Below are 57,184 nucleotides of genomic sequence, written 5' to 3'. Positions count from 1 at the left end.
TATTTGTTGAAATCTTTGAGTGCTATTGTTAAATCTATAAATTTGGTTGCTGGGATTGATTCCCCAAACTGTACCATCGGCACCAACTGAAATCTGTGTCAGAACTCCTTGTATTTGTTGAAATCTTTGAGTGCTATTGTTAAATCTATAAATTTGGTTGCTGGGATTGATTCCCCAAACTGTACCATCGGCACCAACTGAAATCTCTGTCAGAACTCCTTGTATTTGCTGAAAACTTTGAGTGTCGTTGTTAAATCTATAAATTTGGTTGCTGGGATTAATTCCCCAAACTGTACCATCGGCACCAACTGAAATCTTTTTCAGAACTCCTTGTATTTGCTGAAAACTTTGAGTGTCGTTGTTAAATCCCACATTCCGCACTTCAAAATGTATTATCTATCTTTTCAATAAAAATTCCTAATAATGTTCAAATTATTAAGTATTAATATTGAATACCATTGGCGATTTATGTTGTTGATTTAACCATTTTTTTCCACCTATGGGAAATCTACGCATATTACACGATGAAGTGCGGAAAGTCGGTTAAATCTATAAATTTGGTTGCTGGGATTAATTCCCCAAACTGTACCATCGGCACCAACTGAAATCTGTGTCAAAACTCCTTGTATTTGTTGAAATCTTTGAGTGCTATTGTTAAATCTATAAATTTGGTTGCTGGAATTGATTCCCCAAACTGCACCACCGACACCAACTGAAGTCTTTTTCAGAACTCATTGTATTTGCTGAAAACTTTGAGTGACGTTGTTAAATACAAAAATTTGATTAGCGGAATTGATTCCCCAAGCAGTACTATCGGCACCAACTGAAATCTGTGTCAGAACTCCTTGTATTTGAGTAAATGCGACATTTTGACTTGTTACAAGTTGTTCTGATATATCCGTCGAGCTTTGTGCAATCAAAAGTGGTCGAAAATTTTGAGTTTGGATTGGCTCTTTGGCTCGTGTTGGAAGTGTAAACACACCTGATACTAAAGCAGTAAGAGCAAATGCAATAAAGATACGAAATTTGCTTAAGCGCATAATACTTCCTCAGATTACAAAACTAAAATACAACAGCCGTTTATGACATTTCGGAAAAACTAAAAAGTTTTTTCAAGATAACCCAAGAGGCAGAAGAGGACTAAACCGCCTTGTAACCGATTGTAGATAATCTGAGTTCGATGTAAGAAAATAAGCTATAACCTCACTCCGATTAGATGGAATGTCTGATGTATATAAAAATTTTTTCATTTATTTAGTTTTGTTAGCATACTGAATAAGTTTCAATCTTCGTCATGAGTTATTAACTATCCTTCCACTTTTCCATAAGCCTTCTTCACCCAGTACCCTCTAGCTGGCTTTTCTATCCCATAAGCCTTACACCACTTCTCTACAGCCTTATCAGACACGCCTAAATCTCTACCAATTTGTGCAGTTGGTTTTTCCCACACCAATTTTTCCAGTTCTTCTTTTGATGGCCTTTCTACTTTTCTGGTGTGAATTCTAGAGTCTGGATTAACCTTTCTAGTTGTTAAATCAACGCCAAACTCCTTGTAGGTACGCTTAGATGCTGCTTCTGTTAAATCTGTAAAATCTTCCCACCAGTAAAAGGGTGTAGCTGAATTAGGTATCTGGGTAGTTATGTAGCAGCCCTTAAAGTTAATTGATGGATAAACAACTTTATCTATATCAGGCAGATAAACAGCATAAAAGTCAAAGTCATTTACTTTGTACTTCTTCTGATGAGTACCATTTTTATCTACCCAAATAGTTTTATTGACTACTCTATTATCTCCCGCGTATTTAGCTTGTATTTTGTAAAATTTATCGTCTTTGTAAGCAACAAAATCAAAAGGTAAATGCTCACAAATGAATGGCGTGAGAACTAAATACCCTTTAAATGTTAAATCAGCGATCGCTTTTGTAGCAGCAATATCGCCTTTGTTCTTGGTATGATGCAGCAATAGGGAACCCTCAAACCGAGAAATCATCATATCACCTCACGGTGCTTGAGGGTTCATATTTACTTAAAACGAGCGCGGCAGGGTTCGAACCTGCGACCGATTGCTTAGAAGGCAATTGCTCTATCCACTGAGCTACGCGCCCAACACAACGCAACATAAAATTATGGCTCCTGAAGGAGTCATCTAAACTATTATATCGTTTCCCCGTACCAAGAAGCAATCGAAAATTGCAGATTTCACACTAGCAAGGCTAAGATGCTAGTCGCTAGCTAGTCAATTTACACTAAAAACGAAACAGATGGAGTATTGGTTTAGATATATTGAGTTGTCAAGGGGTTATTTGCCTGTTAACGCCAACGCTCTCTGGATGGCTACCTTCGGGAAAGAACTGGCGATCGCTAAGTTCATTTCCACAGTATGCTAGGTAATTTTAGCCTTGGCGATACTGCCAAATGCCATTATATATTCCATATTAAGAGTGCCCCTGTGAGGAGTTATTTGCTAGTGCCATGTTTATTCTCAAACGGCAGGATGTTGAAATATCAAGCATTCAGCACCCAAAAAAGGATCAGCAGGTGCCGATCCTCAGTTATCAAGGGCAGACTTTTCGCTTAATTAGCGTATTCAAAGCTAGTCAAGAAGAAGAAGCTAGAGCCTTATGGAGAGAATTAACGGATAACCGAGGTAAAGCCTGTGTTTTACTGGAAGAACCCGAACGCTTTAGTGTTTGGGGTAAAATCCGTTTAGAGCAACTGGATAGTGACACAGGTGGTCATGGCAAAACGGCGATTTTAATCCAAGCCAGTATTTTGCTGTTGCAGGGTGTTTCTATCGATATTGAAGAGTTTTTAGGTGCTAGACAAGCTGCATTATTTGAAAAAGATATTGCCGAAGTGTTCAAGCAGAAACAATTTCCCCAAGCATCAACCCTTGAAGCAGTTAAATATTTGGTATCTACTAATCCGTTACCGACAGCCAAAATACCTGATTGGCAAGAAAATCATGTAGTTATTCTGTTACAAGAACTACATCGATTAGGAAAAGGCTATTTTGGCAACGCTAATTTTAGCAAACAAGTGATTTATAAGCTAGAAGATATGCCAGAAGCCGAGCGATCGCTGTTTATCACTTGGCTAAATCAATCGCCACTGGGTAAACTATGGCAGTAAAAAAATTGCTGCCACTGGTACTTGCTTTTGGTGTCCGATTGTGCATTATTTAGCAGACACAGTGCTAGATATACAGTCCTTTAACTCAAAATACTGCCAGAGAGCATCTACATAGTCAAGTCTTATGAATAACTCTTACGAGAATTCGTTTCTTTCTAAATCCATTTTCAACACTCAGAACATTGTCTTAGCTAATATTGGCTGGGCCGTACTCGCACTGCTATACTTTTTGTTGTTTAGTGCCAAAGTTCCCGGAGCAGATGGCATAGAAAGCCGGGCCGAGTGGTATGTGATTGGCACAAATATTTTTGAAGCTTTCGCTTATTTGGCTGCCGGTATCTTATGCTTGAGGAACTGGCTGAGTCCGCAAATCGTCAGTGGCCGAAATGTTTGGCTCTTGATTGGCTTAGGTATGCTTTCCTATTTCGTCGGGGGGATAATTTTCGGCTATACCGAAATAGTTTTAAAAGATGAACCGGATGTGTCTGTAGGGGATATATTTTTTGTACTGACTTATCTATTACTTGGCGCAGGCATGACTTTAGCTGTGGCTTCCAGGCGAATCAATCTGGAAAAATGGCAGTGGCTAATTGTGTTAGCAATTGCAGTGTTCGGTAGTGTGTTGGCATGGTGGATTTCTATGCAACAGGAAAAACCCACAGCACTGCTAGTCGCTATTTTAAATTGGTTTTACGTAGTTAGCGATGTGGTTCTGTTAATTATTGCTACCACTCTGCTGTTAGCCTTTTGGGGGGGAAGAGTTTCCCAGTCTTGGCGAATGATTGCAGCCGCGGCCTTTTCGCTTTACATTGCAGATATGTGGTTTAAATATGCCCAAGGCCCCAATTATCAAAGTGGAGAGATATTAGAAGTGTTTTGGGTGTTTAGTGGAGTGTTATTTGGTATGGGCGCTGCCTTAGAATATGACGCATCACTAAGACGAACGCGCCGTACCAGTGGACGAAAACGAGCTTAGTAAAGATTTTTGGTATCTACCGTGAGAAAATTAACAGACTCTGACAAGCAAGAAATTCTTAAGTTATATCGAGAAACTGCCGAAACAACCTCAACTTTGGCAGACCGCTATGGTGTGAGTAATTCGACAATTAGTCGTCTGCTCAAAAGCACTTTACCAGAAGATGAGTATGAATACTTAGTCTCCTTAAAACGGGCTGCGAGAACTCCTGAGGGTAGGGCGCAGGTAAGCTATGAGCAGTTACCTCTGCTGACTCAACTAGAGCCGGAGATAGAAGTTCCACCCATCGAGAGCCACCCTGTGGAAGTACCAAAGGTTGAGCCACTACCACGTCGGGTAATTCATGTAGAGCAGGAACTTTACTCAGAGGAAACGGCGGAGTCACTCGCTGCTAGTAGACGGGTGCGGCGACGCCCCTCGGCGACGGAAAAACCAAAGCTCCGAGTTACAGAGAAATTAGAAATTCCAGAGCCAAAGCTGCCGGAAATAGTCAGCATCCCCATCCCACCGCTAAAGAATGAACATCCAGCCGCGGCTGTCATCGCGCAGATGCTGGGCGAAGATTTGCTAGACGAATCAGAGGATTTGGACGATTTAGAAGATGATGATTTAGAAGATGATGACTTTGAGGAAGAAGACTTTGATGATGATGACTTGGATGACCAAAGGCCGTTAGTCACAAAACGCAGACCAGGTGAAGCATCAGTTCAAGTATTACCTCTGTCAATAGCCAATTTGCCGAAAACTTGCTATTTGGTAATTGACCGTTCTTCAGAATTAATTACCCGTCCCCTGAAGGACTTTGGTGACTTGGGGCAAATTCCCAGCCTGGAAACCCAGCAAAGAACTCTGCCGGTGTTTGATAACCATCGTGTCGCCAAGCGCTTTTCTACCAAGCGCGATCGCGTGATTAAAGTTCCTGATAGTAAAATGCTCCATAAGGCTCGGACTCATTTGCAAGCTAAGGGCATCACACGATTGCTAATTGATGGTCAGGTCTACTCGTTGTCTACGACGGTTTAGAGGTCATGGAGACACCTGCTGGCTATGGTGTGGTATTGGTGACAGCTGGCAACATCCAGGAGGCAGAAGCAATTGCAAATGCCCTTGGGGAGGCTAAACTTGCTGCTTGTGTGAGTTTGTTACCAATCCACTCAATTTACACCTGGCAAGGGGAACTGCATAAAGAGCAAGAATGGCAATTACTGATTAAAACTGATTTGGCGCAATTTCCGGCAATGGAGGCCAAAATTAAGGAACTGCACTCCTATGAAGTGCCAGAAATTATTGCTTTATCAATTGTTGCTGGTTCTCAAGCCTACTTGCAGTGGATTTCTCAGCAAGTTAACAGTAAAGAGTGAGGAGTAAGGATTTTCATAACTGCTCACTTGGCAATGAGGGTATTTCGTCGGCAAAATTCACGTACTATGACCATTATAGCAATCACCCTTTAGAAGACCAGTGCCAAAAACACCGAATTTGTCAATCCTATCTGAAAGAACTTCTGAACTTAAGTGGCGAAACGTTTGTCTTGTTTTTAAATAGTTTGTTGAAAGATTGCGGATGCTCGAATCCGAGACGATGAGAGATTTCACTAACTGATAACGAAGTCGTTGAAAGCGCTTCTTTGGCTTGTTCGATGAGTTTGTTGTGAATGTGCTGTTGGGCGTTTTGACCGGTGAGATGGCGCAACATATCGCTCAGATAATTCGGCGACATATTTAATTTATCGGCAATGTAGCCGACCGTCGGAAGACCTTCTTGCGTTCCGCTCTGGCGGTCGAAATAGTCGCCTAAGAGATCGTCGAATTTGATGAGTAAATCGTGATTCGTCTGTCCTCTGGTGATGAACTGACGGTTGTAAAAACGGTTGGAATAATTGAGCAGAAGTTCGATTTGCGAAACCATCACGTCTTTGCTGAAATCATCTATGTTCGAGAGATATTCGTGTTCAAGATTCTTGATAAGATCGTTCAAAATTGTTTCTTCTTTTTCCGAAAGCATCAACGCTTCGTTCACCGCGTAACCGAAAAATTGATATTGCTTAATCGTTTTCGCCAACGAAGTGTTCCACAAGAAGTCCGGGTGAATGAGCAGCGCCCAGCCCCTCGGTCGGTGCAGTTTTTTACCAGCTTCGTCAATTTCGATGCCGAAAACCTGACCAGGTGCCATAAAAAACATTATGCCTTCATCGAAATCGTATTTTTGCTGACCGTATTTGAATTTAGCGTGGAGATTCCTTTTGAGCGCAATGTTGTAAAAATCAAAAACGAGGCTGAACTTATCAATTCCCGCTAGACGCTCGTCAGGCAATTGTTTGATAGATTCCAAATCAATCACGCTGACGAGCGGATGCGCCGGCACGGGCAATCCCATAATTTTGTGATATTCACTGATCGTTTTGAAGCGGTAAGGCTGCATCTTTTTTAACTTGCTGAACCTTGATTGTAAACTGTGGCAAATTCCTTGGCGTAATCCTTCAATTTTATTTGACCCAGTTCAGGACGATGGCGGTAATAATCCTCATACAAACTAATGTACCGCGCGGCATTCATTTCCACGTAACCTTCGGCAGTCTGCGGATTCATTCCTGTGGCGATTAAATCGTTGAGCCATTGTTCCTCTGAAACAACCCGCCATTCTAAATCCGGTTTGCCGATGGCTTCGCCTAAGATTCCAGCAATCTCGTTCGGCGAAACCTCATCGCTGGCGATGTAGCGGATTTCTCTACCGCGAAAAGGTCTTTCCATTTCTTCAGCAATCACAGCCGCAATATCGAGCGTTGAAACCCAAGGCTCTTTTTCATCACCACCGTAATTGGCAATGATCGCGCCCTGCGTTTTGATCATCGGTATAAACGACAACAGAACGTAATAAAATCCGACTGGGCGCATAAATTTGATGGAGACATCTTCGGGTAATTCGCGCAAAATGTTTTCGACATTGTGATGAAAACGAAGCAGACCGCTGCCTTCGCTCAAATGCGCGCCGATGCTGCTTAAATGCACGACACATTTTACGCCCGAATCATTAATCGCCTGTTTGTAATTTCTGCCAATTTGAGTAATTGCCGCTACGACATCGAGATTCGGGTCGAAAAAGGCTTTCGCGTCGCTTGCTTCCATACAATAAACAATGTCCGCGCCGCGAAATGTTTCCGTCAAAAAATCCGCATCTTCCATCAAACCGATGGCGGCTTTTGCGCCAATGGCTTCGATATCATTTTGCCTTTCGACTTTGCTGCTAATAAGCGTCACATCGTGACCGTTTTCAACCAATTCTGTCGCTAATGGTTTGCTGATGTGTCCCAAAGAGCCTGTCACTACAATTTTCATGAATTTCACCTCATCAAACGCTTTCCAAAATGAGGAAGCTAGGTTTCATGTTAGAAAGTTTTACGGGCGAAAACTTAGTCGAATCGCCGTTTGTTGTAGCCAAAATGAGGAATTTTTCAATTATATTTTCTCTTGTCGGCGCACTGCTAAATCATAAGCTTCAGTCAGCAATTTTTTGGCTGTTTTGAACGTCTCGTTCCTTGGATTGAGGACACACACTTAATTCTGCGCCACGTAATCAAGAGACAGCATAACTTGTTATTAGAGATAATTTTTCCTCATATCCACCCAAAACAGGTGAATAGGTAGCTTTTTTCTTGCGATCCTCCCAAATCAGGTGGATCTGAGGAAAGTTTCTTCATAATAAGTCGATCGAGGTGGATCTGAGGAAAATTTCCGCATAGCTTCAGATGTCTATGGCTGGTACTATGAGTATCATTAAATACATACTTTGTTGTGACTGCATGCTGATGGAACCTCGCCCCAAAAAGCTCTTAGATCAACTGCGTGAAGTGATCAGGCTCAAGCATTACGGCTACCGAACGGAAGAAACCTACGTGCAATGGGTGAAGCGCTTTGATTATAATTCTTGAGAAAACCTGTCTCTTGTTTTTCTTGCGTTTTGTGTCGGGGTTAAATCCCCGTTACAAAACGTAATTGCGAATTGCCAATTGTTTTAATTCCAAACTAACTGTAAACAGCCCTTGCAAAACGCTCCGCCAAGTAAATAATGTCCTGTCTACGAGCAATTTGGTTCATCCATTGTTTGGGAATATTTTCTACCCCGTAGTAAATTCCTGCTAACCCACCCGTGACGGCGGCGGTAGTATCGGTATCTCCGCCTAAGTTGACAGCTTTTAGCACCGCCTCAGAATAAGACGAGCTATTTAATAAACACCACAAAGATGATTCTAAGGTATCAATCACATAGCCACCAGAATTAATCTCTTCTACTGGTATCTTGGCAATCTCACCACTGAAAATTCTGCCAAAATGCGGCTTCTCTAACAAAAATTCTCGGATAGAATAAATTGTTTGGATATCTTGCAATGCTTGTAAATAAGCTGTTTGGGGGTTAGCCCCTTCCAAGAGCGCCACTGCAATACTAATATAAATGCCACAGGCCATCTGCGATCGCGCATGAGCATGGGTAATCGCCGAAACATCATGCACCCGCGCCAGCAATTCGCTTAAAGTGAAGTTTCTGTGACAATAAGCCATCGGCAAGATTCTCATCAACGAACCATTGCCATTACTATTTTCAACCTTCCCACCCGCCTGATGTGGAACAACTCCCTGCTTCAGGCGCATAATTGCTGTGTGGGTAGTTTGACCAATATCAAAGACATCGCCACGGGGAGTCCAGTAAGCCTCCTTGTACCAGCGCCAGAAGGAATTAGCTATAGCATCCAATGAATACCCCCTACAAAGGCATTCTGCCAAGCAAAAGCTTAAGGAACTGTCATCTGACCAAGTTCCTGGTGGTTGATTCCATGTGCCATAACCCTGCATCGTTGTCACTGGAGATTTTACTCGTTCAGCGCGGCTAGTAAACTCTACCGGCACACCCAACGCATCACCGACACACAAACCCATCAAACCAGACAACGTTTTTGTAGCGGTTAGCATTATTCAATCTCCACAATAATTGCTCAAAATTAACTTTATAGATTTCCTCTATAGCTTGTTGCAACGGATGCTACAGCCTATTTCTCATCATCCGTGAAAAGTTCGGCAAAAAATTGTTAATCGGGTATTTTATTTACCATCTAGCGACTTAGTTTTAGTTCCAAATATTGTGACAGTTTTAAAATCGTCTATTTTTGGAACAAAGAACCCAGATGAAAAGACATTGAATGTAATTATAACAGCTTATTTTTGATTTTCCGGGATAGTTAACCTGCAAACGCTATGCATCAATAGCAACATTAAGTTAATAAAAGCCGGGAAATATTTGGAACATTCTCACATAATTATCGAGTTGGAATATATAAGTAAAAAATACAAATTTTGGTAAAAATTATGAGACGTTTACTTAAGTCTTTACTGACATTTTCTGCATTGTCTTCTTTAATAATTACTCCTCTTTTTATATCATCTGGCCAAGCCTCTGCTGAAACAAAAAAAGGTACTAATGCTAGCTATGTTGGTGCTGGTGTTGCAGCTGGTGTTACCAGTGGCGGACAAGGTATCAACGATAATGCCACATTTGGCGGTAATCTCACAGGTCGCGTGAAATTAGGAACTACCCCATTTTCTGCACGCGGTAATGTCCTTTGGAGTGATAAGACAAGTGCCATTATCCCAGAAGTTTCTGTGGATGTGCCTATCGCTAATAAAACTAATGCCTATTTAACTGCTGGTTATTCTTTTGTCGAGAAAGATGGCTCACCAACTCCCATAGGTAACAAAGATTCAGTAGTGGTAGGTGCTGGCGTTGAATCGGAAGTTGCTAACAATTTCCTCGTCTACACTAACGCCAAACTAGGAATTGGTGCTTACCAAAATAGCGATACTCCTGCTGTTAGCATCAATGGCGGTCTTGGCTATCGCTTCAAATAAAAAATTATTGAGTCCTCAGTCGCTCTATACTTTACTTAAGTACTCAGAACTCAGCACTGGCTCAAGCATAGCTATTCGCTAACAAAACTTACTACTCCAAAAAGGTGGTTTTGTTAAGTGTTACATTACTGACAAAGCCGGCTTTTGCCGTGGTAAAATTAAACTATTCCTCATTATTCCGGCCGGATTACCGGGGATAAAATAGCCGAAGGGTGCTGATTCGGCGTCTACTAATGCTTTATTGAGAATACTATACAAGTCTAATGGTTAAATCTGCTCCTTCCCCCATCGCTAGCCGTAAGCCTTCCAAAGTAGAAGAAATCAAGGAAAATAGTAATTTTTTGCGTGAACCTATAGCAACTGAGATCCTTCAAGACACTACCCATTTTACCGAAAATGCGGTGCAGCTTTTGAAGTTTCACGGTTCTTATCAGCAGGATAACCGCGACAACCGCACCAAGGGACAGGAAAAAGATTACCAGTTTATGCTGCGGACAAAAAATCCGGGTGGTTTAGTACCACAGCAGCTGTATCTGGCTTTAGATAAACTAGCTGATGAGTATGGCAACCACACCTTACGAGTAACTACGCGTCAAGGTTTCCAAATGCACGGAATTTTAAAGAAGAATCTTAAAGCATCAATTGCCACAATTGTCAAAAATTTGGGTTCGACTTTGGGAGCTTGCGGCGACATCAACCGCAATGTGATGGCACCACCAGCCCCATTTAAGAATCGCCCTGAGTATCAGTATGCTTGGGAGTATGCCCAAAATATTGCTGACTTGCTATCAGCGCAAACAGGCGCTTATTACGAAATTTGGTTAGATGGGGAAAAAGCAATTAGTGCTGAAGAAGACCCAGAGGTGAAGGCAGCCCGACAGCGCAATGGAAATGGGACAATTATCCATGACAACGAAGAACCGATTTATGGCACTCACTATATGCCCCGCAAGTTCAAAATTTGCGTGACGGTGCCAGGGGATAATTCGATTGATTTGTATTCCCAAGACCTGACGTTGGTAGTAATTACCAATAAAAAGAAGCAATTAGAAGGATTTAATATTTTTGCTGGTGGTGGTTTAGGTAGAACCCACGGTAAAGAAGAAACTTTCGCCAGGTTAGCAGACCCCATCGGTTATGTTGCGAAGGATGACGTTTACGACATAGTGAAAGCGATTGTTGCTACCCAAAGAGATTATGGCGATCGCACCGATCGTCGTCACGCCAGATTAAAATATTTAATCAACGATTGGGGTGTAGATAAATTCCGTGCCCAAGTTGAAGAATATTTTGGTAAATCAATTGAAGCCTTCAAACCACTACCAGAGTTTAAATATTACGACTTCCTCGGCTGGAATGAACAAGGTGATGGCAACCTATTCTTAGGAATTTCCATTGACAATGGTCGAATCAAAGATGAAGGTTCGTTTCAACTGAAAACCGCTTTGCGGGAAATTGTCGAGCAGTTCAACTTGTCCATCCGTTTAACAGCGAACCACAACCTGATTTTTTACGATATCGAACCAGATAGCAAGGAAGCTATTCAAGACATTCTCAGCCGTTACGGTGTCGGAGACGACCCTAGTAAAATCGAACCTTTAGTGCGGTATGCAATGGCTTGTCCAGCTTTGCCGACTTGCGGCTTGGCAATCACCGAATCAGAACGGGCAATACCAGAGATTTTGGAGCGGATTCGCGCCCTGTTAGATAAAGTTGGTTTACAAAATGAGCATTTTGTGGTAAGGATGACAGGATGCCCCAACGGTTGCGCTCGTCCCTACTTAGCAGAATTGGGCTTAGTCGGTAGCGCTCCAGAATCTTATCAATTATGGTTAGGGGGTTCGCCAAATCAGACTCGACTGGCACAACCTTACACAGAAAAGCTGCACCATAATGATTTAGAGAGTTTCTTAGAGCCGATTTTTGTTTACTTTAAGAAATCTCGGAAATCCAAGGAAAGTTTTGGTGATTTTTGCTATCGCATTGGTTTTGATGCCATCCGCGAATTTGCTGCTAGCTACGAACCTAACACGGCTAATGCTGCAAACAAATCGCGTCATCGGGTAAATTTGAAAGAAGAAGTTTATAGCAAGTTGAAGGAAGTAGCCGAAAGCCAAGGTAAGCCGATGACTCAATTAGTGACTGAAGCGCTAGAGGTTTACTTCCAGAATCTTTCGTAAGCCGAAAAATTGAAGATAATAATATCAAAGAGAGACACAGATAAATCCATCTGTGTCTCTTGCGTAAGTCCTAATACACTTAGTACACAGTTTCGTAAATTCGTGGCCAATTGAGGCTTCAATGGGAGTCCCAGAATTCTGGCGGTATAACGGAAATGTGTTATGCGTTTACACCCTCAATGGTGGACAATACTCGCAGAGCGATTGCAGTCCAACTTTTGCGCCTGTGCTAGTGACGGAGATTCCCCGATTTATCCAAGAAAGTAAGAATGTTGGACAAATAGCAGCAACTCGTGCTTTCCGTACCTGGGTTAGACAGCAAATATCTCCAGCAGGGCAATAATTTATTAAGAAAAATGTCTCAACTGCAAAGAATTGCGATCGCACCCTCCCAATTTCAACAAGGGCAAATTTTGCTCACCAAAGAACAACAACATTATTTGGGGCGTGTGTTGCGCTTGCGTGAAGGCGATCGCTTTATTGCAATGGATGGTAAAGGAAAATGGTGGTTATCACAGCTAACAGGTGAGCAAGCACAGGTTTTAGAACCACTTTCAGTAGAAACTGAATTACCTGTATCAATTACGCTGATGGTGGCGTTGCCTAAAGGCAATGGATTTGATGAAGTTGTGCGTTGTTGTACAGAGTTGGGAGTAACTTGTATTGCACCAGTATTGAGCGATCGCACTTTGCTTCATCCTAGTCCACAAAAGCTGGAACGCTGGCGGCGCATCGCAGCCGAAGCCGCCGAGCAATCAGAGCGCTCATTTGTGCCGACAATTTTAGAGCCTGTTACTTTTAACACTGCTTTCACCGCTAATCAGACAATTCACAGTTACATTTGTGAGGCTCGTGGTGAGTATCCCCATTTAAAGAAAGTGCTGAATAGCATCTCTGATGAGATTCTTATTGCTACTGGGCCAGAGGGAGGATGGACAACACAAGAAATCGAGAATGCGATCGCATCTGGATTTCAGCCTGTTTCCCTTGGTCGCCGCATCCTGAGAGCAGTTACAGCCCCAGTAGTAGCATTATCCTTGATTACCGCAGCTTGTGAAGTATAAATGATTTATAGCTCACGCAAAAGAGATTTTGCGCGAGACATCACTCCAGCGTGTATTTAGAGTAAGTGATGATTGAGCAAGTTGCGATCGCCTTTGAGCATAAAGATTATCAAACAGCTGCTAAATTACTGAAACAGCTGCTAATAGAATCGCCAGAAAATCCTTGGGTACAATTTTATCTCGGTCGGCTGCATGAAGTATCTGGAAAGCTCCCGGATGCAGAAAAAGTCTATCGGCAACTGCTGCGAGATACGAGGAATACTAGAATAGTGACCCTTGCACGTCAAGGTTTGCGACGGCTACAAGAAATCGAACTAGAAGAAAGACAAAGAGCCATTTCTCAAGCAACAGCCGAAGGGAATAACAGCGAACTTGGCGTACTAGTTTTAGAGCCACTCAGTAACGAACTCAAAACAAAAGCCTCTCGAAAATTTGCTCAGATTATGCAGCTAGACCCCTACACTGCACGGCTGGTACTGCCTAGTCGTGGCTGGAGATTGTACCGCATTGGCCCAGTGGGAGAACTAAAATTTTACGGCAAACAGTTACAGCAGGCTAGCATTCCTTGCTTTTGGGCAACAATAGCTCAAATTCAACAAATTCAAGTTTATCAAGTCAAATATTTTCAAGAATCTACCTCACAAGCTACTGTTGTTTGCCGTAATCAGACAAATCAACTCGGTTCTCTTACCTTTGACTGGTCAGAAGTAACAGCAAGAGTAGTAGGACTGTTGCCCATTTTTGAACAAGTTATAGATGTTGATGCCTACCGGAAACTGGAATGGAAAACTCAAACACAAGACTATACTCAGTTTTCTGATTTACACATACCTGGTAGACGTTGCATTCTCCGACTTTATGATAACGGCTATGAATTTCAGCAAGGTTTAGAAATCATTCCCCAAGCTAGCCAAAATACAATCAGAATAAATTGGAATAGTTTATCAAGTTGGATTGACCAGCAACTACCTCAAGTCAAAATTTGGTCAGATTTTACATGCTTTGCAGATACAACATTAGATCAAACAGAAATGCTAGGCCATATCAAGTCTCACATTCATTTGTTGCGTAGAGAACCGACTAATTGGGACTCAGCTTTTCATTTATATAGTGGACTGGTATTTGTTAAATAATTCGTAATACTTCGGCTATGCTCAAGACAAGTTCGTAATTAAGTTACTTATTAGTAAGGACTTACGCAAAATATCTCTCAAACTCTTATTTCTCCGTGTCGCGCCAGTTGCTTCAAGTCTCTTAACCCGCAAGGGCGCACTGGCTTAGATGAAACAGGAATTGCTGACCTAAGCCAACACCTTCAACAATTAAACTTTCCTTCAGGCTTTAGTGGTGAAATCGTCTTTGAGTTCACCGTTAACGAAGGTCGCGTAGCAGGGGTAGTTTTAGATGAAAAAGCCTCGACCCGAAAAGATGCAGTTGTAGTGGAAAAAATTAAGCGATCGCTCCTACTTTGGACAGTTCCCCCATCTACAACTGCTAAACTTATCTTAATATTGCGTATTCACACTTAACTCATCGGTAGTATATATACACAAAACAAACGCTAAATTTCGCGTCTCTGTGATTTAACCAGGGGTTTTAACCTGACGTGCCATGTCTAGGTAAGCGCTCATATTTGCCCCTGGACGCCGACGGACATTAGAGCTAGTAGCGGAAGGAGCGAGATATTTAGGCGCAAAGGTAGTTTCTTTTGGCTCCTCTTTGAGGACTTTGGCTGCTGCGGCTTTTGCATTTTTGCCAGGTTCAACTTTAAGACCCTCAGCAGTCTGAACTAGCGTAACATCAGCTGGTTTGGGATTTTTAGCTGATTTTTCCTTACCCTTAGCTGCTGATTTTTCCTTACCCTTAGCTGCGGCGGTTTTTGTTCCGTTCAATGAAGCTGGCTTGGATGCTTCTGGCGCTTCTGGTGCTTCTGTTGCCGTTATTTTCTTAACATTCGATGCAACTGTCTCTGCTACTTTCTTTACGTTCGATGCTACTTCTTGAGCAGCATCTTTGGCTTCGTCCAATTCCAAGAAGTAGCCGTTGCTTTTCTTCTTTCCTCGTAACAGTCCGGTAACGAAATCCAAAACACCTGAAATTAACTTTTTGATAAAATCCATTACAATTACTCCTGCCTTTTACCTTTTATATTTGAAACTCAACCGTAATTGTTAATAATTACGACAAAATGTTACATTTTCTACTTTGTGTCACCCCATTGTGGTGACAACCCTTATAGGTTTGTGCTTAATCAACATTGTAGTAAAACTATAGGGCAAATGTTCTTTTACAACCACTTGCGGCCTGTATACACCGAGAACTAATTATTAAATTTTACTGTAACTAAGAGCAAGATTCTGAAAGCAGGCTTTACAAAAATTAACATTTATTTGTTTGAAAATTACTGATTGGAGAAAAGCAAGCCCTTTACTTTCAACCAGTGGGGGGAGTGTCATAGCCTGTTGGCAAATAGTGCTGGCTATAAGTTAAATTTTATACAAATTCTCTTTGGGAGCATTTTAGTTAAGACTTACGCAAAAGTACACGCGCTCAGGAGCAATTCATGAATTGCCCTAAGAAGAAAATAAGGGTTTCGGCTATTGTTTCCGTAAGTCCTGTTAGTTTTGCACAATTCTTTTAAAGAATCCGAAAAGCAACAGCTTCAGTTTGTAGAGCAGTATGTACCTACAAAAGTGAAATATACCTCTTAATTCAGCCAGATTTTGTAAATGAACATTAAAAATCAACAACGCAATCCCGTTTTGTTAATACATGGGATTGACGATACAGGGGCAGTTTTCCATAAAATGGCGGCTCAGTTAAGACTACTGGGTTGGTCTGTATATTCCCTAAATCTGGTTCCTAATAATGGTGATGTAGGTCTTGATGAGTTGGCAAAGCAAGTAGCAGATTATGTTACAGCCACCTTTGCGCCAGAACAACGCCTGGATTTAGTAGGCTTCAGCATGGGAGGAATTGTCAGCCGTTACTATGTCCAGCGACTGGGAGGAATTAACCGCGTTGAGCGGTTTATCACAATCTCTTCCCCCCATCATGGAACTGTGGTTGCTTATGGTTCCCAGCGTCCTGGTTGCGTACAAATGCGCCCCGACAGCATTTTTCTCAAGGATTTAAATTCTGATGCTGTAATGTTGGGGCAGCTAAATTTTACATCTATCTGGACACCTTATGATTTGATGATTGTCCCAGCCAATAGTTCACAAATGTCCGTAGGAAGCGAAGTCATAGTACCAGTTGCTCTACACCCTTGGATGCTGACAGACCCCAGGAGTTTAGCAGTAGTAAAAGCAGCCTTAAAAGAGGATATTAAGCTGCCCTTACTTAAAAAAGCATCCAGTCAGTAGCTAGAATGCTTGCCACGCTTGATTTATTCATCTTTAAATTACGAATTACGAATTACGAATTACGAATTTCTTAAGTTCTATCCCCAATTTGCGTATCTTCGTAACTCTCAAAAATTGCCTCTGGGTGACGATAATACTTGAACTCCATGAGGTTATAAAAGGGATCTTCTAAAAAGAAAGTCCGATGCTCAAGAGGAGAACCAACAAAGCGGTTTTTGGTTTCTTCACGAAAAAATAGCTGTTGTTGTTGTGCCTTTTCTAGTAAGTCTTGCCAGTCACATTCTTGGGTAAAAATTAGCCCAAAGTGTCTAGGATATATAGTATGTTGCGGTGTCAAGGGTTCTTTGGTGACGTGAGCCACTAATTGATGACCGTAGAGATTAAGAATCAGGGCGTGATGGTTTTCACGACCAGGAATGCAGCCCAAGCCATCCACGTAATATGCTTTTGTCTGGGCAATGTCAGTTACAGGGAAAGCAAGATGGAATAAAGTTTGGCTCATAGCTTGTGTAGAAAAGACTAGTAGTTGATGCTATCTACAATTTATGCTGTTAAGTCTTGATTGTGGTCAACTTGAACACAGTTTTAATTGACATTAACTTATATGCTTTATCTTTATGACTAAGATTGCAGACTGAATACCACTTCAGCTGCTGCACCCTGCGGCTGGGGACTTCGCCCTACGTCTACATAATTTACACTTAATTATTTAGTCTTGTGCAGCTATAGTAATTTAGATTTGTATGGTACACACTTAAGAACGTAGATTTAATAACTTACAACTTTCGTAAGGTGTTTGATAACTTAATGTATCCTAGAAATTGCTTTGAGTATGTTAAGCACTCGAAGAGTCCACTCAACTAAACAAAAGTTTTGCATTTTGTTTAATCCATGTTCTTTAATCAATATTGCAGTGTATATCTAAGATATTGTTGGTTGTTTGAGACTCAGCTTTCAGGGAATACCTACAAAATTCAGTTAACAATACAAACATATTACTTTACCTGGAGAGGTGTCAAAAATTAAGCAATAGTACAGCACGGCGTAAATAAACCACCCATTCAAAATCAATGAAACTCTTACGTTGTATACTTGTTTGACTTTTGAGAGCCAGTTGCTACCCTGCCTTAACGCTAAGAGCGAACAAGTCGCCACGGCAAGTTAGCACTGACTCAAGATTGATTTTTGCCTTGCGGTACTAGGGGTACTAAATTCGTTATTCTGTTGATATTCAGACAAAATTACTCATGATTAATTGCTGATGTCATCCTTAATTGATTCTGTTAATCCCTGGTTGGTGGCGGTAGGATTAAACACAATTCTATTGGGTTTAGCTTGGATTGCTCCGAAAAAGCTGCTTACCCCTGCTGGATTATTCCACGCCTGGTTTCTAGCCATCCTAATTTGGGTAACTCTAGGCTGGCAAGGATATGCAGTCGTAATGTTCTATTTTCTCGTTGGTTCTGGCGTTACCCGCATCGGGATGGCGCAGAAGGAGGCTGAAGGAATTGCCGAAAAGCGTTCTGGGGCAAGAGGCCCAGAAAATGTTTGGGGTTCAGCTTTGACTGGGGCGCTGTGTGCTTTGGGAGTAGGGATAATAAATTCGGGATTTATTATCCCTAGTTCCCAATCTCTAGTCCCCAATCCCCAGTCCCTATTATTGTTAGGCTATGTAGCGAGTTTCAGTACCAAGCTGGCTGACACCACTGCTAGTGAAGTCGGTAAAGCTTATGGTAAAAGCACCTTTCTAATTACTACACTGCAACCAGTGCCTCGCGGTACAGAAGGAGCGGTAAGCTTGGAAGGGACTTTAGCTGGGATTGTAGCTTCTGTTGCGATCGCATTTGTTGGTTGGGGAGTTGGTTTAATTGATCTATTAGGAGTAGTTTGGTGTGTAGTGGCAGCATTTATTGCTACTAACTTAGAAAGTGTGATTGGGGCAACATTGCAATCTAAGTATAATTGGCTAACCAATGAAGTCGTAAACATTTTTAATACATTAATCGGTGCGATCGCTGCTGTGCTACTCGCCTGGACATGGATAAGTATAATTAAGTAGACAGGTAAGAATAAAGGATTACTTGTTAAGATTTTGCCCTCAGTTGCTACAACTTTGATTAAATGAGAAACACAGTGGATCGAGTTTTAGCAACTGACATAGATAACTGGCAAGAAACAATTCTTAATATGTTTTAATTTATTTTTGCTTATCTAACCTTACGATCATTCATTTTTCTAGAATGATTAGCTTGTAGCAAGCGGCTCCAGCCCTGCTTTTATGCACTTAAATGCTCATTAACTGTATCTACCTGATTATTTATTTGAATTTATAAAGATTTGGTTACACAACTTGTTTTGCCTTATAACTGATATTTTAAATCCTGTTCTGTCCCCACTAGACCGTAAAAGTAATTATGGAAAATTATTTTATTTACTAAATATATAATTTTTTGACAATTTAGATGTAATTAATTCATAAAAACTTTATCATATTTAATGATTAATCACCAGATGATTTTTATATGATTTAATTTAAAAGTCCTATAAATGCTTAACCATTTTCACATAGTTAGTTCATGGAATCTTTATCATTTTTAACAATCAATGACAAAATAATTTCTATTGAGTCAGCAGTAAAATACCTGCAAGCCTCTGGAAAATTGGGACAGTTTATTGGAGATATTCTCCGCCAGTATGTAATTGAGGAAGAAATCCGAACAAGAGACGATATTGAGATTGGTACTGCAATAACTGAACAGGCAATTATTGACTTTAGGCTGAAAAACCAACTAACTGACCCCCAAAGTTTTCAAGAATGGTTAAAGGCTAACAACACAGATTACGCTACCTTTCACACATCGGTGGCTTTTGGTTACAAGTTAGAAAAGCTAAAAGCTTTAGTGACGGGAGCAAAACTCCAAGAATATTTTATTGAACGCAAAATTTTTTTGGATCGGGTAGTACTTTCTCGGATCGTTGTTGATAATCGAGAATTGGCAGATGAACTACAAACTCAAATTGAAGAAGGAGGTAGTTTTGAGCAACTAGCTAAAGAGTATTCCCTTTCAGATGACCGAATTGTGAACGGCATGATGGGAATAGTCAGCCGAGGAAGTATGCCGGATATATTACGGGCAGCTATTGATGTGGCGAGTCCTGGACAATTGATAGGACCAATAGAAATCGTTGGCAAAGACTCTCCGCAAGGAGAAGGACCTTATGGTTTGTTTCGAGTAGAACAATTTCTGCCAGCGTCTTCAGAAGATACTCAACTAAAGCTTGCACTACAAAATGAGTTGTTTGAGAAATGGCTAGCAGAGAAAATTCAAAAACTGACAGTCAAATTACAAGTGAGTTAAATATTCTGAATAATGAATCTTTACGATTAAAAGTGCTAGCTTCTTTGCCTTGGAATCAGCCCCCCTTATGTTGGCTGACTCCCGAACAACAATCCCGATTGGAAAAGGAGTCCCAAACCCGTCAGTATCGTCTTGGAGAGAAAATCTGGTCAAACGATATCGGCGGTTACCAATACTTAATTGTGGCTGGAAAAGTCCGCTTACGAGAAGAAGGAGTTGGCAAACCAATAGCCGCCCTAGATGTGGGGGATTGGTTTGGTGAGTTCCAAAAACTGTCTGCGAATTTTAAAGCTGTAGCTGCTAGTAAAGAAGTAGTAGTAGTGTGTTGGCATACAGCCGTTTGGGCAGAATTTTCAAACCCACAAATTCAGGAATTCTGGCAAGTGTTACCAGTGGGCATGGAGAGAGAGAAAGACACATTTTCCTTCTCTTCGACTCCTTCATTAGCGCCAGCTAGTGAACGAACTTCTAGCCCCCACAGCCTCCAACCCCAAAGAGGACTCCCAGCCGCCAATCAGATCGTCTCAAATTATCCCTTTGTTGCTAGCTGGAACACTGCTGCTGCCTGTTTAACAATGGTGGCACAACAGTTAGAAAATTCTGTGCAACTGGAATGGGTGCAGCGGCAACTCAGAGGACAACGCCCAAAACAGGTTGTGGAAGCAGGAGAAAAGTTAGGGTTAGTGTTGCGGCGGTTACAAGTGAGTTGGGGTGAGTTGCGACAGTTGTCATTTCCAGCTTTACTGCTGTGGAATTCTGATTCGCCCCAGAGTCCTTCTTGGGTGGTAGCTTATGGAGTTAAAGGCGATCGCTTAATTATTGCTAACCCTCTAAATCCTGATCGCATTTGTGAAAGCTTACCACAATCAATAGTTGAAGCATCTTGGGATGGGCGATTGTGGCAAGTAGAACTGATATCCCAGCAAGAAAAATTTAACCTCAGTTGGTTCACCCCAGCAGTTTGGAAGTATAAGAAATTACTAACAGAAGTATTGTTAGCATCTTTTACCTTGCAGCTTTTGGGGTTAACAACACCGCTAATTACGCAAGTCGTCATTGATAAAGTGATGGTGCAGGGGAGTTTGCCGACTCTCGATGTGATGGCGATCGCACTTTTTTGCGTAGCCATATTTGAGTCTATACTTGGCATTCTGCGCCTATTCATTTTTACCCATACAGCTCGTCGTCTGGATTTGAGTTTATCAGCACAGCTATTTCGCCATCTGATGCGTCTGCCTTTGGCTTATTTTGAGTCGCGGCGCGTTGGAGACACAGTAGCACGAGTCCAGGAACTCGAACAAATACGTCAGTTTCTCACAGGTACAGCATTAACTGTGATTTTGGATAGCATCTTTGCTGTGGTGTACCTAGCATTGATGTTTTACTATAACATCCCACTCACCTTTGTAGCCTTAGCAGTACTGCCACTGTTTGCCACATTGACGATAGTTGCAACACCAATTCTGCGTAACTGGCTCAACGAAACCTTTAACCGGAGTGCCGATAGTCAATCGTTTCTAGTTGAGACAATCACCGCAATTCACTCCGTTAAAGCCCATGCAGCAGAACCAGTAGCCCGCGATCGCTGGGAAGGCTTATTTGCTCGTTTCATTCGCACAGGTTTTAAAGCTTCTACCACCTCCAATATCAGCAGCAATATCGGTGACTTTCTCACCAATTTTTCCACCATGCTGATTCTCTGGTTTGGAGCCAAATTAGTTATCGAACAAAAGCTCACAGTCGGACAGCTTGTTGCCTTCCAAATGCTGTCTGGTAGAGTCACAGGCCCACTTTTGCGCTTAGTACAGTTGTGGCAAACCCTCCAACAAGTGCTACTTTCTGTAGATCGCATTGGTGATATTCTCAACGTCTCCCCAGAAGCTGAACTGGGAACAGGTCTAGTTTTACCACCCCTGAAAGGTCAAGTCACCTTCGAGCAAGTATTTTTCCGCTACCGGCCGAACTTTGAAGCAATTCTGCGGGGAATCTCTTTCAATGCCGAACCAGGGCAATTTGTTGGCATTGTCGGACGGAGCGGTTCTGGTAAAAGTACTCTGTCTAAGTTATTGCAACGCCTCTATCAAATTGAATCAGGACGCATCCTTATTGATGGTTTTGATATAAAAAGTGCCGATTTAGCCTCACTGCGGCAACAAGTTAGTGTAGTTCTCCAAGAAGACTTTTTATTCAACGGTTCCATTTTGGAAAATATCACTCTCGGTACTCCCGACATTACCGCAGAGCAAGTAGTAGAGGCGGCAAGACTAGCAGTAGCTCACGATTTTATCAGTCAATTACCCTACGGTTACGAAACTAATGTTGGTGAACGCGGTACCGCTTTATCTGGCGGACAGAGACAACGGATTGCCCTCGCAAGGCTATTTCTTTCCCAAGCACCGATTTTAGTTTTAGATGAAGCTACCAGCGCTTTGGATAGTGAAACTGAACAACAAGTACTGCAAAACCTGCAAAAAGTTTCCGTTAATCGTACCGTGTTTTTAATTGCTCACCGCTTTGCCCCTCTCAAACGTGCTGATTTGATTTTGGTGTTGGAGCAAGGCGTGATTGCCGAACGTGGTACTCACTCACAATTGTTGCAACAAAAGGGTTTGTATTGGTCATTATATCAACGGCAGCAAGCAAACATTTAATTAACTCAAAGCTTGTAGTTACATAAAAGATAAACGTCTGGAAAGCCGCTTAAAGATAGTTTTTGGCGAATGCAGTTATACTCCATTCGCCATTTTAATTTTGATGATTTTAATAATAGGACTTACGCAAATTTATACCTACACAGTTTAAGGTTTTTGGTGCTAATTCAAGCGGATTGTTTTATAACCCGCGATCGCAGTAGTTTTAAAAGTAGTAACAGTCATAACGTTTTCTTCTCATTGCGTTAGTGGCCATTAATACACTTCAAAGATTTAAGATTTACTTGAGGAATTTACTCTTAATAAAAATCGCAGTTTTCAGAAGGTTTTTTGGTAATAAAATTATCATTTTCTTATGAAATTTCATAGTAATTATTGACAATGGGGCTTATTCAAAAATTGAAGTTTTCTAATCGATATTTTAAAGCTTCAAACTGTCAAAAAACGATTGCTATCATTGAGAAAAAATACTTATGGTCATTGATGATGTTAATAACAACGTGTTGTCAACTCAACAGCTAAATGTCACTTCAATTTCTTCATTAGATAGCTTTAAGACCAAAGATGACCACAGCCTCAACTTCAGCAGACCTAGTAGCTATAACTCAGGCGATGCTGATGTGCAGTTGCTAAATAATGGTGACTCCGAAAATAACAGTAACGCTACTACTAATACTTTTAGCGCTCAAAATTATAACTCCACCAATGGCTATGGCTTGATTAATGGAGCAGCAGCAGTGGCTAGAGCTATTGGTCAGAATACCTTTGCTGATGTTCCTGATCTTGGTGGCAATAATTGGGGAGCAGACCTTGTAAAAGCACCAGAAGTCTGGGCAAAGGGATACACAGGTAAAGGTGTTGTTGTCGCTGTTGTTGATACTGGGGTTGACTATAACCACGAGGATTTAAAGGATAATATCTGGACAAATCCCAAGGAAATTGCTGGCAATGGTAAAGATAATGATGGCAACGGCTATGCTAATGACATCCACGGCTGGAACTTTGTTGACAATAATAATAATGTCCTAGATGACAACGGTCATGGTACTCATGTTTCTGGCACGATCGCCGGAGAAAATAATAGCTACGGTGTCACTGGTATTGCTTATGATGCCAAAATTATGCCTGTCAAAGTTTTAGATGACTCTGGCTCTGGTTCCTACACTTCCATTGCTAAAGGCATTCATTATGCTGTGGACAATGGAGCTAACGTGATTAACCTCAGTTTAGGAGGTCCTTATTCCAATCGTACTTTAGAGTCAGCCATTGACTATGCCAGCAGCAAAGGAGTGATTGTCGTCATGGCAGCAGGTAATGATGGTGACTCATCACCAGACTATCCCGCCCGCTATGCATCCAAGTCGGGAATTGCCGTTGGGGCTGTGGATAAGAATAATAATTTGGCTGACTTCTCTAACCGTTCTGGAACAAATGAAATTTCCTATGTCACAGCCCCAGGAGTCAAGGTCTATTCCTCAGTTCCGAATAATCAATATGCTACTTATAGCGGCACGTCTATGGCTGCTCCCCATGTTGCTGGTATAGTTGCCCTGATGCTTAGTGCTAACCACAACTTGACTGATGCCCAAGTCCGTCAGATTGTGGCAGAAACCGCAGGAAATAGTACACAAACTACAAATAGTTCAAATATTTCTAATGTCAGTTCTGTGCCGAGTCAGGCGATGTCTAGGATGGTCACTGAGCTTTCTCGAAGTGCGGGCTACGCCAAAGCAGACACAGCAGAAAATAGTTCACAAGGTACAATCTCTAGTTTCTCTAATTTTAATATTTCCAATGTTAGTTCTCTGGCAAGGCAGGTAATTTCTAACAACAACTTGCTACCTATAAACGCACAAACTAGAAATTATCTCACATCACAGACAATTTCTAGTTTTAATAATTATGATGTCAGTTCTTTAATAGGTCAGGGAGTTACAGAAACAGCAGAATATCTAACACCAGAGACTATTGCTAGTGTTAATAGTTATGATGTCAGTTCTTTAATAGGTCAGGGAGTTACAGAAACAGCAGAATATCTAACACCAGAGACTATTGCTAGTGTTAATAGTTATGATGTCAGTTCTTTAATAGACCAGGCGATGTCTAACGACAAGCTGCTAGGCAATTACCTTTACTCTTGGGTGTAGTCGTTAGAAAAACTTTCGTCCCTTGGAATCCTGGGATGATAGCGATTTAATTGATTGGTAGTAATTGATTTTTTCTGTTCAGCAGGGATATTTCGCCAACCTAAATCTTTGAGGATTCTCTTAGCTGCAACTTCACCTGTTCTACAACCCCCTTCCATATATCCCTGGTAGGACACAGAACAGTGTTCACCAGCAAAAAATAGATTACCTACACGTTCTTGTTCAGCTCCACTTATCCCTGTCCATTGTCCGACTAAATAGCAAGCATAGGAGCCTCGTGTGTACTGTTCTCCAGGCCAATAGGCGCGAATGGCTTGACCTTGACGCAGGTTTTTGATTCCGGGGAAAATTCGATCTAATTGTGGTAATAGTATTTTGGCTTGAGATTCTGCTGAACCTTTACCCAAAGATAAACCATGTTCACCACCAGTAAAGTCAGTAATCAGACCTTTGGGGCTTTTTTGGTAGCGACTGGGTTCCCACGTGTTTTGAAAGCCTGTATCAGTAAATGTTGCAGCTGTTGAGTTATATTTAGTACGCCACAATTTTTGTTGATAGGCTGTAATTAATTTGGCATTTGTACCATATCCTAATTCTGCGATCGCTTTCTGTTTGATTGCTGGTAAATTAACTTTCAACTTCACTAAACGCAAAGTGCTAAAGGGCAATGTCAACAAAATTCTTTCATAAGTACGCTCAAAGGTTCTATATCCAGACCGTAAACTAACTCGATAGCAACCATCGGGACGAATACAGATAGCTTCTAATTCTGTATCAGTTTGTATAAAATTTCCTAAATAATCCGCTAGCAGACGAGGTACTTGATCGTTACCACCACGAATGGTATAACGTTCATCACTTTCGCCGTAGACTGAAAATGTATCAGTGTTAGTACCAATCAAAAACAGTAGATTCAAACAGGATTGTTCTGCTGCTTCTCGACCATATTCGGTAGTATAGGCAACATACAGCATTTCTTGCAAAATGGGATTAATTTTTGCTTGCTCTAAATAATCTCCAATGGAGGTGTTATCTAAAGCGAAAGTTGCCTGATTGTAAGAGCGATAATTTACATCTCCATCCCCAATGGCAACTAAATCCTCGTCAATTTTCTGCGCTAAAGGAATGAAGTAATTAATAATTTCTATTTCAGGAATTTTACGTCCTTTAAAGTACCATGTTTCTGGCACTAATCCTTTATCAGTAGCAAGTAGATCGACTATTGTTAAACCAAGTTCTTGAGCAAGCGATCGTAATTTTTTATGATCTGTATCAATAAATTCTCCACCAACTTCCACAGTCACGTCAGTACCTGCTGCGTTAGTTAAACTACGCATCCGACCACCAACGCCGCTCCTCGCCTCAATGATATCTACAGGAACTCCAGCTTGACGTAAGCGGTAGCCAGCACTCAAGCCAGCAATTCCCGCACCCACTACCAGCACTTTGGGAATTGTGGCAAAAGCCGCAGAATCACGTCCATTATGCCAGGTAGCTGTAGCTAATGCGCTTGCTAATCCCAAACCCCCAAAAAGTAAGCGGCGACGAGTGGTTCTTTGTTTTAAAATATCAACTATCTCATCGGTGGGAATGCCAGTTTTAAGCGATGCCCTCGCAATTTTATAAGCGCGTTGCAAAGATACCATTAGTGCAGACTTAGCCATCAAGCACACCTCTATTACTGCTAATTATCAAATAATATTAATAATAATCGCTGTTGGAAATAACTTTTTTGATTAAGTTAGGAATTAAATATAAAAAGTAATTAAATATTGGTGTCAACTTAACGTATAAGCTAGATTTGGCGAACTTTCCAGGTTTGACCCTCACACCCAACCCCTCTCCCAATTTTGGGAGAGGGGAGCAAATTGTCTAGTTCCCCGAATCTCAAGTTGGGATTCGGGGTTAGGGGATAAGGGCAAAACGTCCTCTCAAAGCAGATTTTTTCTTAAGTTGACAGTAATCACTAGAAGCGATAGCCTAATCCAGCTTGGAAGCTGACAGCATCAGCATCACTATTTCTGTAGGCATCAATGCCCCATTTAGTATCGCCATAAGCAATGACATTGTTGCTAACTTCTGATTCAATACCAAGGGTGACTACAGGTGCATTCTGATTGCCCAATGGGGTTTTTTGACCTTCGTCAGTTACAAAAGAATAACCACCACCGAAGTAAACATTAGTATTTTTGGCGATGGGCGCATCGTAAGTCAGTATGGGCATAATTGCGGCAGCATCACCACCATAAAGCACAGAACCCCGCAATGAAACAGGCGCATTGGGAACGGCGTAACGTCCTTGAATATTACCACCAATTTGTGCTTGATCGTTTCCTTGTCCGCCACTGGTTGCACCAACCGCAATACCAGCACCGATGTAATTGGCGTTTGTACCAGCTGTTTGAGCCGAAGCAATTCCAGCCGAGAGGACAATGGAAGCAACAGCGAGGAAAGAGGCAGCTAATTTTGTAAGTTTCATAGAATTCTTCTCACTAGAGTTAGGTAAAATCAATATTCTCTAGTACTAGAATCTCTTTTTTTACAAAATCTAACCTCGCACATCTGGTTCACCCAAGTGGCTGAATTCTTTCTCACCTACTTGGGTCTACCAAGTGAAATATTCAAATAATAATTATTTCTTCAAAAAGCGCTGACGTAGACGAGATATAAAAGTATTCACCTCTGGTATCTTCATTGATGAAGCGATCGCAGCAAACACTGCAATCCCCACGAAGCCAGATATACATAACTCCAACATCAGAGTCAGTAAACCTGTTTTCCCTAAGAATTGTTGAGAAACAACCAATGTCCCATAGCTGGCTACCCCACCTACCACGCTACCAGCAGTCAAACCCAAAATCGGCAAACTCCATTCCCGCCAAGGTAAACCATTGAGCTTGCGATCGAGCAACCATAACAGCATCAACATTGAACTGCAATTTACACCCACTGTTGCTAACACCAAACCGGGAGCGCCAAAAGGTTTAACAAAAAACCAATCTAATATCATGTTGAGCAAAATATTAAAAATACTGATGCGAAAAGGTGTCTGTCCATCGCCTATAGCATAGAATACCCGCACCAAAACATCACGTCCCAAATAGGCAAACATGCCAATTCCATAAGCGACTAGCAAGGATGAAACTAGCTGTGTAGCTTCTGGCTTGAAAGCACCGCGCTCATATACCACCTGCACAATAGGTACAGATAACGACACCATTAACGCCCCTAGCGGTAGCATGGTGAAAGCAGTAAGTAGCAGTCCTTGGCGAATGCGTAATTTTAAATCTGGCCAATTTTCGGGGCTGGCAAGTCTGGCAAATATTGGTAACAGGGGCAGTAAAATGATATTAGAAATAATCCCTAACGGAGTTTGGACTAATAAATTCCCATAGTTAAATCCTGCCGCAGCACCAGGGATCGGACTGGCAAAATAAAGGTCAGTCGCAACATTAATTGGCATCATTCCAGAAGAAACTGTTGCCGGAGTCATGATTTTAATCACTTCTTGAACGCCTGGGGATTTAAAATCAAACCGCAGGCGTAATGTGCCGAGTCCTAATCGCCACTGGACAATTAGCTGCACTAACCACTGGAGAACTGCTCCTGCTAAGGTTCCCCAAGCTAACACCATTCCACCGATTAAAGCGTATTCCGGCTTAATAATATCTTTGCCCAGTTGCATAGCCAAGATCCCAAGGCCGACAACAACGGTAATACTAGATAATAAGGGACTAATGGAGAGTAACCAATATTGATTGGCTGTATTGAGAGTACCAAAGCCAATGCCAATTAAACCGGCAAATAAAGCCATTGGTGCCATAATGCGGAGTTGTTGAATGGCGATCGCTCTGGTTGTCGCCTCCAAACCATGACCGACTAAATCAACGATCGCATCCGCAAATAAAAATTGAGCCACTGTCACCACCAACAGCGATCCAGCTACCAGCGTTGTCACGGTTTCCACTAGGGGAGCCGCTTCTTCTCGCCGCCGCTTGGCTAAAACGCTGACAACAGCACTGTGTAATGGCCCATTGACCCCACCGAGTAATATTAATAGAAAGCCAGGGATAATATAGGCATAACTATAGGCGGTGGCAGCAGCACCAACACCAAAAGCGGCAGCGATCGCTTGCTGCCGCACTAAACCGAAGATTTTACTAATTAATGTGGCTGCGGCAACAATGCCAGCAATTCCAGCGAAAGAACGAGAGGGTTTTTGGTCTTGTTGTGTCACGAATATTACCCGACAACTCTTGCAGAGTGCATACTTTAAAACATTTAACCTGAAATCCCGTAGTCTGTCAGGTAAATTTTGACAAATTACTTATTTTACATGCTTTCGCCCTACAGCCCTTTAGGTATCCTACGGCGGGTATTGTCACGATCGCTCAAGGGACTTCCAAATAAAATCGCAAAGTGAGCAGGGGGAGTAGGGGAAGAAAATATCTGATAGTCGTCTTAGAGACTTCCAAATAAAAAAATACCCAAAAAACTGGCTAAAAAACTCTCTCCTCCTTATTCCTCTGTGTTCTCTGTGTTCTCTGTGGTTCGTTTATTTGAGTAATTTATTTATTGATGCATTAGAGGAAAAATTTAAAACTATACAGCAAAGGTATTTGAAGTTATCTAAAAAGTGTCCGACAATACCCTTAAACCTCATCTAAGTTGAGAACCGTAGTTTTTGCCCTCACCCTAAATCCCTCTCCCAGATATGGGAGAGGGACTTTGAAATTCTGGCTCCCCGAATCCCTCTCTCTGGGATTCGGGGTTGGGGAATGAGGGCAAATTCTTTTCATCATCGAAGAACTACAGGTTTCAAGATAGACGCGGTTTAACTATCTGGATTACTACGGAAGCTGTTAATAATCAGATTGTAATTAGAATAGCTGATAATAGTCTAGGGATTCCAGAAGAGGTGCGATCGCACATGTTTGATCCCTTCTTCACTACCAAAGCCCCAGGTAAAGGTACGGGGTTAGGATTATCTATCAGCCATCAAATAATAGTTGAAAAACATCATGACCAGATTAAATGTTCCTCAAAACCAGGAGAAGGAACAGAGTTTTTAATTGAAATTCCCAGTGGTAATTAGAAGCGAGTGGTAGCTCAAGGCGGGAGTCACGCATTCAAAAGTTAAGAATAGTTGGAGGTTGGGTTGATTTGTGTTACCCAACAAACCCTGCAATATGTTAGGTAACACGAATCAACCCAACCTAACTATCGACAACCTAAACTATCTCGCGTTGACATACCTGTAACCGGATTTACCCCATCAGCCCTTTCACACATTAGCGACACTTGATAACGGTCAATCAAAGCGTCTGTAAAATCAGCACCTGTAATTTCGGCATCGAAAAAACGGCTGCGAGTCAAAGTTGCTTCTGTAAAAATGGCATTTTTCAGGTTAGCACCATCCATCGTGACGCGATCGACTAAAGCGCCGCTCAAGTTTGCTCCTTCCAAATTTGCTTTTAACAAAACTCCTTTAGTGAGAATTGCGTTAGTTAAATTCGCTCCTTGAAAATTTGTCCCCCGCATTTCTGCTGCGACAAAAGTCACACCTGCCAAATCAGCATGAGAAAAGTCACGATTTTCTAAATTTATATTGTTGTAGTTGATTGTATTCATTTGAGCAAATGCCGGTTTTGGATTAAGTATTAACCAGAAAAATGCGAGTATCAAAATCACAATCAAACCAAAAAAGCGCAGTAAAATCTTTTTCATAACTTTATTATTTTTCTTTTGTCATTAGTCCTCTCTTACAAAGTTCTGATCGCCGGAAGCCGGCGCTCAGACTTTGCGCTTTGTCATTTGTCCTCTGTTAGTGAACAATGACTAATGACTCTTAGCTATTTCCAATCTTTACCAATCCGAATTGTGAGATCAGATTCTAAATCACCAATCGCCGCTACCTCAATTTGACCCAAGCCTAAGACTTTTTGCAAATCAACTCCAACTTGTCGGTTGCCTTTTTGGACAACAATCTGAGTTTGACGTTGGGTATCTGGCCAATCAGGTACTTTGTAAATATTAGTAAAGCCTTTGTGTTTCAGATAAGCAATAACTTTTTCAGTTAACTGAGGTTGATTGGAAGCATTTTGAATAGCAATTTTGAGGTTAGGAACCTGACGCATATCTGGTTTCAGACCAGGGACATTTACCCCAACATAATCATTCAACAGGCTTTGTTGTCCAGTCATATTTAGCCAATAGCTATCAGGGTCTTTGCTAAAACGGCTAAACGTACCAGGCAACACGGTCATTTGGAAATTATCCCGATCTAAGTTGAGGCCGAAATTCACCAACGCCATCATTTCTTCCATCTTCAGGTTGCTATCAAAGTATTTTCGCATCAAGCGAGTTAATTGAGGCAACCTGGGTAAGACGGTAGGACTATTTAAGCGTTGCAGCAGGGCTGCTATTAGTGCTTGCTGACGCTGCACTCTTGGCAAATCTCCCAAACCTGGTTCCCGGAATCGGACAAACTGTTCTGCTTGTTCGCCGTTGAGGGTTTGCCAGCCACTGACTAAATTAATCGACAGACGACTGCTAGAGTCTTTATATTCCATTGATTGCGGAACAAAAACCTCTACTCCGCCTAACTGATCGACTAACTGCCGTAATCCACTGGTAGAAATACGGATGTAGCGATCGATTGGGGCATTGTTTAAGGTACGGCTAACTACCCGTGCTGCCAAGACTGGGCCGCCTTTGGCATTGGCATCAGATACCTTAGTTAAACCCTTTTCTCCCTTTTCTGGAATGGCGATCATCGTATCTTTGGGAATCGAAAGCACCCGTACAGATTTATCACTAGGGTTAAGCCGTACCAGCAGCATGGTGTCGCTTTTCCCAGCAAAGCTTTCTGGTGAACCGTCAACAGTACCGTTAACTGGTTCAATCCCCATAATTAAAATATTCATCGGTCGTGAAAGCTGATACTGGGAGAGTTTGCTCCATAACTCCCCTGGTAGTGGTATTTTTACCTCGTCTTTAGTAGTAGTTCCTAAATCTTCATCTGTTCGATCTAGATTGCTCCATAAGGGAGTCCACAGCGCTAAAATTGATACTAGTAGTCCAGATAAGATGATGCCGATGACAACCGTCATGATCCACAACAGCCATCGAGGCATGGTTAAGCCCAGTCTCTCATAAAGCTGATTGGGAATTGCGCCCACTGATTCGACAACACTACGGTTGGGATTCGCTGGCGGGTTTAGTTCTACCTCTTCCTCTAAATCCTCTACTGGTGAAGCTGTTACTTGATTTTCTGTTCGTTGAAGTTGCTGCGGTTTCACCTCAGGTTCAAATTCTACAACTTGCTGAGATGTCAAAGGATTTTCTGACCATTCGACTTGTTTTATCACAATTATCTCCCCACTCAACCACTCCCTAAAAGTATGTTAATCCAAGCTACAAATATTGCCAGTGGAAAAGCTCACTGTAAACTTGTAATGTTCTTCGGTAAGCCTGTATGACAACATGAATACTTTATTGTTCCCCGTAATCCTTGCTGGTGGTAAAGGTGAACGTTTTTGGCCCCTGAGTCGCAAAAACCGACCCAAGCAATTTTTAAGTCTTGATGGTAGCTCTAGAAGTTTATTACAAGCAACCGCCGATCGATTGATTGAACTCGGTGGCGGTGAGTCCAGCGCTGCAAGAAACTCTCCCGCAACAGGCGACTGGCGAACCCCTTGGGGGTGGGATTCCTTGTGGGTAATTACTTCTAGTCAGATAGCTGAAGGGGTAAGACAACAATTACCCCATCTACCATCTCAGAACTTATTGATTGAGTCGGAAGGAAGAGACACCGCCGCCGCCGTTGCTTGGACAAGTTTGGAAATCAAACAGCGCTATGGAGAAGACGCTGTTATTGGCTTTTTCCCTGCTGACCACTGGATTGCTGACCAAGAGGCGTTTGCACACACATTAAGCGCGGCTACGCAACTAGCAGCAAGCACAGCAGCGATCGTTACACTGGGGATCAAGCCTACTTTTCCATCAACCGGTTACGGTTACATTGAACAAGGTGAAAAAATAGGTAGCTTTAATGAGTTGCCAGCTTATCACGTCAACCGCTTTACAGAAAAGCCCAACCGTGAAACGGCGGAGACTTTTTTATCTACGGGACGCTTTAGCTGGAATAGTGGCATGTTCGTTTTTCGGGCAGGGGTTATTCTCAAGGAATTACATACCCATGCGCCAGAAATTATCGAACCTTTAGAACAACATGGCCCTGATATCTATCCCCAGTTGCCTAAGAAGAGTATAGACTATGCGCTAATGGAAAAGACAACTCTAGCATACGTTTTGCCAGTTGATTTTGGTTGGGATGATTTAGGAGATTGGAATGCGATCGAACGCTTACTCAAGACAGAAGAGAATCCCAATGTAGAACTTGCTACGCACGTAGGGCTAGATACTCGGGGGGCGATTATTTACGCCTCAAATCCAGAGGATGTAGTTGTTACAATTGGTTTAGAGGACGTGGTGATTGTGCGCGATCGCAATGTCACCCTCGTTGTTAAAAAAGAACGTACCCAGGAAATCAAGCAGATCCTCAAAATTCTCCAAAGCGATTCCCGATTTACCGACCTGCTATAAAAGTTAAAACCCTTGGTAGAGGCGAAAAAGCCTATTTTCCCATTATAACTTGACTTTGGGAATTGCGAATGAGGCATTGGGCAATTCAATTTTAGATTTTGGATTAACGATTTTAGATTCAAATTTAATCCAAAATCCAAAATCTAAAATTCTTACTCCCTACTCCCCACTCCCTACCCCCCACCTCCCCACTCCCCACTCCCCACCTCAAAAATGTTCCTCACCCAAACTGTTCCTCGTCAACGAGAAATTCTGGAAGTATTCCTTCGCAATGGCTGGGACTATATGCGAAGGTTACTTACTGGTGGTAAAGCTGATGAACCCCAGCTACCTACACCTGCGGTTTTAAAAAATATCCTGGTAGACTTGGGGCCAGTTTATGTTAAACTTGGTCAGCTACTTTCTACCCGTCCCGATTTACTAAACGCCGCCTATATTGAGGAACTATCAACTCTACAAGACGAAGTACCGCCTGTTCCTTGGTCAGAGATAGAAATAATCCTCCGTAAAGAATTAAAACTTCCACTAGCAGAAACCTTCAGCACAGTTAACTCGATCCCAGTAGCGGCGGGATCAATTGCTCAAACACATCGCGCTACATTAATAGACGGTCGAGAAGTCGCTCTGAAAGTGCAACGTCCGGGAATTGATTTGACTATTGCCCAAGATATTGCTTTAATTCAAGGTATTGCCGATTTAGTGGCGCGAACTGAGTTTGGGCAAACTTACGAAATCAAATCCATCGCCGAAGAATTTACCAAAGCTCTAGAAGCCGAGTTAGATTTTACCCGGGAAGCGGGTTTTACAGACCAACTACGGCGTAACTTATCTCAGAGTCGCTGGTACGATCCCACACAAATAGTAGTTGCGGAAATTAACTGGGAATTGACCACAGCAAAATTACTGGTGATGGAATGGTTGGATGGGGTGCCATTTTTATCGGCGGATTTGGACAACAACAATAATGGTAAAGACCCTGCTGTAGAGCGTAAAGAAATAACTACTTTGTTATTTCGGGTATTTTTTCAGCAACTATATATTGATGGATTTTTTCACGCAGATCCGCATCCAGGAAACTTGTTTTATCTCAAAGATGGTCGTGTTGCCCTCTTAGACTGTGGCATGGTGGGAAGACTTGATCCGCGCACACAGCAGATATTAACAGAGATGTTGTTAGCGATCGTTGATTTAGATGCTCAAAGGTGCGCTCAATTAACTTTGCAACTCTCAGATTCTGCTCAACCAGTAATTTTGTCGCGGTTAGAAAATGATTACGATCGCATGTTGCGAAAATATCATAATGTCAGCCTAACGCAAATAAACTTCAGTCAGATAATTTATGAAGTTTTACAAGTTGCCCGCAACAATAAAATTAGATTACCTAGTAATATGGGTTTGTATGCCAAAACCCTAGCGAATTTAGAAGGTGTAGCGCGGACATTCAACCCGGAGCTTAACTTTTTTGATGAAGTAAAACCATTAATTACAGACTTGTTTCGGCGGCAATTATTAGGCGATAATCCAGTGCGATCGCTATTACGCACAGCCTTAGATATTAAAAGTCTGTCTCTGCAATCTCCCCGGCAAATTGAACTATTATTAGACCGGGTTACTTCAGAAACCTTACAGTGGAATTTATCGCTGCGGGGGTTAGATGGCGTGCGCCGCACTATGGACGATGCAGCTAACCGACTATCTTTTAGTATTTTAGTCGGTTCACTGATTATGGGTGCAGCAATTATATCCACCAGAGCGCAGACAACACAGCTATCTTTTTTAAGCACTAGCCTGTTTGCCGTCGCCAGTTTATTGGGTTTGTGGTTAATTATTAGTACATTGCGATCGGGACGTTTACGGTAAAACCATTTTAGATTTTGAATTTTGGATTTTGGATTGAAGGAAAAATCTAAAATCTAAAATCTAAAATTGAATTTCTAATATAAAAAATATGCCAATCATCATTGCGGAAAATCTGAGTAAATCTTATCCGGTAGCAGTTAAAAATCCGGGTATTAAAGGTACAATAAACCACTTTTTTCGCCGCACCTACCGCTCAATTAAAGCAGTTCAGGACATTTCCTTTGAAATTGCCCCTGGTGAAATAGTGGGGTTTTTAGGGCCAAATGGTGCTGGTAAAACTACCACACTCAAAATGCTCACGGGGCTGATTCATCCTTCTAGCGGTACAGTCAAAGTTGCTGGACAAACTCCGTTTCATCGCAAAGAAGCATTTTTGCAAAAAATTACCTTGGTAATGGGGCAAAAGCAGCAGTTAATTTGGGACTTACCAGCGCTGGATTCTTTGAGAATTAATGCTGCTGTATACAACATTTCTGATAAAGAGTTTCAACGACGGGTGGGAGAACTAACAGAGATGCTTTCGCTAGAAGGCAAACTTACCCAAGCAGTACGGAAGCTATCTTTGGGTGAACGAATGAAGGCGGAATTGCTAGCAGCACTTTTGCACCGTCCTCACGTATTATTCCTAGATGAACCAACACTGGGACTAGATGTAAATGCTCAGGTGGCGGTGCGCGATTTTTTACGCGACTACAATCAGCGCTATCAAGCTACAGTGCTGTTGACGAGTCATTACATGGCTGATATCACAGCTTTATGTCAACGAGTGCTGTTGATTCACGAGGGAAAGCTGATGTATGACGGTAGTTTAGATGGACTACTACAACGTTTTGCTCCATACCGAGAAGTCCATATAGAGTTAGCCCAACCTCTACCGAGAGAAAAACTTATGACCTATGGTGATGTGCAACTCTTAGAAGGGCGATCGGTGCATTTTATGGTATCTAGAGAGGCGCTCACCCGCACCGTTTCTAAGATTTTGACGGATTTGGAGGTAATTGACTTAACAGTTACCGAACCGCCTGTAGAGGAAGTAATTGGACGAGTGTTTCAGGCAGGTGTTGTGGAGTAGAGACGCGATTAATCGCGTCTGTAACAAGAGTGGGTAATTTTTGTAGCGGTAAGTGAATAAATGAAGCGAATAATCAGAAAAGCCTTAACTTTGCTGTCAGTATACTACGCCTACATGCTTGAGTATCGAGCAGAACTAATCTTATGGGTTTTGGCTGGGTCTTTGCCGATTATCCTTATGGGTATCTGGATACAGGCAGCACAAGGCGGGCAATTTGGGCTATCACCTGTAGATTTTGCTCGTTACTTTATCACAGTTTTCGTCATTAGACAATTAACAGTTGTTTGGGTAATTTGGGACTTTGAAACAGAGGTAGTGGAAGGCAAGCTTTCGCCCAAGTTGCTACAACCACTCGACCCAGTATGGCATCATGTTGCGGGTCATGTTTCTGAAAGATTTGTTCGGCTAACGTTTGCTTTACTATTAGTGGGATTATTTTTTATTCTTTATCCCCAAGCTTTTTGGTTACCAAGTTTGAGTAGATTTTTGCTATTTACATTGGCGGTGGTGCTAGCTTTTGCTTTGCGGTTTACGATTCAGTACACCTTTGCCATGTTTGCCTTTTGGACAGAACGGGCTAGCGCGTTAGAAAATTTTTGGTTATTATTTTATCTATTTTTATCTGGTTTGATAGCACCTTTAGAGGTCTTTCCAGAACCTGTGCAGAAAATAGTGATGTTTACGCCTTTTCCCTATTTGATTAATTTTCCTGCGAGTCTTTTGGTAGGGCTACCTGTAGATATTGGGCGAGGATTTGGGTCAATGGTGGGATGGATATTAGTGTTTTTGGGTGCGAATCGCGTGCTTTGGCGTGCAGGTTTAAAGCGGTACTCTGGGATGGGAGCTTAAATAATTTAACATTCAATTAAAAAAATCCCATCCAATGATTTGGTTAAGTACAGCTTTGCGTCAAACCGCGCAGAGTAGTTTTTACCCTCTCCCTAAATCCCTCTCCTAAATCTGGGAGAGGGAGTTTGAAATTCTGGCTCCCCGAATCCCAGATTTGGGATTCGGGATTGGGGGATGAGGGCAAATCCTTTTCATCAAGCAAGAACTATAGGTTTTAAGATAGACGTGGTTTAGTTTTTAACTGGCTCAATTGCTCATCAGCGTAGAGAATTTGCAATGCCCGTTGCACAGTGGATTCTTTTGCACCTCCTTTGAGAATAGAGATTTTATAAATTACTCGGTATTGTCTTAAAGTTTTCTGCCCTCCCCAAAGAATAATCTTCTAACTTAAAATCAGCAAAAGGCTTCTTTTCTAACCTATCCCGTAGTGCTTCATCAAGAATTACACCTGGTGATTGTTTTTTAACACCAATGATTATAATACTTCTCTGATATTTAGTTAAATCTTGATTTGCCTGACAATCACTTTGTTTAAATTGTCCCAAATTTAATATACGATAACCTTTGATGCTTGGTGTATTAATAAATATTTTTTTTACTAAAAATTGGATTTGTTTTGAACGTTCTAGAGCCATTCGCTGTTGAACTTCTATATTACCTTTACAAGAAATGCCTACAGAAATAATCTCACTAGGGTCTTGCATTATATTCTGTATACCTTCTTGTTCTAAGTTCAACTTTAAAAGGTCTAGACTAATAATTTCATCATTATATTTAATTTGAAAATTGCTACCTAAAAGCCATTTATATTTTAGTGATAAAACAGCTACATTAAATTCGGCTACCCTCCCCTGACTATCCCTACCTTCTTGATAAGAAAAATAATCAATATTGCCTTTTTTTTCGGGAGATTGTCCGTAATTTTGCATGATAGAAAATTTGGATGTCCGCGTTGCTAAGGCTGCTATACTAAGTAATCCTAATATCACTAGCAATGCTGCAAAAAATTTTAGTAGTGGTACTTCTTCCGGCTTTTTCTGCGGAGTAAATGAAGTTTTAGTAATTGGTGGTGGCAATTGCTCAATATTATAATCCCCTATTAAATCAATATTTGCATTAGTTTCTGTTAGCTTGGTTTCAATTTCTTCTAGGCGTTGTAAAATTTGCTGAGTATGGGCAGGACGCTTTTCTATATCCGGTGCTGTGAGCGAATCAATTAAATTCAATAGTAAGGGTGAGATGTGGATAGCATGATTTTGCCAGTGCAATAAATTTTGCTGCATATCATACATATCTAAAGGATGGTATCCCGTGAGTAAAAATACAAATGTGCGCCCCAAGGCAAAGAAATCTGATTGGGGTACTGCTTGAGCATTCATTTGTTCTGGAGCGCTGTAGCCAGATGACATCAGTGCTGTCATCCCGTCACCGTTGTTGAGTTTGTCTGGGTAGGCTCTATCAATTTCAGTGGCGGTGCCAAAATCAATTAGTACCAAATCTCCCCAGCCCTTCGCAAGGGGAGAGCGAATCATGATATTAGATGGCTTAATATCTCGATGCAGGTACTGTTTACCATGTACTAAATCCAAAATTTCTACCAATTGTTTTAACCAGTCCACAGCTTGTTCCTGCGAAATAGGATAATTCTGCTGCTGTTTTAACCACTGCTCTAAGTTGTATCCACCAATTTTTTCCATTGCAATGCAATGCAACACTAAACCATTTCGGGTTTGATATTGGAAGTAACTATCCTCTTTGGGAATGCCGGGATGCTTAAGTTGTCCTAATACAGTTACTTCTTGCTGAAATAGTTCTACTGCTTTGGCGTCGCCTGATAAATCCTCTTTGAGTATCTTGAGGATTTTAGGGGTATCTTGTTCATAAGCTTCATAAACTTTACTAAACCCTGTTTTATCACTCAACAGGCTCGTCACGCGATAACGCCCTAGCAATTCCAAATGGGAACCACAACTTTGACAAAAGCGGTTTTGATGATTATCCGGGTGGTTTGGTTTAGGGCAAACGGGATTGATACAAAGGCTCATGAGTGGGGAGTGGGGAGTGGGGAGTGGGGAGTGGGGAGATGGGGGAGATGGGAGAATAACCAATGCCCAATGTCCCTATTAATTCTTCTGTTGCTGTATGATAATCCCGTCCAATAATTATGAGATTTTCTATCTGTGTTCTGCCAAGAAAGCTGCTACAGTTTGGTTAAATGCCTCTGGTTGTGTCAAAAACGGCCAATGGTTGCCGGGAACTTGGCAGATGCGTAAGTTTTTAAGATAGGTTTTGTAGGGTTGGATTTGCCAATCTTGGGGATTCAATCCTTGTTCTGGCTGGACGAAGATGGCAGGGGTGTGAAGGGGAATTGTAAAACCAGGCACTTGCATTACTGCTTCAAAAATTCCGTCGCGGGCGGCTATAGTAAATTTGCTGCCCCAACTACCATCGAGTTTTTGTTCTATTCCGGCTTGGAAAACTTGCTGTTGTAAGGAACTCCATCCTTGATATTGCTTTAACTGCTGTGCTTGTTGTTCGGCTTCTTCATAACTGGCAAAGGGACCCATGCTTTTGAGAAAAGGCAAGAAGCGATATAACATGGGAAAAGTTACCCTGACAAGGCTGGGCATTTTCCAGATGAAAATTGGATCGACTAGAATTATACTCCGCAAACGCTTTGGGTTTTGCCTTGCCCAGATGGCGGCTAATTTGCCTGTCCACGAGTGGCTGACAATATGGGCAAAAGTCCATCCGAGATGATCCATTAGTGCTTCGAGGTCTGCGATCGCACTTTCAAAGCTATAATCTTTCTCAGGTTTACTACTTTGCCCATGTCCGCGCATATCTGGTGCAACTATGTGGTAGTCTGCTGCTAGGTAATCTCCTAAACTAGACCAGACTAGAGCATGGTCGCCTAATCCGTGTAACAGTAGTAAAGGTTCTTGACCTTGGTTCCACTCTAAGTAAGAAAGTTGAATATCAGGCTTTGATAATGTTTGACGTACAGGCATCATTGCACATCCACCAATGAAGAGATAGTTTCGCGTTTATATATTACTGCGAAAGAAGATGGACGCGACCAGATGCGACTTGACAGCTATAACAAAGCCTTGTAATTTATTCCCCATCTCAACTTTTCTCATAAGTCAAATTACTTAGATGCGATCGCGCATTTGGAGTCAGAGTAATTAAATCGTCAATATTGCGTTTCATTGTCTCGCAAATCGCATCTAGAGGTAAGTCGTTAGGGTCGTAACCAAAGGGGTTTTCTATCTCCAAGCCGATGGCTTCAATACCAAATACTGTAAAACCAACCAAAGCAGCAATTAAACCTGTCCACCAACCCAGACTATGCACTATTTGAAACGGTAGCAGTAAACAATATAGTAATAATAATTGCTTAAGATGAATCGCATAAGCTAATGGCATAGGTGTTTTTAAAATACGTTCGCAAGCACCTAAATTATCCACAAGATTATTCAATAACTCTTGCAGAGATGTTAACTGGTAACTATTAAGGCAATTGCGATGATACTGCTCCTGTAAATAATCTCCTATCCAAAAGGCAACCTCTATAGGGGGATTATTCATAATCTTCAGTTTTATATACTTACTAGATGGCATTAAATCTTCTAACTCGCTATTGACTGCTTCTCCCCGCAAATGTAATTTAGTTGTCACAGCAAAAGCTACCAATAAATTTAATGCTGTAATTTTATTGTCTTTATCTTCTGGTGAAATTTCGTCAATTGATACCCAAATTTGCCGTGCCAGATTTCGGGTGTTATTTACTAGAGAACCCCAGCATTTTCTCCCTTCCCAAAATCGCTCATAAGCAGTATTAGTACGAAATACAAGTAACAAACCTAAAACAATACTAGGAATAACACTTCCTAAAATAGGTTGGGAAACAGGCAAATCAAAATGGTAAAGTATAGAAATAAAAAATCCGAAAGCTCCGCACCATAAAATATGTTTATAAATTGCTTTCAGAACCGAACCTTTAAGTTGCAATTTAGTGCGTAGCCATGTGAGTTTTTCGCCTATCATGTAGTCACCCTAAGAGAATATTTAGTGAACCGATAGATAAAATATCTATACTTTAAAATTAATAACTATAGTAATAGCACAATTGGCAAACAGCATACTGTAATAAATACTGTTGCGAAGATCACAAGATATGCTGGCGGTAATTGAGTATATGCTACCTTCTGTTACAATCCGCTGAGGTAGGGGAAGGCTGGGGAGCAGCCTATTACCTTTTTGTTTAATTATTTGTTCAATTAGTCAATGCGTAAGTCATATAAACCTTTGTAGTGAGCGATTCATCGCTCACTACAAAGGTTTATCAAGACTAAAGTCCTCATTACAAACTTTGATTTATTTACACCTAGCTACTTAAAAATATTGGGTGGAGCGATGATCGCACCCCACCCAAGCTAAAATAATCTAAAATTTAACGACTAATTCGCTACTTCAGCCACCTCAATAACCCGCCCTTCATAGTCCTTGACCAAAAAATTCAGGGGCTTCTGGTTGCGAATCTTGAATTTCAAACCGCGCACTTCGACTCGCATTAAAATCATTTCCAGGCAGTCATGATCAAAACAAACGTGGCGTTGCTGATTTTTGCTACCTAAACTCGCTCCAGTAATCACATGTAGCTGGGTGTTTTTCTTCAATTGATACCACAGCCCATCGTTGCCATTATTCATCATTTTGCTAGACAAGCTCGGCCCAGTAGACATATATAGTGGATCAATGCCAGTTGCGCCGATAGTTTGTTCGTAGTTGTAGTAGTAGTGCAATGGCACCTCAGCTGCTGGCAAATCTAGCAGCCCCTCATACAACTGTCGGGCAACCTCCAAATCCGACACCATTACAGTGTGTACTTTTGGCGCACTGGTGAGGAACATCCACATTGCGCCAGCGTAAGCTGCTAGCAGCATCACCATAATCCCTTGAGTGGAGAATAGGCTATCTAAGGGCAGGGAAGGCAGAAAGGAGCCTAATGTAAGGGGACTGAGGAGGAACGATATCACACTAACTGCTATAACCATGAACAAATAAGGATTCTATAAGAGAGCCGATTTTATGATTGTCGATTAAGACTAAAATTAAGTCTTTGTTTCTAGTTTATCAATATTCAAGTAGTCTGAGTTTGGGCTACAAACTGGGCAACACCAAGATATTATGCGATTAACTACCGGAGTGCAATTCCTAAAACTATTTTAACAACTATCAATCAAAAGGCTTATGCAAATTCCTCATTTTCCGGAAGCTAATCACCCCCTGGTGAAGTCGCTGTTCCATCATAGCGACCATGAACTACTGACTCTGTTTCAGAGCAATCCAGATGCCGGAAAGTACTTTACGGTGATTTTTTGCCGCTATAGTCCCATAGTGTATACCTTAATTCGGCATTCGGCGCGATCGCCTGTGCAGGCAGATTATCTGTTTGCCCTCACCTGGCGGCATATCTACTACGAACTCGGTGGACTAAATTTAACCGCCTCTGAATCAGGACAGGAAACCTTAACCATGCAAAATTGGTTAATTAATATGACAGCTTTCTGTATTAATGAGATTAAGCTACCACCCACAGAAGCAATTCATTATTCTCTGCAAGCGACTTCGCCGCCGCTATGGTGCTATGTAGAACAGGCGTTAGACCAATTACCACCAGTTTTGCGATTAATCGTGTTAATGGCTCAAACTTTCCACTGGAGCGAAACTAGAATCGCCGCCTATCTACAAGCCGAAGGAGAAGCGATCGCCCCAAGCGAAGTAGCCAATTTTTTCCAGGAAGGCTATCGTATGCTAGAGGACAAATTACCCACAGATATCCGCTCTATCTACTTTGGGGAAGATGTACTGCAATCATGATTTAAGTGTAAACGCGTATATTATTTGTCTCCAATTAAAAAATTAAACCTTTTTCTTACACCTTCTACTTAAACCCGCAACTTTAGGGGTAATTTTTATGAAACAACGGCTTGTATTCCCCAGGCAAAAGGTAGGCTTAATTTGTCTAGGTGCGATTTCTCGTCCCCAAATACTTTTACAGAGCTTTTTACTGTTGACTTTTTTGCTGAGTCCTGTAGCTGCGGGTGCAGTTGATATTACGCAACAACTCCACCGCCCTTTAAATAGTTCCGTTGGGCGACAATCAAGAGATGAAGCAGATAGCTTGCTGAGTATCGGTGAACAATACGCTTCAGGATATGCCGATAAAACGATTGTGTCTTGCTTGCAGGCCTTGGAACTATATCACTCAATTGGCGACCTGAAAGCACAAGGTCTAACCTACAATTTGCTTGCAAAGGCTTATGTGCAGCTTGGAAGTTTAAGAGAGGCGGAAGATGCTTTACGACGAGGATTAGCGATCGCTCGTGATACCCAAGACTTCCAATCTGAGATTTTTATGCTAAATAATATCAGTACATTTTTCCTGCAACAAGGAGAATTTGTTGTTGCTGGTAAAATTGTTGAAGATGCACTCGCAATTGCTCAGGGTGTCAAAAACATTGAAGGAGAAGGACTATCTTTAAGTAATTTGGGTTTACTAACTGCTAAGTTAGGAGATTATAATAAGGCGATTAAATTGTATGAAAATGCTTTAATTTTCCGCCGTCAGACTGGCGATGCCATCGGTGAAGCAAATACCTTAAATAATTTAGGTGATGCCTACCTAGCATCTGGAAATTATCAGGATACCGTTAGCAGTTATCAGGGAGCAATGCAGATAGCAAAAACGAACCGCGATCGCACTAATCAATTACGGGCAATTGACGGTTTACTTACTGCTTACACTGCTGTCGGACGCTATGAACGGGCTTTTGATTTACTAGAGCAACGTTTAGCACTTGCTAATGAATTGCAAAATTTGCGAGAAGAATTAAAATCTTTTGAGTCTTACGCTCAGTTATACAAGCAACAAGGTAATTACCTAACTGCTCGGAATTTTTACGAAAGGGCGATTATATTGGCGCGGACATTAGAAGATAGCAAACAAGAAGTGCAATTGCAAAATCAGCTAACTAAAATGTTTCAGCGCAAGTAGGAATAACTTTTACAACACAAATTCATCCCTCTCCGATACGGAGAGGGACAGATTTAAACAGAAAAATTTCTCAAATAGTAAATTTAATTAACGGCTGATTTATGCTGAATACATCTAATTTTTAACAACTCAGTCGATTTTTTATCTCTAACTAGAGGTTCAAAAATCAGACATAATATCTCATTCTAAAGTTTGACAAACCTAATCAATAAATATTATGTTATTAACCAATTTTATTGCTAAATATTGCAGATTTTGCTATATAAATTAGTAAATAAATTCACTTGTCTGCATCTGTCACAGGAAACAAATATTTCTTACCGAATTAAGACTCAAGGGTTATTGGTAAAGTGATAGTGAACGTAGTGCCAATGCCTTGAGTGCTTTCAACTTGAATATGACCCTGGTGATGTTCGACAATAGCTTGAGCGATCGCTAATCCTAATCCTGAACCAGTAGCGCTGGCTGTAGCTGTATTCCCACTTGTATGAGTCCGTGCCGGATCTACCCGATAAAACCGATCAAACAACCGTGGTAGTGCTTCTGCTGGAATTCCAACTCCGGTATCACTCACTTTAACTTGCAACTGGGCGCTGGTATAACGTAGTCCAGAAACGCGATTTATTCCCTCTATCCGCGCCAATTCAACTTTTACCCGTCCACCTGCTGGAGTGTAATGCAAAGCGTTAGCAATTAAGTTTGTGAACAGCCGCACCAGTTGATCCCAATTGCCCACAAGGGTAAACCAATTTTCCAGTAATTCCGGGCTAGTTTCGGAGGCGGAAGGATCAACTAAGTCTAGAGAAAGAGCGATTTTTTTTTCAGGGACTAACGATTGTTGTTCTTCAACCACCTCCATCAGCAAGGCATCAAGCGGACAAGTTGAAAAAGTCTCTTTGCTAATACCACTATCCTGTCGTGCTAAGAACAATAAGTCATTAACTAACTTACCCAAACGCTGTGTTAACCGTTCCACTACCTTTAATTGTTGCCGATACTGCAAAGAATTAGTCGCTTCTGTCTCTGCTAAATCCAAGTCAGCAAGGGCGACTTGCACATTAGTTTGAATCAAAGTAATCGGACTTCTAAGTTCGTGAGAAGCATCAGCAGTAAATTGTTTGAGGCGTTGGTAAGACTCGCCTACAGGTTCCATCGCTTTACCCGAAAGAAACCAGCCACTTGCGCCCACACAAATCACCATTAACCCAATACCTAGCGCCAAATCAAAAATTAACTGGCGACTGGGTTTAGTGACTTCAAACCAGGGATGACTAACACGCAGATATCCTAATACTTGCCGCCCCACTTCCACCCGTTGTGTCACTTGTCGCAATAAAAGTGCTGAGTTTGGAGTGGGCTTACCGTGAGCGTAGCCGAACGGGAGTGGGGAGTTTGGAGTGAGGAATTTATCATCTTTGCCTTTTTCTTTCTCTCCCTTAACTACTACGCGCACAGTTTCACCAGTGCGGTTGGCATGAATAGGAATATTTAAGGGTTCGGATAGCGTAGACCAAAGTAATTCACCAGTCGGACTAAACCATTCTAGGTCGATGTGGTCATCTTCTACGGTGTCAGTATTATCACGAAAACTGGCTTCTACATTAATGCGAAATTTATCTGCATCAGCATTAATTGGTTCAAATATGAGCTTAGATGCACAGGGGCTTGTTGTGAGACAACGCTCCACTATTTCTACTACATGGTTAAGGGTATCATCAATGCGCTCAACCAGTGTACTGCGGACGTATAAGTAAACGCCACTGGCAAACAGTAGTAGTAATACAGCAGTGACAGTAGTATACCAAAGGGCCAGACGGCGACGAGTCGCTTGAAACATATTGCAATGCCGCGAAAAATGCTTTGGGTAGGCGAGTTAGCAAAGAATAAAACAGATATGGTACTATCGATTATTTTCCTTCAAAATACTCTTAATTCGGCTCTAACCGGAAAAATTTTTATACTAAAATTCTCTAGAAAAATAATTTAATATATTTAACGATTAACCTCAATAAATTAAGTACTTTTACGCAGGCATCATCTTTTATTTAAGAGTTAAATTCTATTTGCAGTGAAGTTTAAAGGAAAAATACAAAAGAACATTAAAAATTTTATAACAACAGCAAATACATAACTCTTTTGTAGGTGAATTTATAAAATTGTAACAATATTGCTAAGTTTTTATAAAAAAATTAGCAACTTGGTATTTATAAGAACTTTCTTATCTAGTACTTAAAATTGGTGGTCGATGATTAACAGCAATAAACTTATTTGGCATTGCTATGAGTAATTTATAGCCAGTATATGTGCTTGAGCTTTACAGAAAATAATAAATAACTATGGCAACTTATTCAGGATTCCCCGATCCAGGAAGTACGACAGCTACGGCTTTAGATACAACATCTTCATCTTATATTGGTGGTTCTCTGATCAGCACCGCCAGCATATTTCAAAATTCTCTTAGTAGCTCTGACACCCTCGATACTTATAAATTTACTCTTAGTAGTTCCAGTATTGTTACTTTGGGCTTGGATGGCTTGAGCAGTAATGCCGATTTAAAATTGCTCAATAGTTCTGGCAGTTCTATTTATAGCTCCACTAACTCAGGTACTACTCCAGAGTCAATTCGTGGGAACATAGCGGCTGGTACTTACTATGCCCAGGTTTCGGGTACGACTACCACAAACTATAATCTCAGTCTCTCATCTGAAACCATCTTAGAAAGTAACCGCTCTGATAATTCACTTGCAACCGCATTCGATATCGGTATAATCTCCAGTTCTAACAGTTATAGCACCAGTGATTTTGTCAGTAGTATTGGTGCAGTTGTAGATAGTCAGGACTATTACAAATTTCAATTAAATAGCAACGGGAACCTCACCATTAACCTAAATGGCTTAGGGGCTAATGCCAATCTATACTTAGTTACCTCTTCTGGGACAATCGTTGGTAGTTCTGTTCAATCTGGCACTGCTTCTGAGTCTATCAGCGCCAATCTTTACCAGGGAACAGTATACTACATTCGTGTAAATCAGGCGACATCAGGTTTTACTAACTATAATTTGCAGATTTCGCTGGCTTCAGATCCAGTAGATAATGCGGGTAACACTTTAGCAACAGCTCGCAACATTAATCCATTAACTACTAACAGCTACTCAGATTTTGTTAATTCATCTGACAATAAGGATTATTACCGCTTTGATTTAACTTCTGCTGCTTTAATTAATTTCACCTTAACACCAGCAACAGGAAATGCAGATTTAGAGCTTATAGATAGTAATGGTAATAGTATTCAAAGTTCCAACGAAACAGGAACTGCTATAGACACCATTCGGCGCAGCTTGAATGCAGGTACTTATTACGCTCTTGTCACTCCTGGTACAGGGGTAGCAACAAATTATACTCTTAGTACTTCTGCTCAAGCCATAGCAGCAGATCAAGCTCCCAATTTATCATCTACAGCGAAAAATATTGGCATCTTAAATGGTTCCCAAACTTTCAACGATTTTGTGGGTAATATTGACACTTTTGATTACTACACTTTCAAGTCTAATACCAATGGTCTATTCAATCTCACCCTGAGTGGGTTGATTGACAATGCAGATGTGCAACTGTTAGATAGCAACGCTAATGTAATTAAAACATCTGCTCAATCAGGGAATACCAATGAAACTATAAACGCCAATTTGGGGGTTGGGACTTATTACGTTCGCGTTTACACCTCTGGCTCTGCCAACACTTACTACACTTTAGACTTGTCTGGATCTCCTCAAGCCAGAATGTTTGATCTCAACTCCGGTTCTGGCAGCTCCAACCCCAGCAATCTGACAGTAGCAAGTAACATTTTGTACTTTACTGCCAACGATGGTAGCACTGGCTCTCAACTATGGAAGAGTGATGGTACTGTAGCTAACACTACCCGCCTGACTAATATTAATTCTGGCAATTTTAACCCAGCTAATCTGACTGTCTTCAATAACAAGCTTTACTTCAGCGCTAATGATGGAATCAAAGGTACAGAACTTTGGGTATACGATGGCACTCAAGCCCAAATAGTTAGTGATATTAATCCTAATTCTGGCAGTTCTAACCCTAGCAATTTGACTGTTGTTGGGAACAAACTCTTCTTTACTGCTGATGATGGCACGCATGGTCAGGAATTATGGGAATATAACGGCACAACATCTGCGCTCGTTAAAGATATCTACCATGATGTCAATAGTTCCAGTCCATTAAATCTCACCAATGTCAATGGTCAGCTATTCTTCACAGCCAATAACCCCACTTATGGGACTGAGCTTTGGTCAAGTGATGGAACTCAGAACGGAACACAAATTATCGACATCAGGACAGGAACACTTAGCTCATCGCCAAACAGTCTCACTTCTATAGGCAGTACCCTCTACTTCAGTGCCAATAATGGTACGAGCGGATTTGAAGTCTGGAAGTATCAAGCTGGAGCAGCTAGTTTAGTTAAAGATGCTACACCTGGTAAGAACAATGTAGCACCAAACTATTTGACTGCTGTTGGCAACACCTTGTACTTTGTCAAATATAACGATGACTTTCAGCCAGAACTTTGGAAGAGTGACGGCACTACAAACGGTACTGCAATAGTTAAGAATGACACTACAAAAGCGCCAAATATTGGTACTGGCCCTACCGATTTGACTGCCGTTGGCAATAGCCTATACTTCGTGACTTATGACTCAGCAAGTGGTCTCGAACTCTGGAAGACAGATGGTACCGATAACAACACAGTAATAGTTAAAGATATTTGGGCTGGTAACGATTCTAAAAGCCAGCCTAATAATAGTTTTCCTACTAGTCTCGTCAATCTCAATAGCACCCTGTATTTTGCGGCTTCTGATGGTAGCAGCAGGGAAGTGTGGAGCAGCGACGGCACAGTTTCTGGTACGGGGAAATTCAGCAATATTTACACTACAGGAATTGCTGACCCTGCCAAGCTCACTGTCGTTGGTACGCAGCTGTTCTTCACTGCTACGAACGGGACGAATGGCACAGAATTGTGGGTGATTTAACAAGGAGGTGATTTGACAACAGCCATGAGTTAAAGTATAAACCAAGATTAATAAACAGTAAATTTACTGAAATTTTATTTCTTGGATATCAAGCCAAAATCAACTTTGTTGCTTAACAAGACAGTGAGATTTGCTCAAACTCAAATTAAATTCACACAGAACAATACGGAGAAATTTTTTATCATGAAGACCAAATTTTTACTAGTTCTCGCCGCTACTTCTGCATTTTTTAGCGCCTTGAGTAGTGTCATTATCGCACCCGCCAATGCTCAACTTACTACTACTGCAAGTAACGTCAATGTTACTGTCACAGTACCTGAAGTTCTCTACTTGCGGACTGTCAGTGATATTCAGTTAGACATTACACCTCAAGACTTAAATTCTTCATTAACTTCAAGTGGAGTTTATACTGAGACATCACCTTCTACTACAGCAGATTTAACTGCCAGCACACTAGATGAGTCCTCTCCATTCACCACCACTGTCACTAAATCAATACCTAAGGTGTTTGCAGTGTGGTCTAACACCCCTCGCACTGGGGTTAACGTCACCGCAACCACTACTACCGGTACTCTCAGCTCTAGTGTTACCGCTGGTGGTTTAGCAACCTTCACTAGTTCCGTCACTAGTCCAGCCTCTACTACTACTGCCCCTGGTTTAGCCGCTCCTTTCACTGGTGGCATCACTTTAGCAGTAAACTTGAGTGCAGCCAAGGCATCAGGCTCATATACTGGAGGCACTATTGCGATCACAGCTAACGCTCCCTAATTGGCATTGCTATTTGAGGGATAGCAGGTATCCGAATGTTGATACAGCAACTTCTGTGAATTAGGGCTGAGGTTCTTAAGTTATTAATATCAACAGGTTTCTCATCTACCCTTAGCCCTAGCGATACCTTACAAGACTTACACGACGGCTATTCCAATTCTGGTGTTGCTGAATCATGGGATGATTTCGCTCAATTTGAAACGAATTATCAATGGTTTCACCCGCCAATTCATCCCGCATTTATGCAACGCCCCAATTCTATTAGATTGGATTTGAACTCTGCGTCAGTAAATTTTATTCCATATCCCTTAAAAGGATGTTTGAAAAGTCCTCTTGTCGGGAGCAAACAGTTCTAGATTTCCCTAAATTCACGTCACTTGCTCTACTTGGGGAAACCTCAAGACCACAGTAGCTCCCCTTAAAAAGGGGGATTTTGATTCCGGTTCCCCTCTGAAAAAGCTACGGTGTACACACAACTCTTCTAGAGTTACCCCATAGATTTTTGATCCCCTTAACCCCCCTTAAAAAGGGAAGCAAAAACTTCTTCAAGTCTCCCAATTTATCGGGTGATTTACGAGGAGCTGCAATGATTTTGGTTTTGCATAGAGTGTGTGTAGAACGTAGCCTTTAAAAGGAGGTTTAGGAGCGATCAATAAGTGCCTAAAATTATAGTGAACCAATTTTTAAACAACCTCTAAGGATGGCGGAGATTGATGCAAGATGACCAACAGATGTAAACAGAGTGACAGCAATCTAATAATACGAAATAAGGTGCAGACTAAAATTATTAATTGCTTGTGTATTTCAAGCCTAACACTTTTAGTATTGCCACAGCTTCCTTCTTTAGGACAATCTTTCTTGAGAGTTGCTGAACCTACACAAATTAATCAGTTATCTACTCCTCAAACCCTAGTTATTCCTCCTTTATCAGCATCAGAAATTCTACCCGCAGTCAAAAGTGAGTCCGTAGGCGATGCACAAGAATTGCTGTCTCCTCCGGGTTTTAATACCTTCATCACCCGTGATTTTCCCAACTTTTGGCAAATGCGAGTGCCTACAGACCAAGTGGGTTTTCTCTATGCCACCTATGAAATGAAGGCGGAAAATGGACGCAACAATGCGGTAAGTAATGCCCAGAATTCCAATTCGGCAGTTCAAGTAGTACTAGAACCATTACCCATCACCGAAATTTCCCGCGATCAAAATAGCAATACAGCTTTAGTGCAAGGGGGATTCCAATTGAAAATGGATCTTTCAACTGCCCAGTCGGCGGGTTTATATGGTGGCAATGTGGCGGTAACGGTTAATCGCCGTTAGTTTTTTTCGTGATGTGAAAGATGAAAATGAAAAACACAATTCCAACGTTAAAAAAAATCAGCAAAATAGCTTTAAGTTTACTAGGAGCCTTGGCTCTGGGCATACCTTCTGCTTCAGCAATTAATATTGGTGTCAGCCCACCCCGATTGGAAGTCAAAATTAATAGTAGTAAGACACGCACTCAAACTATTCGCGTTCTTAACCTTGCTTCTCAACCAGTTACGCTGAAAGCCACTGTCAAATCTTGGGTAATGAATGAAGATAATAAAGCCCAAGACATTGCTTCTAATGAGCAATCTTTAGATCAGTGGATAGTTTTTACTCCCTCTCAATTTACAATTCCACCCGGAGGCGCTCAAACCATACGCTTTGCTATTCGTCCTAAAGTTCAACCCCAACCAGGTGAACACCGTGCTGTACTTTATCTCCAAGAGGTTTCCCCAGTTTCCCCGATCAAATCATCTCAAGGAGTGAGGGTAAATGCACGGCTAGGGGTAGTAATTTATGGTTATGTGGGAGAGATTAAAAAAATTGGTGTCCTCAATTCTATTACTGTTGATGCCAAACCGAATGCTCTAAAGGCTGTATTTGATATTACTAATAAAGGTAATGCTTATGTACGCCTAAGTGGTCAATATGCCATTTGGCCTGCTGCTCAATATCCAGGTAGTGAAGTTACAAAACCCATAGCTAATACAGGTAAACCGGGAGAAAAGTTACCAAAATCTGTATTAGATGTAGGCTCATTACCATCATCACCAGTATTACCTAATAATACTCGTGAACTCCAGCTACCTATCACTAAAACTCTACCCCCTGGAAACTACATCTTGGATATCAACGGGGAATTGAGTGGTGTACCAATTGATAAAGGTATTCCATTCACAGTGACAGCAGCTAATAATAACCAGTCGCAAAATAAGCCATCTGCGAGTAATTTTAGAAATCCTCTTCGTCGTCAATAGATTTTGTAGATTCCAAAGCTCAAAATCTCAAAATAAATTAATTGTGACTTTTTCTAGAAATGATTTGGTAGCTGAAAACTTTTTTGAGCTACCTATAGGAACTTTTGTGCTTACTTATGCTCTACCAAAATCCAACACCTCCCCCAACAGTTGCGATAAGCGAAGCTCCGTCAAAGGCGATCGCACAGCCGAAAAACTTATCTTCTGCAAAGTTAATAGACGCCAATACTAGGAAGCCAAACAAGATAATTGCAGCAGCGATCGCCCCACCAGAAACCCTACCTGTTGAATTTTCTTCATATAAAACACCAGAAACCTCTGTAAATCAGCAACTTATTAAAAAGCTAATTGCCCAAACCACAAAAAACTCAGCTTTTGGTGAGTTACCCACAACGTCAACAGACCCAGTAGTAGAAAATTATCCTCTATCCAATAATCTTGCCGAAAAGAAGACTGGAGAGGCACAAACTTTATTATTGGGAATAATTATTAATGAGAAAGAAGCTGGTAATTTAGATGTGATACAGCAGGGCAATACGTTATTAATCCCATTGCTGGATTTTGCTAAAATTGCTGGCTTTACTGTTGATACTTCTGGTGAAAATACAAAACTTCAAACACCTGCTGGTCAAGTTACACTGACATCGAATGAACTTCAGAAAATCAATGGTATTACTTATATTAGTAATACTGTTTTGCAATCTAAATTAGCCACAAATATTGAGTTAAAAGCCTCAGATGCAGCTTTGATAGTTGATTTGCCTTGGCGAAGAAATAATGGGCAATATAGCACTCAGGCTGCTGATCTCCAACCTGAAGCTTTACCTCCTAGCAGCGGGATATCAAATTTAAGGCAAGAATTAAATTTTACTAATACTTTTGGTAATTCAGGCTGGCATAGTTCTACTCTTTTTGGAGGACGTTTAGCTGGCGGCTCGTGGCGTATACGTCTCGAGAACGATTTTATTAACCAGCCGGAGATTGCTGAATACTTTTTCTTTAAACGCTCAAATCAATTTATCTATCAGATTGGTCGTCAACAAATCGGTTTACATCCCTTATTGTCACATATTGATCTGACTGGATTCCAAGTTGGTCATACCAATCTCCCCTTAAATAGATTTAATGCAGACTATGGTGCAACTGAACTTTTATCTAGACAATCCCAACCTGTACAAAGCTTTAACGGTCGAGTTGCTCCAGCAAGTTTTGTACAGTTAAGAGTTGGCGGAGTTATAGTTGCTCAACAGCAAGTAGGATTGAGCGGACAATATGAATTTTTAGATGTTAATTTACCTGCTGGTCAAACCAATGAGATTGAATTGTTGGTTTTTAACCGGAATAACCTAACTATACCTACAGAAATTCGTTCTTTAAGATTGAGAGCCTCTGATTTATTATTACCATCTGGCGGAAGCACCCAATTAGCAGGTTTTGGTTTCAGTGGTAACTATATCCAGAGAAGTTTATTTGATGATTTTGTTAACGCTGACTCAGGTAAGCTTGCTGGATTTTTCCAAGCTCGTCAGGGAATTTCCAATGACTTGACTTTGGAAGGTTCAGTGCAAGCACTTTCTGATAGAACACAAACACAAGCAGGTTTTATTTGGCGGTTAATAAATCCAGCAATTATAGCTGCTAGTGTTGGCACTTCTAATGGTGAATTTGGCTATACAGCTAATTTAGATTTCCAGTTAGATCGCTTACAAATTTTCGGAAATTCTGAATTATATCCTGCTGGTTATTTATATAGTACTCAATTGCGCGATCGCTATAATCATAGTTTAGAAGCTAAGTATACTTTTAGTAATACTTTTACTCTAGGAGTCGTAGCCCGTAATCGGCAATATGAGAAGAGTTCAAGTAGTTACATTTTGCCCAGTTTTTCATTCAGTCCGTTTTCTAACTTATCTTTAAGAGGTGCGCCTGATTTTGCTGGACGTTATTTATTTAACGCTTTTTATCGACCAACACAGAATAGCAGTCTGGCTTTGAGCGCTGTCGATGATATCTATACAACAGACTTTAGCTATAATCTCAATAGAGAATATTTACTATCATTGGGGACTGAATCTGGCGGTGATTTTGCTACTCGTTACACTGTAACCCTCAATCGTAATGCCAGTAACTTCTCAGACTTAAGTTGGCGCATCGGACTAGGGTATAGAGATGGAGATATTGGCCCAGTGGTTGGTGCTAGTATGCGTGTGTTACCAGGTTTGTTCGCTAGAGTCGAATATCAGGGCATCCCTTCTAGAATTAAAAATGTTTTTGGTGGTATTGGTGACGATCGCCTGTTTATCTCATTAGTATCAGATTTATCTTTTGCAGGTGGGAGAATGACTCCTTCGGAGTATACCTCTATTGGTAAGGATAAAGGTGCGATCGCTGGACGAATTGTCATAGAAGGAGCAAATAAAGGTTTTAATTTAAGTGAGTCTACGATCCAAGTGATCAATAAACAAGGTCAAAGCGTTGGTGGAACTGTAACTGACTCTCAAGGTAATTTCTTCGTTGGTAATTTGCCAGAAGGTGTATATGTAGTTCAATTTGACCCACAAGGATTACCTGTAGAACTTTCTGTGAAGAAAAGTACGATAGTCGCTAAGGTGGAAAGCTCTGCTGTGACTAAGTTAGATTTCCCTGTCAGAGTAGAATACGGTTTAGCAGGAAGAATTACAGATGCCGCAGGTAAGCCAATACCAGGAATAGAGGTAGAAGTTATCAATGCTGAGGGTAAAAGAATTTCTTCATCTGAAAGTGACGAATTTGGTCTTTATCGTCTAGATGCAGTTCCGCTTGGTAAGTACACATTGCGAATCCCGCCTCAAGATGGCATCACAAATAATAGTAACTTGCCCACACGGGATATCACCATTGACAAAGATTTCCTCTACGACCAAAATCTACAATTGCCGTTTGCCACAACCAAGGAAACTAAGGACAAATGAAGTTCCTTTTTCCGACTCCGGGAAAAGCTGCTTCGCCTCTATGCACCATTTAACTTACTATGTTTATTGTCCCCCAGTTAAATGGGCTAATTCTGCCTGCCTTTAGGTCATTATGGCAAAATCCAAAAAAAGCGCCAATCCCATCAATTTAAACGATCCACAATATTATCTTAACCGAGAGTTAAGCTGGCTAGAATTTAATGCCAGGGTATTACATGAAGCCTGTGACGATCGCACGCCCCTTCTAGAACGCCTCAAGTTTTTGGGAATATTCAACTCTAATTTGGATGAGTTTTTCATGGTGCGCGTTGCTGGTTTAAAGCAACAAGTAGAGGCGAAAGTCAGCCTGTTAACTCCCGATGGTCGGACACCACAACAACAGCTAGACGATATTCGGTCTACCCTCACTCCTCATGTAAAGAAACAGCATCAACATTTTGAGCAAGTACTTCGTCCTCTATTAGTAAATCACGGCATCCATATCGTGGATTACATAGATTTGAATCAAAAACAACGGACTCATCTCAACAGTTATTTTGAGGAACAAGTCTTTCCAGTTTTGACTCCCCTGGCTGTTGATCCTAGTCATCCTTTTCCTTTTATTTCTAATCTCAGCCTGAATCTAGCTGTTGTAGTCAAAAACCCAGACACCGAAGAAGAATTCTTTGCCAGAGTTAAAGTCCCCAGTGTTCTCCCCCGATTTTTAACAATACCGCCAGAGTTGGGAGATCAAAATAACGATAAACCTGTCCACTGGACTGGTGTACCTTTAGAACAAGCGATCGCTCATAACTTGGAATCTCTATTTCCAGGAATGAATATTCAAGAATATCATCCGTTCCGCATTACCCGTGATGCCGATTTGATCTTAGAAGAAGATGAAGCAGATGATTTGTTGTTAGCTATCGAACAAGAATTGCGAAAACGCCGCTTGGGTGGAAGTCCAGTCCGGCTAGAAATTCAATCGCAGACTCCTGAAATAGTGCGATCGCGATTATTGCATGATTTGGAATTAACAGAAAGCGATCTCTACGAAGTAGACGGTCTTTTGGGACTGCGGGATTTGATGTATTTTATGTCCTTGCCATTGCCAGAACTCAAAGATCCACCACGCCAATCTGTTGTACCATTACGCTTGCAAAGACTCAGGGAACCAACTTTAGACCGAGATACGTTGGAGACTGACGAAGGAAAAGACTTTTTTGCTGTGATTCGGGAAAAGGATTTGCTAGTACACCATCCCTATCAATCCTTTTCGGCTACAGTGGTGCGCTTTATTACCCATGCGGCCTACGATCCGAATGTCTTAGCTATCAAGATGACCCTTTATCGGACTTCTGGCGACTCGCCCATCGTCAACGCCTTAATTGCCGCCGCCGAAAATGGCAAGCAGATATCCGTACTGGTAGAATTAAAGGCGCGATTTGATGAGGAGAATAATATTTACTGGGCAAAACGACTAGAAAGAGTGGGGGTTCATGTTGTCTATGGTTTAGTGGGGCTGAAAACCCACAGTAAAACCGTCATGGTAGTACGGCGGGAAAAAGACCGGATACGCCGATATGTGCATATTGGCACAGGTAACTATAACCCCAAAACGGCACGACTGTATACAGATTTGGGATTGTTCAGTTGCCGTGAAGAATTAGGTGCTGACATCACAGATTTATTTAATTTCTTGACAGGCTACTCACGACAAAAGTCTTATCGAGAATTGTTGGTTGCACCTGTGAATATGCGCGATCGCTTTTTGGCACTAATTCGCCGCGAAATCGAAAATGTTCAAAATGGATTTTCTGGACGCATTGTCGCCAAAATGAATTCTCTAGTCGATCCAGAAATTATCGCCACTTTATATGAAGCTTCCCGCGCCGGAGTGCAAATCGACTTAATTATCAGGGGCGTTTGCTGTTTGCGTCCAG

General features: G+C 41.4%; 50 protein-coding genes, 1 tRNA gene and 2 pseudogenes (1 of these 53 running past the window's edge). 30 read left to right on the top strand and 23 right to left on the bottom strand.

The features are described 5' to 3' along the window. The 5 genes from V7K32_RS24935 to V7K32_RS24915 form a co-directional block, all read right to left on the bottom strand. On the bottom strand, positions 1-372 hold a 372-nt coding region (locus tag V7K32_RS24935; RefSeq protein ID WP_334996977.1), incomplete at its 3' end, for a tectonin domain-containing protein. Between the two features lie 125 nt (positions 373-497). Beyond that, entirely contained in the window at positions 498-728 is a 231-nt protein-coding gene (locus V7K32_RS24930) for a tectonin domain-containing protein (protein ID WP_334996986.1), read from the bottom strand. A gap of 3 nt (positions 729-731) precedes the next feature. Then, positions 732-1,040, bottom strand: a complete 309-nt coding sequence (locus V7K32_RS24925) for a tectonin domain-containing protein (RefSeq protein WP_334996975.1) — start codon at positions 1,038-1,040, stop codon at positions 732-734. A gap of 266 nt (positions 1,041-1,306) precedes the next feature. After that, the gene (locus tag V7K32_RS24920) at positions 1,307-1,990 is read right to left on the bottom strand and encodes a group I intron-associated PD-(D/E)XK endonuclease (protein WP_334996984.1); all 684 of its coding nucleotides are present in this window, start codon (positions 1,988-1,990) and stop codon (positions 1,307-1,309) included. A gap of 42 nt (positions 1,991-2,032) precedes the next feature. After that, positions 2,033-2,105: transfer RNA gene (locus V7K32_RS24915), tRNA-Arg, on the bottom strand. A gap of 156 nt (positions 2,106-2,261) precedes the next feature. Here V7K32_RS24915 and V7K32_RS24910 point away from each other — a divergent pair. The 5 genes from V7K32_RS24910 to cutA all read left to right on the top strand — a co-directional run bounded on the left by V7K32_RS24910 (position 2,262) and on the right by cutA (position 5,469). Further along, on the top strand, positions 2,262-2,387 hold the full coding sequence (locus V7K32_RS24910) for a hypothetical protein (protein WP_334996973.1): 126 nt from the start codon (positions 2,262-2,264) through the stop codon (positions 2,385-2,387). An 85-nt stretch (positions 2,388-2,472) separates the two neighbouring features. Further along, positions 2,473-3,132: an Npun_F0813 family protein gene (locus tag V7K32_RS24905; protein WP_334996971.1), complete on the top strand. Its 660-nt coding sequence runs from the start codon at positions 2,473-2,475 to the stop codon at positions 3,130-3,132. A gap of 124 nt (positions 3,133-3,256) precedes the next feature. Then, positions 3,257-4,108 carry a hypothetical protein gene (locus V7K32_RS24900; RefSeq protein ID WP_334880756.1) on the top strand — a complete coding sequence of 284 codons (852 nt, stop codon included), beginning with the start codon at positions 3,257-3,259 and terminating at the stop codon, positions 4,106-4,108. Between the two features lie 21 nt (positions 4,109-4,129). Continuing rightward, on the top strand, positions 4,130-5,131 hold the full coding sequence (locus V7K32_RS24895) for a transposase (protein WP_334996969.1): 1,002 nt from the start codon (positions 4,130-4,132) through the stop codon (positions 5,129-5,131). A 5-nt stretch (positions 5,132-5,136) separates the two neighbouring features. Then, positions 5,137-5,469 (top strand): divalent-cation tolerance protein CutA, encoded by a 333-nt coding sequence (gene cutA / locus V7K32_RS24890; protein WP_334996967.1) that lies wholly within the window; start codon positions 5,137-5,139, stop codon positions 5,467-5,469. 127 nt (positions 5,470-5,596) lie between these two features. Here the strand turns inward: cutA and V7K32_RS24885 are convergent, their stop codons facing one another. The 3 genes from V7K32_RS24885 to V7K32_RS28915 form a co-directional block, all read right to left on the bottom strand. Continuing rightward, positions 5,597-6,529 (bottom strand): helix-turn-helix domain-containing protein, encoded by a 933-nt coding sequence (locus V7K32_RS24885; RefSeq protein WP_334996965.1) that lies wholly within the window; start codon positions 6,527-6,529, stop codon positions 5,597-5,599. 5 nt (positions 6,530-6,534) lie between these two features. Continuing rightward, entirely contained in the window at positions 6,535-7,443 is a 909-nt protein-coding gene (locus V7K32_RS24880; protein WP_334996963.1) for an NmrA family NAD(P)-binding protein, read from the bottom strand. Between the two features lie 120 nt (positions 7,444-7,563). Continuing rightward, the gene (locus V7K32_RS28915; protein WP_442938803.1) at positions 7,564-7,662 is read right to left on the bottom strand and encodes a DUF6194 family protein; all 99 of its coding nucleotides are present in this window, start codon (positions 7,660-7,662) and stop codon (positions 7,564-7,566) included. Between the two features lie 191 nt (positions 7,663-7,853). Here V7K32_RS28915 and V7K32_RS28910 point away from each other — a divergent pair, with 191 nt between their 5' ends. Next, a complete protein-coding gene (locus V7K32_RS28910; RefSeq protein ID WP_442938802.1) occupies positions 7,854-8,036 on the top strand; it encodes a phage integrase N-terminal SAM-like domain-containing protein in 183 nt (60 codons plus the stop codon). A gap of 94 nt (positions 8,037-8,130) precedes the next feature. On the opposite strand, the gene V7K32_RS24875 is transcribed toward V7K32_RS28910, so the two are convergent. Then, a complete protein-coding gene (locus tag V7K32_RS24875; protein ID WP_334996961.1) occupies positions 8,131-9,072 on the bottom strand; it encodes an ADP-ribosylglycohydrolase family protein in 942 nt (313 codons plus the stop codon). A gap of 393 nt (positions 9,073-9,465) precedes the next feature. Between V7K32_RS24875 and V7K32_RS24870 the strand changes: the two genes are divergently transcribed. The 6 genes from V7K32_RS24870 to V7K32_RS28905 all read left to right on the top strand — a co-directional run bounded on the left by V7K32_RS24870 (position 9,466) and on the right by V7K32_RS28905 (position 14,778). Then, on the top strand, positions 9,466-10,005 hold the full coding sequence (locus tag V7K32_RS24870) for a hypothetical protein (RefSeq protein WP_334996959.1): 540 nt from the start codon (positions 9,466-9,468) through the stop codon (positions 10,003-10,005). Positions 10,006-10,268: 263 nt separating this feature from the next. After that, complete coding sequence (sir, locus tag V7K32_RS24865) at positions 10,269-12,185, top strand: sulfite reductase, ferredoxin dependent (protein WP_334996957.1); 1,917 nt, start codon at positions 10,269-10,271, stop codon at positions 12,183-12,185. Between the two features lie 121 nt (positions 12,186-12,306). Then, positions 12,307-12,528 carry a hypothetical protein gene (locus V7K32_RS24860; RefSeq protein ID WP_334996955.1) on the top strand — a complete coding sequence of 74 codons (222 nt, stop codon included), beginning with the start codon at positions 12,307-12,309 and terminating at the stop codon, positions 12,526-12,528. A gap of 13 nt (positions 12,529-12,541) precedes the next feature. Beyond that, positions 12,542-13,249, top strand: a complete 708-nt coding sequence (locus V7K32_RS24855) for a 16S rRNA (uracil(1498)-N(3))-methyltransferase (protein ID WP_334996953.1) — start codon at positions 12,542-12,544, stop codon at positions 13,247-13,249. Between the two features lie 68 nt (positions 13,250-13,317). Then, entirely contained in the window at positions 13,318-14,382 is a 1,065-nt protein-coding gene (locus V7K32_RS24850) for a tetratricopeptide repeat protein (protein ID WP_334996951.1), read from the top strand. Between the two features lie 72 nt (positions 14,383-14,454). Then, positions 14,455-14,778: an after-VIT domain-containing protein gene (locus V7K32_RS28905; RefSeq protein ID WP_442938804.1), complete on the top strand. Its 324-nt coding sequence runs from the start codon at positions 14,455-14,457 to the stop codon at positions 14,776-14,778. Between the two features lie 54 nt (positions 14,779-14,832). Here the strand turns inward: V7K32_RS28905 and V7K32_RS24845 are convergent, their stop codons facing one another. Beyond that, positions 14,833-15,369, bottom strand: a complete 537-nt coding sequence (locus tag V7K32_RS24845) for a hypothetical protein (RefSeq protein ID WP_334996949.1) — start codon at positions 15,367-15,369, stop codon at positions 14,833-14,835. 609 nt (positions 15,370-15,978) lie between these two features. Between V7K32_RS24845 and V7K32_RS24840 the strand changes: the two genes are divergently transcribed. After that, a complete protein-coding gene (locus tag V7K32_RS24840; RefSeq protein WP_334996947.1) occupies positions 15,979-16,614 on the top strand; it encodes an esterase/lipase family protein in 636 nt (211 codons plus the stop codon). Between the two features lie 70 nt (positions 16,615-16,684). Here the strand turns inward: V7K32_RS24840 and V7K32_RS24835 are convergent, their stop codons facing one another. Further along, positions 16,685-17,116, bottom strand: coding sequence for a VOC family protein (locus V7K32_RS24835; RefSeq protein ID WP_334996945.1), 432 nt, complete (start codon positions 17,114-17,116; stop codon positions 16,685-16,687). Between the two features lie 759 nt (positions 17,117-17,875). Here V7K32_RS24835 and V7K32_RS24830 point away from each other — a divergent pair. The 4 genes from V7K32_RS24830 (at position 17,876) to V7K32_RS24815 (ending at position 24,771) form a co-directional block, all read left to right on the top strand. Then, positions 17,876-18,673: a TIGR00297 family protein gene (locus tag V7K32_RS24830; protein WP_334996943.1), complete on the top strand. Its 798-nt coding sequence runs from the start codon at positions 17,876-17,878 to the stop codon at positions 18,671-18,673. 517 nt (positions 18,674-19,190) lie between these two features. Beyond that, a complete protein-coding gene (locus V7K32_RS24825) occupies positions 19,191-19,973 on the top strand; it encodes a peptidylprolyl isomerase (RefSeq protein WP_334996942.1) in 783 nt (260 codons plus the stop codon). Next, the gene (locus V7K32_RS24820; protein WP_334996940.1) at positions 19,922-22,624 is read left to right on the top strand and encodes a type I secretion system permease/ATPase; all 2,703 of its coding nucleotides are present in this window, start codon (positions 19,922-19,924) and stop codon (positions 22,622-22,624) included. The genes V7K32_RS24825 and V7K32_RS24820 overlap by 52 nt, the downstream gene beginning before the upstream one ends. A 473-nt stretch (positions 22,625-23,097) precedes the next feature. Then, positions 23,098-24,771, top strand: coding sequence for a S8 family peptidase (locus tag V7K32_RS24815; RefSeq protein WP_334996938.1), 1,674 nt, complete (start codon positions 23,098-23,100; stop codon positions 24,769-24,771). Here V7K32_RS24815 and V7K32_RS24810 read toward each other — a convergent pair. From V7K32_RS24810 to murJ, 3 genes are all read right to left on the bottom strand, one after another. Beyond that, a complete protein-coding gene (locus V7K32_RS24810) occupies positions 24,756-26,435 on the bottom strand; it encodes a flavin monoamine oxidase family protein (protein ID WP_334996936.1) in 1,680 nt (559 codons plus the stop codon). The genes V7K32_RS24815 and V7K32_RS24810 overlap by 16 nt on opposite strands. Before the next feature lie 302 nt (positions 26,436-26,737). After that, positions 26,738-27,250, bottom strand: a complete 513-nt coding sequence (locus tag V7K32_RS24805; protein ID WP_334996934.1) for an outer membrane beta-barrel protein — start codon at positions 27,248-27,250, stop codon at positions 26,738-26,740. A gap of 153 nt (positions 27,251-27,403) precedes the next feature. Next, positions 27,404-29,008 (bottom strand): murein biosynthesis integral membrane protein MurJ, encoded by a 1,605-nt coding sequence (gene murJ, locus V7K32_RS24800; protein ID WP_334996932.1) that lies wholly within the window; start codon positions 29,006-29,008, stop codon positions 27,404-27,406. Positions 29,009-29,611: 603 nt separating this feature from the next. On the opposite strand from murJ, the pseudogene V7K32_RS24795 reads away from it, so the two are divergent. Next, a pseudogene (locus V7K32_RS24795) lies at positions 29,612-29,866 on the top strand (sensor histidine kinase); the annotation flags it as partial. Positions 29,867-29,991: 125 nt separating this feature from the next. On the opposite strand, the gene V7K32_RS24790 reads toward V7K32_RS24795, so the two are convergent. Further along, positions 29,992-30,498 carry a pentapeptide repeat-containing protein gene (locus V7K32_RS24790; protein ID WP_334996930.1) on the bottom strand — a complete coding sequence of 169 codons (507 nt, stop codon included), beginning with the start codon at positions 30,496-30,498 and terminating at the stop codon, positions 29,992-29,994. A gap of 125 nt (positions 30,499-30,623) precedes the next feature. Next, positions 30,624-32,141 carry an LCP family protein gene (locus V7K32_RS24785; protein WP_334996928.1) on the bottom strand — a complete coding sequence of 506 codons (1,518 nt, stop codon included), beginning with the start codon at positions 32,139-32,141 and terminating at the stop codon, positions 30,624-30,626. 115 nt (positions 32,142-32,256) lie between these two features. On the opposite strand from V7K32_RS24785, the gene V7K32_RS24780 reads away from it, so the two are divergent. The 4 genes from V7K32_RS24780 to V7K32_RS24765 all read left to right on the top strand — a co-directional run bounded on the left by V7K32_RS24780 (position 32,257) and on the right by V7K32_RS24765 (position 37,159). Next, positions 32,257-33,378, top strand: coding sequence for a mannose-1-phosphate guanylyltransferase (locus tag V7K32_RS24780; protein ID WP_334996926.1), 1,122 nt, complete (start codon positions 32,257-32,259; stop codon positions 33,376-33,378). A gap of 213 nt (positions 33,379-33,591) precedes the next feature. Next, the gene (locus V7K32_RS24775) at positions 33,592-35,238 is read left to right on the top strand and encodes an ABC1 kinase family protein (protein WP_334996924.1); all 1,647 of its coding nucleotides are present in this window, start codon (positions 33,592-33,594) and stop codon (positions 35,236-35,238) included. Positions 35,239-35,326: 88 nt separating this feature from the next. Further along, the gene (locus V7K32_RS24770; protein ID WP_334996922.1) at positions 35,327-36,310 is read left to right on the top strand and encodes an ABC transporter ATP-binding protein; all 984 of its coding nucleotides are present in this window, start codon (positions 35,327-35,329) and stop codon (positions 36,308-36,310) included. Between the two features lie 60 nt (positions 36,311-36,370). Continuing rightward, positions 36,371-37,159: an ABC transporter permease gene (locus V7K32_RS24765; RefSeq protein ID WP_334996920.1), complete on the top strand. Its 789-nt coding sequence runs from the start codon at positions 36,371-36,373 to the stop codon at positions 37,157-37,159. A gap of 232 nt (positions 37,160-37,391) precedes the next feature. On the opposite strand, the pseudogene V7K32_RS24760 reads toward V7K32_RS24765, so the two are convergent. From V7K32_RS24760 to V7K32_RS24740, 5 genes and pseudogenes are all read right to left on the bottom strand, one after another. Continuing rightward, positions 37,392-37,484, bottom strand: a pseudogene (locus V7K32_RS24760) (transposase); the annotation flags it as partial. Position 37,485: 1 nt separating this feature from the next. After that, positions 37,486-39,204: a serine/threonine protein kinase gene (locus V7K32_RS24755; protein ID WP_334996918.1), complete on the bottom strand. Its 1,719-nt coding sequence runs from the start codon at positions 39,202-39,204 to the stop codon at positions 37,486-37,488. Positions 39,205-39,333: 129 nt separating this feature from the next. After that, positions 39,334-40,170, bottom strand: coding sequence for an alpha/beta fold hydrolase (locus V7K32_RS24750; RefSeq protein WP_334996982.1), 837 nt, complete (start codon positions 40,168-40,170; stop codon positions 39,334-39,336). Positions 40,171-40,288: 118 nt separating this feature from the next. Next, positions 40,289-41,209 (bottom strand): bestrophin family protein, encoded by a 921-nt coding sequence (locus V7K32_RS24745; RefSeq protein WP_334996916.1) that lies wholly within the window; start codon positions 41,207-41,209, stop codon positions 40,289-40,291. Between the two features lie 413 nt (positions 41,210-41,622). After that, complete coding sequence (locus tag V7K32_RS24740; protein ID WP_334996914.1) at positions 41,623-42,219, bottom strand: glyoxalase-like domain protein; 597 nt, start codon at positions 42,217-42,219, stop codon at positions 41,623-41,625. A gap of 196 nt (positions 42,220-42,415) precedes the next feature. Between V7K32_RS24740 and V7K32_RS24735 the strand changes: the two genes are divergently transcribed. Both V7K32_RS24735 and V7K32_RS24730 read left to right on the top strand, forming a co-directional pair. Further along, entirely contained in the window at positions 42,416-43,045 is a 630-nt protein-coding gene (locus V7K32_RS24735) for a sigma-70 family RNA polymerase sigma factor (protein WP_334996912.1), read from the top strand. A gap of 97 nt (positions 43,046-43,142) precedes the next feature. Continuing rightward, positions 43,143-44,222, top strand: coding sequence for a tetratricopeptide repeat protein (locus V7K32_RS24730; protein WP_334996910.1), 1,080 nt, complete (start codon positions 43,143-43,145; stop codon positions 44,220-44,222). A gap of 325 nt (positions 44,223-44,547) precedes the next feature. Here the strand turns inward: V7K32_RS24730 and V7K32_RS24725 are convergent, their stop codons facing one another. Then, a complete protein-coding gene (locus V7K32_RS24725) occupies positions 44,548-46,059 on the bottom strand; it encodes a sensor histidine kinase (RefSeq protein WP_334996908.1) in 1,512 nt (503 codons plus the stop codon). A gap of 499 nt (positions 46,060-46,558) precedes the next feature. Here V7K32_RS24725 and V7K32_RS24720 point away from each other — a divergent pair, with 499 nt between their 5' ends. Together V7K32_RS24720 and V7K32_RS24715 are read left to right on the top strand one after the other, a co-directional pair. Continuing rightward, positions 46,559-49,261: an ELWxxDGT repeat protein gene (locus V7K32_RS24720; RefSeq protein ID WP_334996906.1), complete on the top strand. Its 2,703-nt coding sequence runs from the start codon at positions 46,559-46,561 to the stop codon at positions 49,259-49,261. Positions 49,262-49,444: 183 nt separating this feature from the next. Continuing rightward, positions 49,445-50,029 carry a hypothetical protein gene (locus tag V7K32_RS24715; protein WP_334996905.1) on the top strand — a complete coding sequence of 195 codons (585 nt, stop codon included), beginning with the start codon at positions 49,445-49,447 and terminating at the stop codon, positions 50,027-50,029. A 117-nt stretch (positions 50,030-50,146) separates the two neighbouring features. Here V7K32_RS24715 and V7K32_RS24710 read toward each other — a convergent pair whose 3' ends face one another. Next, positions 50,147-50,269, bottom strand: a complete 123-nt coding sequence (locus V7K32_RS24710; protein WP_334996903.1) for a hypothetical protein — start codon at positions 50,267-50,269, stop codon at positions 50,147-50,149. A 531-nt stretch (positions 50,270-50,800) separates the two neighbouring features. Between V7K32_RS24710 and V7K32_RS24705 the strand changes: the two genes are divergently transcribed. The 4 genes from V7K32_RS24705 to ppk1 all read left to right on the top strand — a co-directional run. Further along, positions 50,801-51,346, top strand: a complete 546-nt coding sequence (locus V7K32_RS24705) for a hypothetical protein (protein WP_334996900.1) — start codon at positions 50,801-50,803, stop codon at positions 51,344-51,346. Between the two features lie 26 nt (positions 51,347-51,372). Then, positions 51,373-52,311 carry a fimbrial biogenesis chaperone gene (locus V7K32_RS24700; RefSeq protein WP_334996899.1) on the top strand — a complete coding sequence of 313 codons (939 nt, stop codon included), beginning with the start codon at positions 51,373-51,375 and terminating at the stop codon, positions 52,309-52,311. A 116-nt stretch (positions 52,312-52,427) separates the two neighbouring features. Beyond that, the gene (locus V7K32_RS24695) at positions 52,428-55,262 is read left to right on the top strand and encodes a carboxypeptidase regulatory-like domain-containing protein (RefSeq protein WP_334996898.1); all 2,835 of its coding nucleotides are present in this window, start codon (positions 52,428-52,430) and stop codon (positions 55,260-55,262) included. A 112-nt stretch (positions 55,263-55,374) separates the two neighbouring features. After that, on the top strand, positions 55,375-57,184 hold the 5' portion of the coding sequence (ppk1, locus tag V7K32_RS24690) for a polyphosphate kinase 1 (RefSeq protein ID WP_334996896.1). It continues 371 nt past the right edge of the window; only the first 1,810 of its 2,181 coding nucleotides appear in the window; the start codon lies at positions 55,375-55,377; the stop codon falls past the right edge of the window.

The organism is Nostoc sp. (genome assembly GCF_036917635.1).
Taxonomy (GTDB): Bacteria; Cyanobacteriota; Cyanobacteriia; order Cyanobacteriales; family Nostocaceae; genus Nostoc.
Note: the sequence above shows the minus strand (reverse complement) of the source record. Positions and strands in the feature narration are given on the sequence as shown.

What these genes read in the sequence shown, in the direction of transcription:
- V7K32_RS24925 (WP_334996975.1), bottom strand. Translation starts at nt 1,040, where the DNA reads ATGCGCTTAAGCAAATTTCGTATCTTTATTGCATTTGCTCTTACTGCT.
- V7K32_RS24920 (WP_334996984.1), bottom strand. Translation starts at nt 1,990, where the DNA reads ATGATTTCTCGGTTTGAGGGTTCCCTATTGCTGCATCATACCAAGAAC.
- V7K32_RS24910 (WP_334996973.1), top strand. Translation starts at nt 2,262, where the DNA reads ATGGAGTATTGGTTTAGATATATTGAGTTGTCAAGGGGTTATTTGCCT.
- V7K32_RS24905 (WP_334996971.1), top strand. Translation starts at nt 2,473, where the DNA reads ATGTTTATTCTCAAACGGCAGGATGTTGAAATATCAAGCATTCAGCAC.
- V7K32_RS24900 (WP_334880756.1), top strand. Translation starts at nt 3,257, where the DNA reads ATGAATAACTCTTACGAGAATTCGTTTCTTTCTAAATCCATTTTCAAC.
- cutA (WP_334996967.1), top strand. Translation starts at nt 5,137, where the DNA reads ATGGAGACACCTGCTGGCTATGGTGTGGTATTGGTGACAGCTGGCAAC.
- V7K32_RS24885 (WP_334996965.1), bottom strand. Translation starts at nt 6,529, where the DNA reads ATGCAGCCTTACCGCTTCAAAACGATCAGTGAATATCACAAAATTATG.
- V7K32_RS24880 (WP_334996963.1), bottom strand. Translation starts at nt 7,443, where the DNA reads ATGAAAATTGTAGTGACAGGCTCTTTGGGACACATCAGCAAACCATTA.
- V7K32_RS28910 (WP_442938802.1), top strand. Translation starts at nt 7,854, where the DNA reads ATGTCTATGGCTGGTACTATGAGTATCATTAAATACATACTTTGTTGT.
- V7K32_RS24875 (WP_334996961.1), bottom strand. Translation starts at nt 9,072, where the DNA reads ATGCTAACCGCTACAAAAACGTTGTCTGGTTTGATGGGTTTGTGTGTC.
- V7K32_RS24870 (WP_334996959.1), top strand. Translation starts at nt 9,466, where the DNA reads ATGAGACGTTTACTTAAGTCTTTACTGACATTTTCTGCATTGTCTTCT.
- sir (WP_334996957.1), top strand. Translation starts at nt 10,269, where the DNA reads ATGGTTAAATCTGCTCCTTCCCCCATCGCTAGCCGTAAGCCTTCCAAA.
- V7K32_RS24860 (WP_334996955.1), top strand. Translation starts at nt 12,307, where the DNA reads ATGGGAGTCCCAGAATTCTGGCGGTATAACGGAAATGTGTTATGCGTT.
- V7K32_RS24855 (WP_334996953.1), top strand. Translation starts at nt 12,542, where the DNA reads ATGTCTCAACTGCAAAGAATTGCGATCGCACCCTCCCAATTTCAACAA.
- V7K32_RS24850 (WP_334996951.1), top strand. Translation starts at nt 13,318, where the DNA reads ATGATTGAGCAAGTTGCGATCGCCTTTGAGCATAAAGATTATCAAACA.
- V7K32_RS24845 (WP_334996949.1), bottom strand. Translation starts at nt 15,369, where the DNA reads ATGGATTTTATCAAAAAGTTAATTTCAGGTGTTTTGGATTTCGTTACC.
- V7K32_RS24840 (WP_334996947.1), top strand. Translation starts at nt 15,979, where the DNA reads ATGAACATTAAAAATCAACAACGCAATCCCGTTTTGTTAATACATGGG.
- V7K32_RS24835 (WP_334996945.1), bottom strand. Translation starts at nt 17,116, where the DNA reads ATGAGCCAAACTTTATTCCATCTTGCTTTCCCTGTAACTGACATTGCC.
- V7K32_RS24830 (WP_334996943.1), top strand. Translation starts at nt 17,876, where the DNA reads ATGTCATCCTTAATTGATTCTGTTAATCCCTGGTTGGTGGCGGTAGGA.
- V7K32_RS24825 (WP_334996942.1), top strand. Translation starts at nt 19,191, where the DNA reads ATGGAATCTTTATCATTTTTAACAATCAATGACAAAATAATTTCTATT.
- V7K32_RS24820 (WP_334996940.1), top strand. Translation starts at nt 19,922, where the DNA reads ATGGCTAGCAGAGAAAATTCAAAAACTGACAGTCAAATTACAAGTGAG.
- V7K32_RS24815 (WP_334996938.1), top strand. Translation starts at nt 23,098, where the DNA reads ATGGTCATTGATGATGTTAATAACAACGTGTTGTCAACTCAACAGCTA.
- V7K32_RS24810 (WP_334996936.1), bottom strand. Translation starts at nt 26,435, where the DNA reads ATGGCTAAGTCTGCACTAATGGTATCTTTGCAACGCGCTTATAAAATT.
- V7K32_RS24805 (WP_334996934.1), bottom strand. Translation starts at nt 27,250, where the DNA reads ATGAAACTTACAAAATTAGCTGCCTCTTTCCTCGCTGTTGCTTCCATT.
- V7K32_RS24790 (WP_334996930.1), bottom strand. Translation starts at nt 30,498, where the DNA reads ATGAAAAAGATTTTACTGCGCTTTTTTGGTTTGATTGTGATTTTGATA.
- V7K32_RS24780 (WP_334996926.1), top strand. Translation starts at nt 32,257, where the DNA reads ATGAATACTTTATTGTTCCCCGTAATCCTTGCTGGTGGTAAAGGTGAA.
- V7K32_RS24775 (WP_334996924.1), top strand. Translation starts at nt 33,592, where the DNA reads ATGTTCCTCACCCAAACTGTTCCTCGTCAACGAGAAATTCTGGAAGTA.
- V7K32_RS24770 (WP_334996922.1), top strand. Translation starts at nt 35,327, where the DNA reads ATGCCAATCATCATTGCGGAAAATCTGAGTAAATCTTATCCGGTAGCA.
- V7K32_RS24765 (WP_334996920.1), top strand. Translation starts at nt 36,371, where the DNA reads ATGAAGCGAATAATCAGAAAAGCCTTAACTTTGCTGTCAGTATACTAC.
- V7K32_RS24755 (WP_334996918.1), bottom strand. Translation starts at nt 39,204, where the DNA reads ATGAGCCTTTGTATCAATCCCGTTTGCCCTAAACCAAACCACCCGGAT.
- V7K32_RS24750 (WP_334996982.1), bottom strand. Translation starts at nt 40,170, where the DNA reads ATGCCTGTACGTCAAACATTATCAAAGCCTGATATTCAACTTTCTTAC.
- V7K32_RS24745 (WP_334996916.1), bottom strand. Translation starts at nt 41,209, where the DNA reads ATGATAGGCGAAAAACTCACATGGCTACGCACTAAATTGCAACTTAAA.
- V7K32_RS24740 (WP_334996914.1), bottom strand. Translation starts at nt 42,219, where the DNA reads ATGGTTATAGCAGTTAGTGTGATATCGTTCCTCCTCAGTCCCCTTACA.
- V7K32_RS24735 (WP_334996912.1), top strand. Translation starts at nt 42,416, where the DNA reads ATGCAAATTCCTCATTTTCCGGAAGCTAATCACCCCCTGGTGAAGTCG.
- V7K32_RS24730 (WP_334996910.1), top strand. Translation starts at nt 43,143, where the DNA reads ATGAAACAACGGCTTGTATTCCCCAGGCAAAAGGTAGGCTTAATTTGT.
- V7K32_RS24725 (WP_334996908.1), bottom strand. Translation starts at nt 46,059, where the DNA reads ATGTTTCAAGCGACTCGTCGCCGTCTGGCCCTTTGGTATACTACTGTC.
- V7K32_RS24720 (WP_334996906.1), top strand. Translation starts at nt 46,559, where the DNA reads ATGGCAACTTATTCAGGATTCCCCGATCCAGGAAGTACGACAGCTACG.
- V7K32_RS24715 (WP_334996905.1), top strand. Translation starts at nt 49,445, where the DNA reads ATGAAGACCAAATTTTTACTAGTTCTCGCCGCTACTTCTGCATTTTTT.
- V7K32_RS24710 (WP_334996903.1), bottom strand. Translation starts at nt 50,269, where the DNA reads ATGCGGGATGAATTGGCGGGTGAAACCATTGATAATTCGTTTCAAATT.
- V7K32_RS24700 (WP_334996899.1), top strand. Translation starts at nt 51,373, where the DNA reads ATGAAAAACACAATTCCAACGTTAAAAAAAATCAGCAAAATAGCTTTA.
- V7K32_RS24695 (WP_334996898.1), top strand. Translation starts at nt 52,428, where the DNA reads ATGCTCTACCAAAATCCAACACCTCCCCCAACAGTTGCGATAAGCGAA.